The organism is Amycolatopsis sp. NPDC054798 (assembly GCF_053611505.1).
Map to the genome: position 1 here is coordinate 54,853 of NZ_JBSHAM010000019.1, position 55,279 is coordinate 110,131.

Below are 55,279 nucleotides of genomic sequence, written 5' to 3' on the forward strand. Positions count from 1 at the left end.
CCCAGATGTGCAACGGCCAATCGGGGGTGATCTCGCCGTCCCGGTAGGCGGGCCAGTGCCGCCGGGCGTCTTTCGACACCCGCGGGTCGGCGAGCAGGGTGCGCAGCAGCGGCAGGCTGGTGACCGACCAGGCGAGCACGCCGCCCGGCAGTTCGACCACGGTCAGCGGTCCGCGGGCGCGAAGCCGGGCGCCCTCGCCGTGCACGTCCGGCGCCGCCGGGTCCAGCACGAAGGGGGTGACGGCGTGATCCATGGGCGCTCCTCGCGGCCCGAGGTCCACAATGGACGGACGATGGGGGAGGTGTCCGTTGCGGCCGCCGGGTCCGCTGACAAGCGTAGCGCGGCTAAGGATCGTGCTGTCCGGCTTGAGGGGTGGTCCGGACCAGGGCGGGGAAGGGGTTGACGTCAGCCGTCGGCGCGCTTGCGGTGTAGCGAGAACCGCTCGAAGACCGACAGCTCGCCGGTCGGCTTGTTCACGTTGTAGTAGGTGACGTGCATGGTCGTCGTGGATCCCGGGCGGTGCCCGGGATCCACGGTGAACGCGGCGAACCCGTAGGGGTGGTCGAGATCGCGCACCGCGCTCCACACCGCTTTTTCGCGCACGTAGGTCGGTTTCCGCTTTCCGGTCGCGGGATCCCGTTTGCCCGCGACGGCAGTCAGCACCTTTCCGGTGCCGTCGGTGAAGAAGCTGCCGTTGGTGGTGCCGGAGACGCCGCCTCCGCCGAGAATCATGTGGACGGTTCCGTGCGTGGCGTCGATGTCGTCCGTCGCGTCGGACACCGGGTTCGGCGTGAGAGTTTCGCTTTCCGGGACGACGCCGTGGACAGCGAGGGAACGTTCGTAATCGTGCTCGTGCCCGCAGAGCACCAGATCGACGCCGTAGCGGTCGAACAGCGGGCCGTACTTTTCGCGGAGGCCCAGGTCGGCGCCATTCGCGTCGGACGTGCTGATCATGACCTGGTGCATCGCGACGACGATCCAGTCCACGTCGTGCGACGCCCGCGCCGCGGCGAGTTCTTTCTCCAGCCAGGCGAGCTGCCGTCCGCCGGAGTAGCCGTTGACGTAGACGTCGCCGCCGTCCTGCAGGCAGTTGTCGTCGTTCTGCAGCACGATCACCCGCACCGCGCCGACGGTGAAGCCGTACCAGAGACCGGCGAGTTCCGGGTCGGTTTCGGTCGAGGGCAGCTGGAAATACGCCTGGTAGGCATCCATTCCGAGCGCGCCGTTGCTCTTCTCGATCTCGTGGTTGCCCGCGGCGGGCATCCACGGCCGGTAGCGCGCCGAGCGGGTGTTGTTGGTGAAGAAGTTGTTCCAGGTGCGCACGCGGTCGACGTCGAGGTTGGCGTAGCAGAGGTCGCCGTTGAGCAGGTGAAACAGCGGCGCGACGGTCTCGATGCCGGTGACGATGTCCTTCGTGGCCGGGGTGGAGAAGAAGTCGAGCGCGGGCGCGCCCTTGAGATCCCAGGTGACCTGCGGTGCCGATTGGTCGCCGAAGCTGGTGAAGGTGAACGCGGAGCGGCCGCTGGGCGCGGTGCGGAACGTGCCCGCGTCGGGCGTCGCGCCCTCGTGCTGGGCGACGTAGAGGTACTCGGTGTTCGGGCACAGATGGCTGATCTCGGCGTGATGCACCCAGACCGTGCGATGGGAAGCGCCGTCGACGTAGGTGCGGGTGACCGCGGGCGCGTACGAGCCGAAGCCGCTGTCGAGCGTCCCGTAGATGACGCGGGGACGGCGGACGGGGCCGTCGGTGAGCCACGAGACCACCATCTGCCGCGCGGGATCGCGGCCGAACGTGAGATGCAAACCCTGTACCGGTGTCGCGCCACCGCCCGGGGTTGGCATGAGCGGGGCAGCGGTTGCCATACCAGTGCCGAGCAGTGGTACGGCAGCGGTCGCGCCCATGATGCCTAAGGCTCCTCGACGGCTTACAGCGTCGGACATGCGGCGGGCCTCCTCCGGCTCCCGGACGGAAGCGAAGCTATGCTGGCCGCGCGGCCCGCCGATGAACGCGAGCTGTACGGGACGTGAAGTGTCTTTCGCGCGGGCTCCGGTTCGTTCCCTTTGCCGGGAAACGGTTTCCGGACTGTCCGAAGTGGAGTGTCCGGGCTTCGCCGGATCGATTCAGAGGCGTTCTGCTAGCCTGCGTCCTGACGTGCGGCTCGCCGTGGTGCCGCCTAGCTGGTCGGAGCGCTTCACGGAGCGTGCGCTGAGTGCTTCGGCTCGAACCTCCGAGGAGCGTTATGACAGGCATCGTCCGGGTCCGGGGCCGTGAGGTGCTCGACAGCCGGGGCAACCCGACGGTCGAGGTCGACGTGGTGCTGGCGGACGGGTCGGCGGGCAGGGCGGCGGTGCCGTCCGGGGCCTCCACCGGCACGCGCGAGGCCGTTGAGCTGCGGGACGGCGACGCGAAGCGGTTCCACGGCAAGGGCGTGCGCAAGGCGGTCGACGCGGTGAACGGCGAGATCGCCGACGCCGTGGTCGGCATGGAGGCCGAGGCGCAGGCCGACGTCGACCGCGCCCTGATCGCCCTCGACGGCACCGAGAACAAGGCCCGCCTCGGCGCGAACGCGACGCTCGGGGTCTCGCTGGCGGTGGCGAAGGCCGCCGCCGCGGCGAACACGCTGCCGCTGTACCGCTACGTCGGCGGGGTGTACGCGCACCTGCTGCCGATGCCGATGATGAACATCATCAACGGCGGCGCGCACGCGGACAACCCGATCGACTTCCAGGAGTTCATGATCGGCCCGGTCGGCGCGTCGACGTTCGCCGAGGCCGTGCGGATGGGCTCGGAGGTGTTCCACACGCTGCGGAAATCGCTGCACGACGCGGGACACAACACGAATGTCGGAGACGAGGGCGGGTTCGCGCCGCAGCTGGGGTCGGCCGACGAGGCGCTCGAGTTCGTGGTCCGCGCGATCGAGAAGACCGGCTACGAGCCGGGCAAGGACATCGCGCTGCTGCTGGACCCGGCGGCGTCGGAGTTCTACCGCGACGGCGTCTACGACTACACCGGCGAGGGCCGCAAGCGCAGCGTCGAGGAGCACGTCGCGTACCTGACCGAGCTGACCGAGCGTTTCCCGATCGTGTCGATCGAGGACGGTCTCGCGCAGGACGACTACACCGGCTGGAAGCAGCTGACCGACGGCATCGGCGACCGCGTGCAGCTCGTCGGCGACGACCTGTTCTGCACGAACGTCGAGATCCTGCGCGACGGCATCAAGCGCGGCATCGCCAACTCGATCCTCATCAAGGTCAACCAGATCGGCACCCTGACCGAGACGCTGTCCGCGGTCGACACCGCGCACAAGGCGGGCTACTCGGCGGTCATGTCGCACCGTTCGGGCGAGACCGAGGACACCACCATCGCCGACCTCGCGGTGGCGACCGGATGCGGCCAGATCAAGACCGGTTCGCTGTCGCGGTCCGACCGCACCGCGAAGTACAACCAGCTGATCCGCATCGAGGAGGAGCTGGGCACCGAGGCTCGCTACGCGGGCTGGGACACCCTGCGCTGAGCTAGTTTCGAAAGGCGGCCCGGGCTCTTTCCGCCCGGGCCGCCTTTCTTTATTTCTTCACCCGCAGGACCATCGCCACGGCAGTGAAAGCCGCACTCACCCAGAACGCCGCCCGCGCATGCGTCGCGTCGAGCACGAAGGCCCCCGCCACTGCGGGCCCGACCACCGCGCCGAGATTGAACGCCGTCGTCGCGATCGCCCCCGCTACCCGCGGCGCGTCACCGCTGGCGGACGTGACGATCGCAGCGATCAACGCGGACCCGACGCCGAACGCCATCGCCCCGGTGACCAACGCGGCTGCCAGGAGCCCCGGAAGACTCTGCGCCGCGAAGAACGCCGCCACCCACACGGCGGTAAGCACTGCCGTGCCCGCCTTGAGGATCTTCGGCCCGACCTTGCCCGCGACCGTGACGCCGGCGAACGACCCCACTCCGAAAGCCGCGAGCACGACCGGAACCCACCCGGTCAGCGCGCTCATGGTGCCGAGGTAAGTGAAGGCCGCGAACGTCCCGCCGTTGACGAGAACCCCCTTGACCACGGTGATCGCGACGCGGGGCCGGGCCAGCACCCGCCACTCGCGATACACCGGGCTGGTCGCAGGCGGATCGTCGAACTTCGTCGTGGCCAACGCCGCGGCGGCCACCGCGGTGATCGCCGCGATGGCCCAGAACGCGGCCTGCCACCCGGCGTACTGCCCGAGCACCGTCCCGGCCGGAACGCCGACGATGCACGCGAGCGTGACACCGGAAAGCAGCACGGAAGTCGCGCGCCCGACAGCGTCCGCTGGGACGAGCGCGGGCAGAGACGCGAGCGCTACGGCTAGGAACCCGGCGTTGGCGAACGCCGCGAGGGCGCGGGTCGCGAGCAGGAGCGGGAAGTCGGTGGTGAGGGCGCCGATGACGTGTACTGCGCAGAAAAGCCCGAGGAAGGCGAGCAGCGCCAGCTTGCGCGGCAACTTGCTGCCGAGCATGGCGAGCACCGGTGCGCCGACGACCATTCCGGCCGCGAAAAGGGAGGTGAGCAACCCGGCGGTGCCGAGGGAAACGCCGGTGCCCGCGGCGATCTGGGGGAGCAGCCCGGAAAGGACGAACTCGGACGTGCCCTGCGCGAAGACCGCGCCGGCGAGGATGAAAAGGACAGGAGACAAGGCGGATCGACTCCGGAGGTTTTACGGCGTCCGGTGGGACGCCGGAGGGATGAGGACGGTTCGGGGTGCGGTGGCTGCGGTGGGCTGCGCTGGCTCGTGCCGGGCTTGGCTGCCGTGGGTCGGTGCCGGTGCCGGTGGCTGCCGTAGCTGTGCCTGTCGCGGGTGGCCTGTGCCGGGGTGGCTGCGCTGGCTCGGGCAGGGTGCCGGGCTTGGCTGCTGTGAGCTGATGCCCGTGGCCGTGCCTGCCGCGGAGCCTGTGCCCCGGTGCCAGCCGTCGGTGGCTGGCACCGGGGCGTGCCAGCTCTGAGGCCGGTGCCTGTGGCCGTGCCTGCGTGGAGCTTGTGCCCCGTGGCGTGCCTGCCGTCGGTGGCTGGGTGCCGTGGCGTGCCAGCTCTGAAACCTGTGCCCATGGCCATGTCTGCCGTGGAGCCTGTGCCCCGTGGCGTGCCAGCCGTGAGGCCAGTGCCCATGGCATGGCTGCGATAGCAGCTGCCGCCATGGCCGTCGCCGCATGTAGCTTGCGGGCTCGGGCCGTTGGCACCGGTGTGCAGGCTGTGCCGTGGCTTTCCCGCCCTGGGTCCGTCGCCGTGGCATGGCTTCCGCAGGTGTGGCGTGTTTGCCGCGGATGGCCTGTGTCTATGGCTTTTTGCGGCCAAAGACGTGGCCATGCGCGGCCTGCGGGCCGGTGCGCTGGCTCGGGTGGGCGGGCTGTGCCGTGGCGTGCCTGTCGTGGCCGGTGCCGGGGCAGCTGTGACCGTGCGCGGCTTGCGAACCTGGGCCGTTGGCCCAGGCCGTGCCGTGCGTTGCCAGCTGCGAGATGCCCGTGCCATGACATGGCTGCGGTAGCAGCTTCCGCCATGGGCGTGTCCGGGCTAAGCAGGTCTCACGCCGGTGACAGGGCCGTGACCGCAGGAAGCCTGAACCAGAGCACGGCCGCTGGCATCGCCCTCGTGAGTGTTGATTCCGGTTCTAACCGGCCGGAACGCTCACGAGCCTTGCCCGCGATACGGCCTGACAGCTTCGACGCTTAAGGCCAAGCACCCGCCGGATTGCCCGGCCGGGATTTGCCGCTGCACTCGCCACTCCGCCGCCCAGCTCTCGGCTGGGCGGCTACCGTCTGTTGGCCTCCGGCGAAGTCATACCCCGGATCTTACCGTGCCTTGCCCGGCGCTCGCGGTCGGCGGTCGCGGCATCCAGCGATCCGTTCCCGTTTCTCCGGAGTCATTTCCGGCTCGACGCACTCCGGCCGCGACTGCGTTGTACGGTCAGAAGCCGGGCGCAGTCGAGCCCTGCTCACGTGACGTCGTGGTGGCCTTCGCGGCTGGAGCCGGTTCCTTGCAGTGCGAGGGGCCGAACTCGGCAAGCGTGCGGCTCGAAGGGCTGTGGCTGGCTCAGTGAGTTCCGCTCCGCGCGGCGGACTTCAGCCGGGGCTCGGCGTGCTTGGGCTCGGCGTGCTCGTGGTCGGCGGAGCTCTGGCTGGCTCGGGTTCGTCTCGGCCGTGCCCCTCAGCCGGGCCTGGCGCTCGTGAGGGTCTGTGACTCGTCTGGTGAAGTCCGCTCCGCGCAGCGCGGCTGTCTGCCCAAGCCGGACATGGCACCCATTAAACTCCTGCGGACACCCGGACCTCGTCCACCCGCCCAGCCAAGAGTGAGCCCGTCGCCTCAACCGAGTCCGGCGTGGGCGGCGATCTCGTCGGCGAAGGACGTCACCCTGGTGTACATCCCGGGTTTGCCGGGCTTTCCGCATCCGTCGCCGTAGGACACGATGCCGACGACGGTGTCGCCGACCATCAACGGGCCGCCGGAATCGCCTTTGCAGGCGTCGATGCCGCCGTTCGGGTGGCCGGCGCACAGCATGCTCGCCGAGGAGTATTCCGGGTACGCGGTGTAGCAGGTCGAGTCGTCGGCTATCGGGACGGTGGCTTGGCGCAGGTAGTCCGACCGGTCGCCGCCGTCGGCGACGCGGCCCCAGCCCAGGACGGTGGCGGCGGTGCCGGCGGGGTAGCGGCTCGGGTCGCGGGCCAGGTCGGCGGAGGGGTAGGGGAGGGAGCCGCGGACGGTGAGGACTGCGATGTCCCAACCTTGTTGCGGGGTGTGGAAATTCGGGTGTTGCCAGGCAGCGGACACCGCCCGGACGACGCCGTCTCGGCTGCGTTTGTCCTCGCGGCCGGCTACTACGCTGAGTTCGCCGGTCGGGACGGTGGCGGCGCAGTGGGCGGCGGTCGCGACCGCGGTGCGGCTGACGATGACGCCGCCGCAGAACTGGGTTCCGTGACTGTCCACTAAGTACACTGCGTACGGATGTTGTTGCAGGGAAGCTTTTTCACCGCCGATGATGGCCGGAGAGGCGTTGGCGGGTGCGCTCAGGCCGACAGCGAGCAGGACGACGGCGGCGATGAGTGCGAAACGGCGTGGCATGGCGGACCCCCTCGGCTGCGGCAGCGCACGTTGACCACTTTAACCGGCGGTTGAGCGGGAAACCGTCGCTGAACCGGGTGGAAACCGCGAGAGGCCGGGCCGCTGAGGGGGAGATCTTCTGAAACACGGCCCGGGCAAAGGGATCCCGAGCAGGGTCAGGGAGAAGGATCGCAGTGAACGGAGGCGGCGGAGGGGAGAGGCAAACCCAACCCCGAAAAGGAGAAGCCGGTGCGGGACAAGCCCCGCACCGGCACCCCGGCCCGCCTCAGCAGAGCGGTGCCACCGGACTGTCCGAACCGGTCTTCACGTACGTATCCGAAATGTAGTGCCCAGGCCCGATCCGGTCCCAGATTTTGCTGGTCCCGAACTTCCCGGTCACGGTGTCTCCGTTGACGTAGCACTCGATGTTGACTCTGGCGTAGTTCGCCGCCAGGCCCTTCACCGACGACGTCGTGTGCGCGCCCGACCGGACGTTCACCGGGTCGCCCGCCGTTTGCACCAGGCCGGTCGCCGCGGCGGAGCCCGTCCACAGGTAGGTGACCTTCACGTTTCCGTTGTCGCCGAGGCCGACGCCGGAGCTGAAAGTGCCGTCGGCCAGGTCGATGCCCGCGGGGTTGCCCACTTTGTACCCGAGGTCGTCCCGGCCGCCGTTGTAGCCGTTGTGGTAGGCGGCGTAGGCCTCGGGCTGGCCCTGGGGCAGGTCTTTGTATTCCGCGCGCACCGAGGGCGGATTCCAGTAGTCGTCCTTGGTGTTCCACGGGCCGACGTCCCAGACCGGCGCGTACTCGCAGCGGCTGTTGTCCGTCTTGCACACGCGCACGGTGTAGTTGCCGGTTCCCTTGGGCGACAAGGATTTTCCGGACGGCAGCGCGACGAAATGGTCGTTGCTCGTGATGACGTGGCCGTTCGCGGTGGTGTGGCCGGTGAGGCCTTCGCGGGTGGCGTAGATCGTGTAGGTGAGCGGGGTGGCGGCGGCGATGGCGTTCGCCTGCGGGGACAGGGAACCGGTCAGTTCGACGTCGTGCACGGCGGGGCGGGCGGTTGTCGTGCTGGACAGCGTGATTCTGGTCTGCACGACGCTCACCGCGCGGGGGAGAGCGGTGCCCGCGGGGGTCCATTCCGTCCAGTCGTCGGCGCCGGAGCGGCCGCGGACGTCGACTTCGACCGAGGTGCCCTGTGGTGCGTCGGCGGAGATCTCGGCGGCTACCCGGTTCACCGGCGCGGGCAGGCGCCGTTCGGCGGAGAGCAGGTAGCCTTCGCTGCCCGCGGCCTGATCAGCGGGTCTCCACGCGGGGTCCCGCAGCGTGAGCGTACCGCTGGACGCGGCGACATTGACGTCGTCACTGTCCACTGAGGACAGATCGGCGCGCCAGGCGCCGGAAGCCTCGGCGGCGCTCACCGGCGTCGCGACTGCGGTGACCGCCCCCGCGGCGAGCAGTGCGGCGACCGTGCGCCGGACCGTCACATTCCCGACCACGACGGATCTCCCTTCACTCGTCCGAATCGAACGGCCGGAGTCTCCGAGGGATCCGTACACGATCCATACAACGATCTCGCCCGGTCGTGTACCGGATGCGGGAGGTTGACAGCGGGGAGTAGCGACTATAGCTTTGCTGACAAAGTTAATTTAAGAGCAAAGGAAGTGTGGGATGACCATCCTGGTCACGGGGGCGCGCGGGAATGTCGGGAGCGAGGTCGTCCGTGTGCTCCGCGAGGGCGGGCACGAGGTGCGGGGGTCGGCGCGCGACGCGGCGGCGCTGGATTTGCCGGACGCGGTGTCGTTGGATCTCGCGGCCGAGGGAGGGTTCGAGGACGCGCTCCGCGATGTGGACGGGATCTTCCTGTATCCGACGCGGCCGAACGGTGCGGCGGATTTCCTCGCAGCGGCGCGAAAGGAGGGCGTGTCCTACGTCGTGCTGTTGTCGTCGCCGGACGTCTACGAGGGAGCTGCGGACAACCCGATCCGGCGGGGGCATCTGCCCGCGGAGACGGCGGTGGCGGAGTCCGGATTGCCGTTCACGGTGCTGTATCCGGGCTGGCTGGCGGGCAACACCCGGCGCGACTGGGGCGCGGCGATCCGGGCCGGGGAACCGGTGCGGCTCTTCTCGCCGGAGTCGCAGTTCACGCCGACGGCCGAGGCGGACGTGGCCGCGGTTGCCGCGAAACTGCTCACGGAGCGTAGCTACCCGGGGCAGCGGCTGGCGCTGACCGGACCGGAGTCGATGACCCAGCGTGCGGTGGTGGAGACCCTTGCGGAGGAACTGGGTCGCTCGATCGAAGTGGTGACCGAAACGCGGAGCGAGGCGCTGGCCCGGCGTCCGGAATGGATGCCCGCGGCGGTTCTGGAGCATCTGATGGACGTGGAAGAGGCTGCGGTGGGCCGGGCGGCGCCGGTGAACAACACGGTGGAACGGTTCGTAGGACGAGCGACGCCGTTCCGCGAGTGGGCGCGGGCGCACAAAGCCGACTTCGCTCCGAGGTGACAGACAGTCCGATGTGGACAGAAACTACGCGCGCTTCCAGGAAACGCAGGCAGGTCGCGTCTGGGATTCGCACAGCTCCCGCACCGCGCCCAGCACTTCGTCGGCGGAAACCTCGCTTCCGGAGGGCTGCGGGAAGTGCGCGCCCTGCAGACTGAAGTAGTCGACCGGCTCCTCGCCCCTGCCGTCCGCGGGCAGGTAGGCCTCGCCGTTTTCGTGCCACACCAGGCTTCCCCTGCCGCCGCGCAAACCGGCGACCAGATACGGAGTCCGCGGTTTCCGGCCCGCGTACAGCCACCAGACGACCCCGGCGTCCGGCGCGGGCGGTTCGGCGGCGCGCAGGGCGGAGAGCACGTCGTCGGCAGTCGTCTCGGTGACGTCGTATCCGGTCCGGCGACGGGCGTCTTCGATGCTCGCCATGGTGTGCTCCGCTCGTGAAGTGTCCTGATACTACTCGGTGCCGATCGGCGAGCGACTTGTGGAATGGATGGCGCGGAGCCGGGCCGCGCGCAGCGTCAGATACCGCTGCTCGGCGGTGTTTCCGGTGCGGGCGGCGGCCGCGGTGTAGTGGCGGATCGCTTCCTCTCGTTCGCCGGCCAGTTCCAGCAGGTGCGCGCGGGCCGCGGCGAGGCGGTGGTGGCCGGGCAACCGGTCGTCGAGCCCGGCCAGCATCGCGAGCCCGGCGTCCGGCCCGTGCACCATCGCAGTCGCGATCGCTCGGTTGAGCGTTACGACGGGGTTGCCGGTCAGGGCCTCGAGCCGCGTGTACAGCGTGAGCACGCGCGGCCAATCGGTGTCCTCGGCCCGCAGCGCGAGGTCGTGCGTCGCGGCGATCGCGGCCTGCAGGCGGTATTCGCCGATGCCGTCGTGAGTCAGCGCCGCGGTGATCAGCGCGACGCCTTCCCGGATCAGCGAACGGTCCCACAGCGCCCGGTTCTGGTCGGCCAGCGGGATGAGGTCGCCGTCCGGTCCGGTGCGGGCCGGACGGCGGGCGTCGGTGAGCAGCATCAGCGCGAGCAATCCGGCCGCTTCGCCGTCGTCCGGCAGCGCGGCGTGCAGGAGCCGCGCTAGCCGGATCGCCTCGGCGGACAGTTCGGTGCGGTGCAGCCGGCCGCCGCCGCTGCTCGTGTATCCCTCGTTGAACACCAGGTACAGCACGTGCAGCACGGACCGGAGCCGCGCCTGCCGCTCGTCCGCCGCGGGCATCCGGAACGGCAGGCCGGACTTCTTGATTTTCGCCTTGGCCCGGCTGATCCGTTGCGCCATCGTGGTTTCCGGCACGAGGAACGCGCTGGCGATCTCCGCGGTCGTCAGGCCGCCGACCGCCCGCAAGGTCAGCGCGATCGCCGACGCCGAGGTCAGCGACGGATGCGCGCACAGGAACAACAGCGTCAGCGTGTCGTCCCGGTCCGGCACCTCGGCGGCCCGCGGCTCGGCCGCGGCGGTGTCCTCGCGCCGCCGCCGGGCCTGCTCGCTGCGGAAGCTGTCGATGATCCGGCGGCTGGCGGTCTGCAACAGCCAGCCGCGCGGATTCTCCGGGATCCCTTCGGCTGGCCAGTGCTGCGCGGCGGCGAGCAGGGCCTCCTGTGTCGCGTCCTCGGCCGCGCCGAAATCGCCGGACCGGCGCGCGAGGACGGCGAGGACCTGGGGCGCGAGCGTGCGCACCAGGTCCTCGACCTCGGCCCGCGACATCAGACGGCCGGAGCGCTCATCACCTGGCGCACCTCGATCGGCACCCGCAGCGGCGCGCCTTCCGGGCCCGGCGCGGCCGAGATCCGGGTCGCGATCTCCAGCGCCCGCGCCTCCGATTCGACGTCCACCACCCGGTAGCCGGCCAGCAGTTCCTTGCCCTCCGGGAACGGCCCGTCGGTGACGACCGCCCCGCCGGAGCCGTCCGCGACCACGGTCTTCGCCGCCTCCGGCCCGGCCAGCCCCTCCGCTTCGACGAGTTCCCCGGCTTCGGTCAGCTCGGCGTTGAGCACGTGCTGGAACTTGATGTGCGCGCGGATGTCCTCCGGGGCCCATTCCGGCAGGGGAACGTCGCAGCCTTCGCCCTGGGCGTAGGTCTGCAGCAGCATGTACTTCGGCATAACGTTTCCTCCAGTGTCCGGCTCGCCGCTTCCGGGCGGGCTCACCAAGGGAACGGAACCCGCGCGTCGTTCTCGACACGTGCCGCGGACATCTTGCCGGGTGAATCCGCGGGACGGGAGCGGCAGGGGTGGCGTGAGTCTCAGTGCCCAGGACGCCCGAACGGTCTAGCAGGTAGGTTGCGGGAAGCAACTCACCTGGAGGGACCGTGAGCACGACGACCTTCGCCGCGGTGTCGGCGGTCAAGCAGCGTTCGGACACCGAGTTCAGCGTCGATCTCAGCCCGGCGTGGACCATCGGCGGCCGCCCGAACGGCGGCTACCTGCTGGCCACGATCGCCCGCGCGGCGACCGTCGTGTCCGGGCATCCCGACGTCCTCGCCGCCAGCGCGCACTACCTGCGCTCGCCCGAACCGGGCCCGGCGGAGATCGAGGTCGAGGTGCTGCGCACCGGCCGGACCGCGACCCAGCTGCGCGGACGGCTGCTCAAGGACGGCGTCCCGCAGGTCGAAGCCCTGCTGACGCTGGGTGTCCTCGGCGAGGCCGAACCGTTCTGGCAGGACGGTGTGCCGAAGCCGGAATTCGGTCCGTTCCCGGACGAGCCGTGGGGCCCGGCCGAGCTGACGTCCGGTTTCCCGATCGCGATCCGCGACGAGATCGACGTGTACTTCGACCGCCCGCTCGTCGACGGTCCCAGCGGCCGCGGCGAACTGCGCGCCCTGCTGGCGCTGCCCGGCGACGAGCCGTTCGACCCGGTCAGCCTGCTGTTCGCGGTCGACGCCCTGCCTCCGGCGACCCTCGACGTCGCGCCGTCCGGCTGGGTTCCGACGCTCGAATTGACCGCATACGTGCGAGCGCACCCGGCTCCCGGCCCGGTGCGGGTGCTGCACCGCGCCCACCTGATCGGCGACGGGCGGGTCGACGAGTCCTGCCACGTGTGGGACAGCGCCGGAACGCTGGTCGCGCAGGGCACTCAGCTGGCCGGGATCCGGCTCGGCTGAGTCGCTGAAGTCACTGCCCCGGGTACGGCGGCTGCTGCGGGTAGCCGGAGTACGGAGCCATGGGGGAGGGCGGCAGCGGGCTCGGGGACATCGGCCCCGCCGCCGGCGAACTCATCGACATCAGCAGGCTTTCGACGGTCTTGCGGCGCGCGCCCGCGACGACCGCGACGGCCATGATCTCGAGTGCGAGGCCGAGCGCGAACCAGAACAGGTGGTAGCTCGTGAGCGACTCGAGGTCGCTTGCGCGGCACGTGCTGTAGGTCGGCTCGCTGCGCGCCACCTCGCACGTCCAGTGCGGTTTGGCGATCAGCACCATGATCAGCCCGACACCGATGCTGGCCAGCCCGGCGAGCATGAAGAAGACCTGCAGGATCCGCGCGAAGATCGACATGCGCGGAGCGTAGCGATCCGGTGCCCGCCGCGTCAGCGGGTTCCGGCAAGTGCCCCCGTGGTGACCAGCCGGTACCCGGTGCGCCCGGAGAATTCCGCGGTCAGCGCGAACCGGTCGCCGCGCACCAGCGTGTGCCGCCATTCGATCCGTTTGCCCGCGCTGGTGCCGAGACGCCCGATGGAGAACGCGCCGACGGTTTCGCCGCAGCCCAGCAGGGTGCGTTCGGCGCGCGTCGGCACGACCGCGCGGATCTGCTCCTCGCCGTGGTCGAGCCGGACGCCGGTGCGGCGGTGGAGTTCGCCGTACAGGCTGGTGTGCTGGAAGTCCGCGTTCAGCAGCGGCCGGGCGAGGTCGGCGGGCAGCCACACCCGGTCGACGGCCAGCGGGTCGTTCCCGGCCAGCCGCAAGCGTTCCAGGTACAGCAGGGGAGTGGAGCCCTCCAGCGACAGCCGTTCGGCGACCACCGCGTCCGCGCGGATGTCGAGCCTGCGCACGACGCTGTGCTGGTCGAGCCCGGATTCCTCGACCGCGGCGAAAAGGCTGTAGAGCGCGCCGAGCGGCTGCTGGATCTCGGCGGCCGCGGCCACGCGGGGCTGGCGTCCGCGTTCGGCGATGAGCGTGCCGTCCGCGCGCAGTTCCCGCAGCGCCTGGCGGACCGTCTGCCTGCTGACGCTGTACTCCTCGGCGAGCGCGAGCTCCCCGGGGAACGCGCTGTCGAACTCCCCGGCGCGGATGCGCACCAGCAGCCGCTGCTGCAACTGCTGCCACAGGGGCTGTCCGCCGGTGCGGACCAGCTCTGCCTCGCCCATGCCGGAACAGTACCGCTTGCCAAATGTACGGACAGCTCTTAGATTAAATGTACGTACATTAGCGAGGAGGCCAGAGTGCGCACAGGAGTGAACCGGTGACCGGCGCGGCGCTGGGAGCGACGCGCGCGACGGTGCAGTGGCGGGCCAAGCTCGCCCGCCCGGTGCCGGGGCTCGCGGTCGCGCTGCTGGTCGCGGCGGTGGCGACGGCGGGCGGGAAGCTCGTTCCGGTGGTCGGCGGGCCGGTGCTCGCGATCCTGCTCGGCGCGGTCGCCGGCGCGGTCGTGCCGGGACTGCGCGGCTGGCGGTTCAGCCCGGGATACGCCATCGCGTCGCGGCCGGTGCTCCAGCTGTCGATCGTCGTGCTGGGCACGGGGCTGTCGATCCAGCAGGTGGTGCACGTCGGCGGGCAGTCGCTGCCGGTGATGCTCGGCACGCTCGCGATCGCGCTCGGCGGCGCGTGGGTGCTCGGCCGGCTGCTCGGCGTCCGCGGGGACACGCAGACGCTGATCGGCGTCGGCACCGGCATTTGCGGTGCGTCCGCGATCGCGGCGACCAGTGCGGTGCTGAAACCGAAGGAAGCCGATATCGCTTACGCCCTCGGCACGATCTTCACCTTCAACGTCGCCGCGGTCCTGCTGTTCCCGCCGCTCGGCCACGCGCTCGGGATGTCGCCGCACGCGTTCGGCCTGTGGGCCGGAACCGCGGTGAACGACACGTCGTCCGTCGTCGCGGCTTCCTACGCCTATGGCGGCGACGCCGGCGCGTACGGCCTCGTCGTGAAGCTCACCCGCACGCTCACGCTGATCCCGATCGTGCTGTTCCTCGCCGTGCTCGTCGCCCGCAAGCAGTCCGGCGGCCGGGTTTCCTTGCGCGCCATGCCTTGGCACCGGCTGGTGCCGCCGTTCCTGATCGGCTTCCTGGCCGCCGCCACGGTGGAAAGCGCGGGCTGGATCCCGGAATCGTGGCACGCGCCGCTGTCGACGCTTGGCACCTTCCTGATCACCATGGCGCTCGCCGGGATCGGGCTCGCGCTCAAGCCGTCCGACCTGCGCAAGGCGGGACACAAGCCGCTGCTGATGGGGGCGATCCTGTGGATCGCGGTCGCCGCGTCCAGCCTCGGGCTGCAGGCGCTGACCGGCGGGATGTGACGCGCTAGCGCACGCGCGGATTGCGCTTCCGCCGCCTTCGCGCGGCAAACGCAGCCAGGAGCCGGGGAACTCCCCGGCTCCGGCGCACGAACACCAGGGGTTCGCCGTGCGGGTCCGGTTCGGTCCCCGCGGCGATTCCCGTTCGCCGGCCGCGCCGGAACTCGTCGAGCCGGGCGGCGAACTCGTCCGGATCGCCGCCGACGTCCGGGTGGTGGGTGCGCACGAACTCGCGGTAGGCCGCCTTGTCGGCTTCGGACCACGCCCTCCGCTCGTCCACCGCCGTCCTTCCCGGTTGAGGGTTTCGCCCAGTACTCCTGCCGGAGGTCAGCAGGAAGTGCCAACCGGCAGTTCAACGATACAGTTCAAGCACATGACCGAGCGGATCGAACTCGACCTCGCCGAGCTCCGCGCCGTTGCCGCCTACGCGGTGGCCTGTGCGGAGCCCGCCTTGCCGATCTTCGAACAGGCCCGTCCGGACGACCGCCGTCCGCACGAGGCGATCGAGGCGGCCCGGGCGTTCGCCGAAGGAGCCAAGCGCAGCAAGGCAATCCGCGACAGCGCGTGGGCGGCACAGCGCGCGTACCAGGAAGCCCGCGACGCCGGTCAGGACGCGGCGAGCGAGGCCGCGCGGGCCGCCGTCGCCGCTGCCGGGGCGGCGTTCCTGCATCCGCTCGCGAAGGCGACGCAGGTGTGGCACATCCTCGGACCCGCCGGGCACGCGGCGTACGCGTTCGAGCTGGCCGGGATGAAGGCGCAGCACCCGGCGGCCGATCCGGCAGTCGTCCGGGTGCTGTCGCGGTATCCGAACGCGCCGGGCGGGCGCGGCCGGGCGGGGGAGCTGGTGCGCGAGCTGGATGCCTTGCTGCGCAAGCGTTAGCGGGCTAGCGAACCCGCTCGACCCGCCGCTCGTCCCAGACCGGCTCCGGGGTTTCGCGGACCACGCCGTCCGAACCGAAGACCAGGTAGCGGTCGAACGAGCGCGCGAACCAGCGGTCGTGGGTGACCGCGAGCACTGTGCCCTCGTACGACTCCAGCCCGTCCTGCAGCGCCTCGGCCGATTCCAGGTCCAGGTTGTCCGTCGGCTCGTCCAGCAGCAGCGCGGTGGTTCCGGCCAGTTCCAGCAGCAGGATCTGGAACCGCGCCTGCTGCCCGCCGGACAACCGGTCGAAGGCCTGCTCGCCCTGGCGGTGCAGTTCGTACCGGCGCAGCGCGGACATCGCCGCGCCGCGATCGGCCGCGTGTTCCGTCCACAGCACGTCGACCAGCGTGCGGCCGGTGAGCTCCGGGCGGGCGTGCGTCTGCGCGAAATGGCCGGGCACGACGCGCGCGCCGGTCTTCCACTCGCCGGTGTGCGCGACGTCGCCGCCCGCGAGCAGCCGCAGGAAATGCGACTTCCCGGAGCCGTTCGAGCCGAGCACCGCCACTCGTTCGCCGAAAAAGATCTCCAGCGAGAACGGTTTCATCAGCCCGGTCAGTTCGAGGTTCTTGCAGGTCACCGCGCGCACGCCGGTGCGACCGCCGCGCAGCCGCATCCGGATGTCCTGCGGCCGCGGCGGTTCCGGCGGGGGACCGGCCTCCTCGAACTTCCGCAGCCGGGTCTGCGCCGCTTTGTACCGCGACGCCATCTCGTCGCTGCGGGCGGCGTACTGCTGCATGTCCCGGACCAGCCGTTTGAGCTGGGCGTGCTTCTCGTCCCAGCGGCGGCGCAGCTCGTCGTAGCGGGCGAACCGTTCCTGCCGCGCCTCGTGATACGTGGCGAAGCCGCCGCCGTGGACCCAGGCGTCCGCGCCGTCTCCGCCCGGCTCGACGCTCACGATCTTGTCCGCCGCACGCGCGAGCAGCTCGCGGTCGTGCGAGACGAACAGGACGGTTTTGCGGGTTTCCTTCAGCCGGGCTTCGAGCCAGCGTTTGCCGGGCACGTCGAGATAGTTGTCCGGCTCGTCCAGCAGCAGCACCTCGTCCGGCCCGCGCAGCAACGCTTCCAGCACCAGCCGTTTCTGCTCGCCGCCGCTGAGCGTGCGCACGAGCCGCCAGCGCGCCCGGTCGAACGGCACGCCGAGCGCTTCGGTCGTGCACATGTCCCAGGTGGTCTCGAACTCGTACCCGCGGGCTTCGGCCCAGTCGCTGAGCGCCTGCGCGTACTGCATTTGCGCGGCCTCGTCGTCGACCTCCAGCATCCGCTCCTCGGCCGCGTCGACCGCCAGCGCGGCGTCGCGAACCCGTTGCGGAGCCACGGAAACCAGCAGATCGCGCACCGTGCGCTCGTCGCGCACCGACCCGACGAACTGCGCCATCACGCCCAGCCCGCCGGACACCGTGACCGCGCCCTCGTCCGGCTTCAGCTCTCCCGACAGCAAGCGCAGCAACGTGGTTTTCCCCGCGCCGTTGGGACCGACCAGCGCGACGACCGCGCCCTCGCCGACCCGGAACGAGACGTCGCCGAGCAGCGGACGCCCGTCGGGCAGCACGTAGCGCAGATGCGCGGCTTCCAAATGCCCCATGGCCGCGCACTCTACCCACGCCGCCGGGAATCGCCGCACGATTTTCCGAGCGTCCACAGAGGACTCGTGAGCGGCAATCCCGGTTAGCACCGGGATTGCCGCTCACGAGCGTTTACGCCTTGCGCTGCATGCTCTCCCGTGCCGGGTTGGCCTGCTCCGCCGCCTTCGGGTCCTTCTCGTTCTGCTTCGCGCGGACCCCGGACTCGACGCGGTCGCCGAGGTCCTTGTCCACGTTGTGCCAGTACTCGAAGGCCCGCTTCAGCACCGGCTCGCTCACGCCGTTCAGCAGGTGCCCGACGATGTTGTCCACCAGCCGTTCGCGCGCTGCGTCGTCCAGCACCTCGCGGACCATGGTGCCGGCCTGGCCCCAGTCGTCGTCCTCGGCGTGGTCGACATAGGCCGAGCGGACCATCTCGCCGTCGGCGTGCCAGCCCGCGGGGGTGCCGTAGCGTTCGGTGTCGGCGCGCGGGCCGCCCTTGGAGTTCGGCGCGTACACCGGGTCGGAGACCTTGGCGTAGCGCATCGCGCCGTCCTTGCTGTAGCTGTGCACCGGCGCGGTCGGGGCGTTCACCGGCAGCTGCTTGTAGTTCGCGCCGATCCGGTACCGGTGTGCGTCGGCGTAGGCGAACAGCCTGCCCAGCAGCATCCGGTCCGGGCTCGGGCCGATGCCGGGCACGAGGTTGTTCGGCTCGAACGCGGCCTGCTCGATCTCGGTGTGGTGGTCGGTCGGGTTGCGGTCGAGCGTCATCTTCCCGACCTCGATCAGCGGGTAGTCGCCGTGCGGCCACACCTTCGTCAGGTCGAACGGGTTGAACCGGTAGTTCTTCGCGTCCTCGAACGGCATCACCTGCACGTGCAGCGTCCAGCTCGGGTAGTCGCCGCGTTCGATGGCCTCGAACAGGTCCCGGGTGTGGTAGTCGGTGTCCGCCGACGCCATCTGGTCGGCCTCGTGCTGGGTGAAGAACTCGATGCCCTGGTCGGTCTTGAAGTGGTACTTGACCCAGAACTTCTCGCCCGAGGCGTTGACCCACATGTAGGTGTGCGAGCTGTAGCCGTTCATGTGCCGCCACGTGCGCGGGATCCCGCGGTCGCCCATCAGCCAGGTGACCTGGTGCGCCGATTCGGGGGAGAGCGTCCAGAAGTCCCACTGCATGTCGTGGTCGCGCAGGTTGCTGTCGGCGCGGCGTTTCTGCGACCGGATGAAGTGCTGGAACTTCAGCGGGTCCTTGATGAAGAACACCGGGGTGTTGTTGCCGACGAGGTCGTAGTTTCCCTCGGAGGTGTAGAACTTCAGCGCGAATCCGCGCGGGTCGCGCCAGGTGTCCGGGCTGCCGCGCTCGCCCGCGACGGTGGAGAACCGGGCGGCCATTTCGGTTTTGGTCCCCGGCTGGAACACCGCTGCCTTGGTGAAGCGGCTGACGTCGCTGGTCACCTCGAAGTGCCCGAACGCGCCGCTGCCCTTGGCGTGCGGCTGCCGCTCCGGCACCCGTTCCCGGTTGAACTGCGCCATCTGCTCGATGAGGTAGTGGTCCTGCAGCAGGATCGGGCCGCCCGGGCCGACGGTGAGCGAATGTTCGTCGCTCTCGGCCGGGATCCCGGAGTCCGTGGTGGTCGCCGGGGGTTTCGGTTCTTCGGTCATCTCGCGAGCTCCTCGTGGTGGTCGGAAACGCCGGAGCAGTCCGGGCACAGACCCCAGAAGACGATCTCGGCCTCGTCCACGGCGAATCCGTGCCGGTCGTGCGGCGTCAGGCACGGCGCTTCGCCGCGGACGCAGTCGACGTCCTCGGCCCGGCCGCAGCGGCGGCAGACCACGTGGTGGTGGTTGTCGCCGGTCCGCCGTTCGAACCGCGCCGGATGCCCGGACAGTTCGATCCGGCGGACCAGTCCCGCGTCGCCGCACGCGGCGAGCACGTCGTAGACCGCCTGGATCGACACGCTGCCCAGGCTTTCGCGCACGCCCGCCACGATCGCCTCGACCGTCGCGTGCGGATGCTCGCCGAGCCAGCCGAGCACAGCTTGCCGCGGCTTGGTGACGCGCAGGCCCGCCGCCCGCAGTGTCGCCGCCGAGTCCGGCATCGGAGTCCTCCCGGGGATCTGGAACCGCTCCAGTTCCGCCGGTTACCCGGTCGCCGCGGCGCTCACACGTGGATGTCACCCACCGGGCGGGTGAGTTCGGCGAGATGCGCGCGGAGCACGGCGACGCACTCCTCCGGCGTGGTGAGTTCCGGCTGCAGCACGGCCCGGAACGCGAGCCCGTCCAGGAGCGCGGCCAGCCGGGGCGCTTCGACCTCGGGGTCCTTCGGCTCGAACCGGCCGCTGCGGGCCTGGGCGTCGAGGATGCGGCGGGCCAGTGTCACGGTGCCCTGGACCGCTTCCCTGGCCAGGTCGTCCAGGCTCGGATCGGCGCGCGCGGCCATCAGGAATTCCACCAGCACGGTCACTTCGGTGCGCCGCCGCTCGTCCAGCGGGAGCAGTTCGGACAGGAATTCGGTGAGCTGGCCGACGGCCTCGTCCGGGGCCAGCTCCGACAGCGAACCCGTCTTTTCGCGGCGTTCGACGAGCCGCGCGGTCGTCCGGTCGATGGTGGTGCGCATCGCGAATCGCATCAGCGCGCGCTGGCTGTCGAAGTAATGCCGCACCGAACCGATGTTCAGGCCCGATTCCGCGGCCACCGCGCGCAGCGAGACCGCGTGCAGACCGCCTTTCGCGGCCAGCCGCAGCACCGCGTCGGCGATGTGCGCGCGCCGCTCTTCCCCGTCCACCACTCTAGGCACTGGACTTTTATATCACAGTCGTGATAGAAACCGTTTGTATCACAGGTGTGACAGAAAAGGGGTGCGCTGTGGAGACGGTGCTGAACATCCTGCTGATCCGGTTCGGCATCATCGCCGGGATCGTGGTGGTCCTCGGGCTGGCCGCCTTCGCTCTGATCGTTTCGCTGCGGCGGCGCGGCAAGGGGGAGCGCGTGCGCGAAGGCGCGGCGACGCTGGCGAAATCCGCGGCGCGGGCGGTGGACCGGCGAGGGGCGCGGGGAATGCGCGGCCGCATCGGCGGCGAGGTCGTGCGTCAAGCCGCGCAGTGGCTGGACGAGGACCCGGGCCGGAAGCGGTCCGGCCGGTGACCGCGGTGCTCGCGGACGGGGACGAGATGCTGCAGCACCTCATGCACGATCTGCTCGTGAAGGGGCTGATCGTGCTGGGCGCGGTGCTGGTAGCGGTCGTCGGGGTCGTGGTGATCTGGAAGAAGGTGGGGCGCTGAGAACCCTCGTGCCGCGCCATCCGGCGGGCTGAGCCCGCGCGGCGCGCGACACGTGGCGGTGCCTTCCGGGACCGGGATTTCGGCACGATGGAGTTTCCCCTGGAAGACGGAGGCCGTCGATGAGTTATCCCTTCGATCCCGAAATCGCCGCGGCGATCCCGATGCTGCCCGAGGTCGACTTCGCCGACGTCGAGAGTTCGCGGGCGGGCATGGCCGAGCTGATCGCCTCGATGCGAGGCGATTTCGACGAAACCGGCGTGACCACGCGCGACGAGGCGGTGCCCGGACCCGAGGGCGCGCCGGACGTCCCGGTCCGCGTCTACACCCCGGATCGCGTCGCGACGAAGGCCATGGTGCTCGACATCCACGGCGGCGGATTCGCGCTCGGCGACCTGGAGGTCGACCACGCTTCCAACGTCGGATTGGCGCGGGATCTCGGCGTCGTGGTCGTGTCGGTGCAGTACCGGCTCGCGCCGGAGAATCCGTACCCGGCCGGGCTGGAGGACTGCTACGCGGCGCTCGAATGGGCGGTCAAGCACGCGGGCGAACTGGGCGTCGACCCGGAAAAAGTCGTGCTCCACGGCGTGAGCGCGGGCGGCGGGCTGGCCGCGGCGCTGGCGCTGCTGGCCCGCGACCGGGGCGGCCCGGCGATCGCGTTCCAGTTCCTCTCCGTGCCCGAACTGGACGACCGGCTCGAGACCGCCAGCATGCGCCGCTTCGCGGACACGCCGATGTGGCATCTGCGGGCCGCCGAGGCGAGCTGGGACTACTACCTCGGCGGGCCGGGCAAACGCGGCGGCCCGGATGTCGCGGTGTACGCGGCGCCGGCCCGGTCGGCGGATTTCGCCGGATTGCCGCCCGCGTACGTGTCGGTAATGGAGTTCGACCCGCTGCGCGATGAAGGAATCGCTTACGCGCAGGGCCTTTTGGCGGCTGGAGTGCCGACGGAACTGCACCTGTTCCCTGGCACGTTCCACGGTTCCGGGGTGATCCAGCACGCGACGGTGAGCCGCCGGGAGGCCGCGGAGCGCCGGGCGGTGCTGGCCCGGGTGCTGGGGGTCGAAGCCGATCTCGCCGATTCGGTGTGAGCGCGGCGGGATGTCCGCGGATGCCACGCAATGCCGCAGTCCCAGCCAAACGCTTAGCCCCGACACCGGCGCGCGCTGACCAGCAGGAAGAGCCGCAGGCGGCTACTTCTTGATCTTCACGCAGGCGACGTCCATACCTTCGATGGATCCGCAAACCTTGTTGCCGTCGCGCATGATCCGGTGGTAGTCGAAGCGCCACGACTGGCCTCTGCGCAAGATGGCGGGACTGCGGTGGGTCGCGCCGTCGTAGGTGCTGGAAATGTTGCCGTGCCCGACGTACTTGCCGCGCCTGTTGGTCACTGTCGCGTAGTTGACTCGCAGGCCCTTGCCGTTGACGTAGATGCAGGTGTTGCCGTAACACTGGTGGGCGCTGAAGACGTCCGTGCCGCCGGGATCCGGCGAGCCGGTCGTCGTTTCGGCCAGCGCGGGTGCGGCGGTCGCGGCAAGGACGGCGCCAGCGGTCGTGACCACCAGGGCGACTGAGCGGTTCTTGTTCATCAAACCTGTCCCTTTCTGTTGCCTGGCAATGGATCTTCGTCGTCGAGCAGCGATCGCTCGCGGGGTGCCGCCCAGGTTCCCACGCTGGGGGGCCGATCGGGTACGAACCTTGGGAGAGACCTGAAACCCGCGGCCCGCCGTGCTAACGCTGGACTGCGGAGGGGGTGGCGATGGCGGGGGAACTGAAAGTCTTGGGCCCGGTGGAGGCGTGGGCGGGAAGCCGCCGGGTCGAACTGGGGCACGCCCGGCAGGTTTGCGTACTGGCCGCGCTGGTGGTCGACGCCAATCAGGTCGTCGGCGCGGACGACCTGATGAACCGCGCCTGGGGCCAAAGCGTTCCGCTGCGCGGGCGGGAGACCCTGCACGCCTACCTGTCCCGGCTGCGCCGCGCCCTGTCCCGGCTGGGCGAAGCGCGGATCGTGCACCGCTCCGGCGGCTGGGAACTGCGGATCGATCCGGAAGCGGTGGACCTGCACCGGTTCCGTCGCCTGGTCGCCCGTGCCCGCGCCGCCTCGGCTCCCAGCGCGGGGCTGGCGGCGGTCGAAGAGGCTCTGGCGTTGTGGCGCGGCGAGCCGTTCGCCGGACTGAGCACGCCCTGGCTCGACTCGGTGCGCGACGCGCTGGCCGGGCAGTACCGAGCCGTCGAACTGGAGTACGCCGATCTGGCGTTGCGAGTCGGCCAGCACGCGGAAGTGCTGCCGGATCTGGCTGTCCTCGTCGACGAGAACCCGCTCGACGAACGCTTGGCCGCCCACTACCTGCTGGCGCTGTACCGCTGCGGTCGTCAGGCCGACGCCCTGACGCATTACCGGACGATGCGGGAGCGTCTGGCCGAGGAACTCGGCGCGGACCCCGGCGACCCGTTGCAGCGGCTCCACCGCCAGATCCTCACCGCCGACCCCGCCTTGGCCACGCCAAGCGTCCGGTCCGTGCCCGAGCCGGGGGTCGCGGTCGTTCCGCACCAGCTTCCCGCCGCGGCCGCCCACCTCGTCGGCAGAGACCGCGAAACGGCCGCGCTCACCGCGCTGGCGGAGGGGGTCGCCGGAGCAGCGGTGATCGCCTCGGTCAGCGGGACGGCCGGAATCGGCAAGACCGCGCTGGCAGTGCACTGGGCGCAGCGGGTGCGGGACCGGTTTCCCGACGGGCAGCTGTACGTCAACCTCCGCGGCTTCGCCCCGGGGACGGAGGCGATGGACCCGGCCGAAGCGGCGCGGGGCTTCCTCGCCGCACTCGGCATCGCCCCGCAGCGCGTTCCCGCGAGCCCGGAGGCGCAGATCGCCCTGTACCGCAGCCTGCTGGACGGCAAACGGATCCTCGTGGTGCTGGACAATGCCCGCGACGCCCGGCAGGCCAGACCGCTGCTGCCCAGCAGCGCGGGCGCCATGGCCGTGGTGACCAGCCGCGACCGGCTCTCCGGCCTTGTCGCTCTCGACGGCGCGCACCCGATCAGCCTGGACCTGCTCGCCGAGGAGGAAGCGCAGGAATTGTTGACCCGCCGCCTCGGCCCCGAGCGGGTGGCCGCCGAATCCCGTGCGGCACAGCAAATCATCGCCCAGTGCGCCCGGCTGCCCCTCGCGCTGGCCATCGCCGCCACTCGCGCCGCGGAGACCGGCTTTTCCCTCGCCACTCTGGCCGACGAGCTGGCCGAGGTCGGCCGCCTGGACGTCCTGTCCGCCGGCGACCCCGCCAGTGAGGTGCGGGCGGTGTTTTCCTGGTCCTATCACGCGCTCGCTCCCGAGGCGGCCCGGCTGTTCCGGTTGCTGGGGCTGCATCCCGGTCCGGACTTCTCAGCCGCGGCGGCGGCCAGCCTGACCGGCTTGCCGCTGGCCCGGGTGCGCGGCCCCCTGGCCGAGCTGACCCGGGCCAGCCTGCTGATCGAGCACCTTCCCGGGCGCTACGTCTTCCACGACCTGCTGCGCGACTACGCCGCCGACCTGGTCGACTCCACCGACCCCGGCCACGAACAGCACGCTGCGGTGCAGCGGCTCCTGGACCACTACGTGCGCAGCGCGCACACCGCCGCCCGGCTGCTGGAACCGGCGCGCGAGCCGATCGCCCTGCCCGCGTCGCAGCCAGGGACCTCCCCGGAGAGCCCGGCCGACCGCGAACAGGCGCTGAACTGGTTCACCGCGGAACACGCCGTGCTTTTGGCGGCAGTGGACTACGCCAGTGCCGCTGGATTCGGCGCTCACACCTGGCAGCTGGCCTGGACTCTGCTCACCTTCCTCGACCGGCGCGGGCAGTGGCACGATTTGACCGCCGTCGGGCGGGCCGCGGTCGAGGCTGCCGACCGGCTGGCCGATCCGCTCGGGCAGCCGGTCGCCCGGTGCGTCCTCGCGCGTGCTTGCCGCCGGCACGGCAACCTCGACGAGGCGCGCCGTCATCTGAGCCGCGCGCTGGACTTCTTCGGCCGGGCAGGCAGCGTGCTCGGGCAAGCCGACACCTGCATCGAGCTCGCCAGGGTGACGGCGCGGCAAGGTCCCCGGGCCATTCCCGAAATCCTGGCGAACGTCCGCCGGGCCGCCGCGCTGTACCAGTCCTGCGGGCACCTGCTGGGCCAGGCGCAGGCTTTGACTGCCATCGGGTGGTCGCACGCCCGCCTCGGCGACTACGAGCAAGGCTTGCTCCGCTGCCGGGAAGCCCTGCCGCTCCTGGAAGAATTCGACGACTCCGAGGGCCAGGCCCACACCTGGGACAGCCTCGGCTACGCCCACCACCACCTCGGCAGCTACGCACAGGCGGCGACGTGCTTCCGGCGCGCTCTCGAACAATGCCGCGTCCTCGGCGACCGTTGTCTCGAAGCCGATGTCCTCAATCGCCTTGGCGACACTCGCCAGGCCATGCGTGATTCCGATGCCGCTCGAGACCTCTGGCAGCACGCCCTGGGGATCTTCGTGGACCTCGAACACCCTGGGGCGGAACAGATCCACGCCAAGCTCGCCGCCCTCGATGCGGTTCGCCCGGTTCCGGAATTCTGTGCCGGGCGGCTTGGCGAGAATCGCCGTCAGCGGGTCCTCGGCTGGATGCGATGACCCTCTGCGCGCTGGGAATCGCTTACGTGCAGCGCCTTTCGGCGGGCGGGAGTACCCGCGGAACCGCTGTCCTCAACCAGATTCCGCCAACCTCCGCGCCATCAGAGCCAGCCGCGCCCGGAACCGCCCCGCCGGATCGTCCAGCGTCCATCCCAGCGCGTCCTCCACGTGCGCCAGGCGGGCCGCCACCGAACTGTGGTGCCGGTGCAGCGCGACCGCCGCCTGGCGCAGGGAACCCGTGCGGCAGAAGGCTTCCAGCGTCTCCAGGTCGCCGTTCTCGGCGAGCGCGTCCAGCGCCAGCACGTCCGGCTGCGCCCGCAACCGTTCCACCGGGATCTCCGCCAGCAGCGTCACCGCGCCGAGGTCTTCGTGCACGACCAGCGGCCGCGCCGTCGCCGCGAACCGGGTGGCCAGGCGGGCTTGCAGCCAGGAACGCCGCGTTTCGAGGCCGTCCACCGCGTCGCCGACGCCCACCCGGACAGAGTCGGGAAGCGTGCGGTCCTTGGCCCGCAACGCCAACGTTTCGCGCAGGGTCGAAACGACCGAATCCGGTCCTTCGCGCGGCTGCAGCACTACCGCGGCCACCCCGCCGACCACGGCCACCCGCGCACCCAGCGGTCCGCCGCGGGCGACGAGTGCGACCGCGTCCGCCCCGGCGTCGCGGCCCGGGCCCGAAGCGACCGCCGCCACCCGCAACGGGCGCGAAGTGTCCAGGCCGAGCAGGGTCAGCGCCCGCGCCCGGTCCTCGTCCGCGGCCTGCTCGCCCAGCACCAGTTCGACCAGCGCCGGATCGGCCAGATGCGGCGCGGCCGGCCGCGGTTCGGCCGGGCTGAGCACCTTCGCCGAGATCGCGAGCCGTTCGAGCACCAGCACGTCGAGCGGGCCCGGCTCGCCCGCGCGCTCCAGCCAGACCCGCCCGGCGCCGTCGAGGTCCACCACGACGGCGTCCGGCGGCACCGGACCGTCGCCGCCGGACTCGCCGGTCGGCCGGAACCGCAGCACGGTTCCGTCGGCACAGTGCATCCCGGCCACGCATTCCGCAAGAAAAGCCGTAGCGCGCAGCAGATCCGGCAGCGTCGCCCGGCGGGCGATCAGCTCGTCGAAATACGCGATGACGCGCACCGCCGTTTCCGCGCCGGAATCGACCGCCGACAACCGCAGCAGCAAGCCCTTCACGGTTGCCAGCCTAGCGCGAGTCTCATGTGGACAGTCCGGCCAGCGGATGCAGCTCCTCCCACCGCGGCACGCGCGGCGGGAACCGGAGCGTCAGCCCGGCTTCGGCGGGCGTGCGGTCGGCCTTGCGCGCGTTGCAGCTGCGCGCCGACCCGCCGCACGCCGCGACCGTGTTGAGCCAGCTCGTGCGGGCGCCGCCGCGCGAAACCGGCGTGATGTGGTCGACCGTGGTGGCCCGGCGCCCGCAGTAGGCGCACGTGTGCCGGTCGCGCCGCAGCACGCCGGAACGGGACCAGCGCGGCGGCCCGGAATAACGCCATTTCATCACGACGTAGCGCAGCAGCCGCACCACCTTCGGACGCGGGAAGACGCCGAGGTCCGGCCCGTCGCTTTCGTGGACGACCGCGACCTGGCGGACCAGCATCCGGATGGCATGGGGGAGCGAGACGGTGTGCAGGGGCTCGTAGCCGGCGTTGAGAACCAGGACTCCCATGGCGACGGGCACCTCCTTCCGGGCGAAACGGGCCGCGAACGCAAAAGCCGCCCGGCCGGCGGTCCGGCGGGCGGCTCCTCGCTCACGGCGTGGCAGGCCACGTCATGGCGCGGAGCCGGGAATGGCCGAACGGCACAGGCGTTCTTCGCGGTGCGGCATTCCGTGGTTCCTTTCGTGGCTGGACGGCTTCATCATTGCCGTCCCGCGCCGCCGCGTCAACGGAAAATGATCGCTCCGCTTTCAAGATCCACAATGGACTAACGCGGGCTCGCGGAAGCGGTTTTCCGTTTCGGTGTTGTCCGTTTCGGCGACGTCCGGTACAGCTCGCCGAGCAAGGCCACCGCGGCGTGCGTCGCCGGATGCGGATCGTGCGCGCGCCAGGCGAGCCGGACCGGCACCGGCGGGGCGTCGCGGACCCGGCGGTACACAATGCCGTCGCGGCGATACTGCGTCACCGTCGAATGCGGCGTGACGCCGACGCAGCGGCCGGTGGTGATGGCGGCGAGCCAGTCGTCGACGTCATGGGTCGGCTCGATCCGCGGGCGCGATTCCGGCGGCCACAACTCCGCGGAAGTGGTGCCCGTGCGCGGATCGACCACCAGCAGCCGCGACGCGAGATCGGCGAGTACGACGGTGCGGCGTCGGACGAGGGGGTCGTCGACGGCCATGGCGCAGTAGCGGTCCTCGTGCCCGACTGTCGCGTGCGCGAACTTGCCCGAGGGCACCTGATGGCGCACCACCGCGAGATCGACCAGCCCTTCCGCCAGCCCGGCGGTCGCGGTGTTGGCGCGCACGAGCAGCAGTTCGACGTCCGGGTACCGGGCGGCCCAGCGGCGCTGGAATTCCGCGGTGTGCCTGCCCATCGCCGACCACGCGTGGCCGATGCGCAGCCGCGTGTGCCCGGTGGCCGCTTCGCGGACGAGATCGTCGGCCTCGGCGAGCAGATGCCGGGCACGGGCGAGCACCTGGACGCCAGCGGTCGTCGGTTCGAGGCTCCGGCTGGTGCGATGCAGCAGCTGAACGCCGAGAACCCGTTCCAGCGAGGCTAGATTGCGGGATACGGCCGCCTGCGAGACACCGAGTTCCAGCGCCGCGTCGGTGAAGGTCCCGGCGTCCACGATCGTCACGAGGCAGCGCAGCTGACGCAGCTCCAGATCCATGCGTCCAGCGTATCGCTGCTGCGGTCAATGCATTTTGCGCATGGATCGGCCGGGCTCATGCTCGACCGCATGGCGACTACGGAACTGGCTCCGCGAACGCGCGGCGACGCCCGGGCGACCGGGGCCGCGATGCTGCTCGGCAGCGCGTTGTCCAACCAGGTCGGCGCGGCGACGGCGGCGCTCGCTTTCCCGGTGCTCGGCCCGCCGGGCATAGTGGCGGTCCGGCAGTGGGTGGCGGCGGTGGTGCTGCTGGCCGTCGGACGGCCGCGGCTGCGGTCGTTCACCGCGCGGCAGTGGCGGCCAGTGCTCGGTCTCGCCGCGGTGTTCGCGACGATGAATCTGTCGCTGTATACGGCGATCGACCGGATCGGTCTCGGATTGGCCGTGACGCTCGAATTCCTCGGCCCGCTGGCGATCGCGCTGGCCGGCTCCCGGCGGCGCACGGATCTGGCGTGCGCGGTGGCCGCCGCGGTCGCGGTCGGAGTGCTGACTCGGCCGCAGCCGAGCACCGACTACCTCGGCATCGGGCTCGCGCTGGTCGCCGCGCTGTGCTGGGCCTGCTACATCCTGCTGAACCGGACCGTCGGCCGTCGCGTGCCCGGTGCGGCGGGGTCGGCTGCCGCGGCCGGGGTGTCCGGTCTGCTGTACGTGCCGATCGGGCTGTTCGCGATGCTGCATCACCCGCCGACGCCTGGTGCGCTCGCGGCGGCGCTCACCGCCGGACTGCTGTCGTCGGCGCTGCCGTTTCTTGTCGACCTGGTGGCGTTGCGGAGGGTCCCGGCGCAGTTCTTCGGGGCGTTCATGAGCATCAACCCGGTGATGGCCACGCTCGTCGGATTGGTGATCCTGGACCAGCGGCTGGACACCGTCGCGTGGGCGGCGATCGGGGTGATCGTGGCGGCGAACACGGTGGCGGTGCTGCGGCGGGCCGGGTAATTGTCGGTGCGGCGGGCTAACGTAGGCGTCGCCGGTGAGGAGGTGTGGCATGGTGCGGATCGCGGATCAGGAGTGGCCGTCGACAGTCGTGCCCGCCGACGCGCGCGAACGCGCACAGGCGACGGGCGTGCTGGTCCGCCGCATGGGCTGGGTGTCCGAGCGGCTGACCCGGGAGGAACGCGACGACGTCGAGCGGCAGCTGGAGTTCTGGTACTCCAACGGCTACTGCCCGGACGCGCTGCTGATCGCGATGAGCGCGCTGCCGGACGGGACGCGCCAGCGGCCGCGCCGGTCCGGGGAGAAACCGGGCGACTTCCTGCGCTCGCGGATGAAGGGCTGGTTCGCCGACGAGTCCGATGCCGCGATGACCGAGGTGCGCGAACCGCCGCGGCGCGGGCAGACCTTCGAGGCTTGGCTCGCGAACCGGCGCAAGCAGGTCGCCGACGAGGGCACGTACCAGCGGCGCTCGCGCTTGACCGACGTGGGGGAGCGAGCCCGGGCCGAGGTTCGCTCGATCGCGGCGTCCCGGCGGAAGGATCCGCTCGCGCGTGTGCGCGAGAGTGAACGTCGGCGCGCGGCCGCGCTGGAGAGTCTGCGGGTGGTCGGCGAGGCGGTCGAGGTACCACCGCCTCCGGCCGAGACGCGCGCGACGCCGCGGATGGTGGCCTCGTTCGCCGGACGGCAGGCGTTGGCTGCGCATTCGCCGCAGGTGCTCCGGATTGTCGAGCGGTTGCGGGCGGAGAAACGGGGACCATCGGCGGCGGAGCTGGCGGTGCTGCGGAACGCGGTTCGCGACGCGCACCACAATGCCGGGCTGGGCACGCTGGAAGCGGCGAGTGCGGAAGTCAACGACGTGGAAACGCTGACGCCGGACGGTCAGCGGATCAAGGATTTCCTCGCGCGTGCGGCAGACGATCGGCTGCCGCTTGACGCGACCGTGCGGTTGCTTCACTCGATGCGGTGAGCTGTGCGTGTCGGGTCACCCGTTGCGGGGAGGGTGCTTCCAGACTCGCCCGGTGACGAACACCTCGATGGACGATGCCGGGCGCTGCTTGCTTTCGGTGGCGTGGAATATCCGGACCGGCGGCCCGCGGGCTGATCCTCGGGCGGATGCGGTGCGGGAGCGGTTGCGGACGTTGTGCCGGGGGCTGGGGCTGGAGGCTTGCCGGCGGGCGGCTGGGGGTGCTGCGGGGGATGTGGTGCCGTTGCTGAGGCTGGCTGATCGGGCTTATGAGATCGACACGTTGCTGTTGCTGGTGGGGACGTCGTTGATTCCGGATCCGGGGCGGGATTCGCGGTGGTGGGCCGAGATCGGCGCGCTGGTGTCCGAAGTGGACGGGCTCGCCGCCGCCGCCGACGCGGTCCTGTGCGAGCCGGCCGGGTCTCGCTGAAGCGACTGGGCGGCTCAGCGGGGTCGCCGAAGCCGGTGAGGAGCACCACATTAAGTTACTAACGTAGTTAGTAACTTATCTAGTAGTCTTTTGGCATGAGCTCTTCGCGCCGTTCCCCCCGCTCCGCCGAGCCGCCCCGTTCCGCGCTTCCGGGCCCGGGCAACGCGGTCATGGAACGCCTGCAAGAGGTGGGGACGCTGACGCGGGTGATCGAGAAGCGCCTGAGCGGAGCGCTGGGCATCAACCCCACGGATCTGTCCGCGATGGAGCATCTCGCCGGCGAAGGGCCGTTGACCGCGAAGGAACTCGCGGACCGGCTGCGGGTTTCGACCGCGGCGAGCACGCATGTCGTGGACCGGCTCGAGAAGGCCGGGCACGTCGTCCGCCGCCCGCACGCCACTGATCGCCGCAAGGTGCTGGTGGAACCGGTCCAAGAGTCGATGGACCGGCTCTTCGGCCATCTTCGCCCGCTCTTGCACGGCATCGAGGACCTCGTCGAAGCACTGGGCCCGGACGGGCGGGACATCGTCGAGAACTTCCTCGCCGGGGTCGTGCGGCTTTACGCCGGCACCGCCGATTCCTTTCCCCGGGACTGACTTTCCCGCCCCGTGCCGGGGCTGTCACGAATCCGCCTCGCCGGGACGCGTTCGCCGCCCCGGCTCCCCAGCACGCCCGGAAACGGGCTGCCCTCCCCGCCGGAATACGGAGAAAACGACATGTCCGTGCCCGAAAAGAAGCCGCCGCGCCGGGCGGTGTGGTGGCTGCTGGCCACCGTCCTCGTCGTCGAGCTGATGGATCTGCTCGACTCGACGATCGTCAACGTCGCGGGACCGTCGCTGGAGCGGTCGCTGGGCATGAGCCCGGTCGGGCTGCAATGGGTGATCGGCGGCTACGCCCTCGCCCTCGGCGCGGGCCTCGTGCTCGGCGGCCGCCTCGGCGACCGCTTCGGCCGCCGCCCGATGTTCCTGGCCGGCCTGGCGGGCTTCACCCTCGCGTCCCTGCTCTGCGCGATCGCGCCGACTGCCGGTCTGCTGATCTGCAGCCGGCTGGTCCAAGGCGTGGCCGGGGCGATGATGCTGCCGCAGGGCCTTGGTCTCCTGCGGGACAACCTCGCCCCGCGCGAGCTCACCAAGGCCCTCGCGGTCTTCGGGCCGGTGCTCGGGCTCGGCGGCGTGCTGGGCCCGGTGCTGGGCGGCGCACTGATCGACGGGGACCTGTTCGGCCTCGGCTGGCGGCTGGTGTTCCTCGTGAACGTGCCGATCGGACTGGTTTCGCTGGCGCTGGCCTGGCGGCTCGTGCCCCGCGGCAGCGCGAGCCGGACGTTGCGCGCGGACATCGTCGGGGCCGTGCTCGTGGCCGCGGCGTCCGCGTTGCTGGTCCTTCCGCTCAACGAGGGACAGGCCGACGGCTGGCCTCTGTGGACCTGGCTGTCGCTGGCCGCGGCGGCGACCGGGTACGCGGTGTTCGCGTGGTGGCAGCGAAGGACTGTGCGCGGGGGCCGCACGCCGCTGGTCGCCCCGTCGTTGTTCGGCAAGTCCTCGTTCACCGTCGGCCTGGTCGCGGTCGCGCTGTTCTTCGGCGGACTGATCGGCACGCAACTGGTCCTGACCTTCTTCCTGCAGATCGGCCAGGGATTCACCGCCGGGCAAGCCGGGCTGGGCAATCTCCCCGTCGCGCTGGGCACCGCGGTCGGCGGCGGAGTCAGCGGCGGGCTGCTCGCCGCCCGGCTCGGCCGCCGGGTGCTGCAGGCCGGCGCGGTGCTTCAGTTCGCGGGCATCGCCTGGCTCTGGCTCGCCCTGGCCGACGCCGCCGGCTTCACGATCTGGCAGATCGTTCCGGGCGGCGTCGTAGCCGGGATCGGCGCGGGCATCGTGATCGCCGCGGTGTTCAACACTGTGCTCGGCGCGGTCGCCGACGATGAGGTCGGGTCCGCCTCCGGGGTGCTCTCCGCTGTGCAGTCCATCGGCGGTTCAGCCGGGGTCGCGGTGTTCAGCACGGTGTTCTTCGCCGGCGCGCGCACCGGGCAGGCTGCCGACGCCTTCCGGGACGCCCTCGTGGTCCAGGCGATCGTCATCGGATTGTTCCTGCTCATCTCGCCGCTGTTCCCCCGCCGCGCCCGTCCCGACGACACCGGCGCAGCGGCCGGAACCGCGACCGCCTCACGTCCGGTCGCCTGACCCGGCACCGGCGTTCCCGCTCCGCGAAAGGACATTCGCATGCCCCGCACCGTCCTGGTCTCCGGCGCCAGCGTCGCCGGGCCCGCACTGGCCTACTGGCTTCACCGGCACGGCATGACCCCCACAGTGCTCGAACGCGCGCCGGAGCTTCGCCTCGGCGGGCAGACAGTCGATCTGCGCGGCGCCGGACGCACTGTCGTCGAACGCATGGGTCTCGAACCGGCGGCCCGCGACCGCGCGACCCGTGAAGAGGGGCTGCGGTTCGTGGACCGCCACAACCGCGTCCGAGCCTCGTTCGGCAGCGATTCCCTCGACGGCGGCGGGTTCGTCACCGAACTGGAACTGCTGCGCGGCGAACTCGCCGACCTGCTTTACCAGCACACCCGCGACGACATCGGCTATCTCTTCGGCGACGAGATCTCCAGCCTGACCGACACCGGCACCGGCGTGGACGTCGGCTTGCGTTCCGGAGCCCGCCGGCGCTTCGACCTCGTCGTCCTCGCCGACGGTTTCCGCTCGCGCACCCGGGACCTCGTCTTCGCCGACCTCGCCCGCGTGCGGTCCTTCGGTCTCTGCACCGCCTACTTCACCGTGCCCCGCACGGAATCCGACGGCCGCTGGGCCCGCTGGTACAACGCACCCGGCCGCCGGGTCGTCCTCCTGCGCCCCGACAATCAGGGCACCACCCGCGCCACTCTGTCCTTCCTCACCCGGCTGGCCGGGCTCGACCTGCTGCGCCCCTCCGCGCAGCAGGACTTCCTGCGCCGGCACTACGCCGACGCGGGGTGGGAAACGCCGCGCGTGCTCGACGCCATGGCCGGCGCACCGGACTTCTACTTCGAATCTGCGGGGCAGATGCACCTTGAGCGATGGTCGCGCGGACGCGTCGCCGCGGTCGGCGACGCGGCCTATTGCGCCTCCCCGCTCAGCGGCATGGGAACCAGTCTCGCGCTCGTCGGCGCCTATGTGCTGGCCGGCGAACTCGGCAGGCACGTCGACCACCGCGATGCCTTCCACGCCTACGAAACTGTCATGCGGCCCTACGTCGCCCAAGCACAGAACGTCTCCTGGCTCGCGCCCCGGCTCGCCTCCCCGAAAACCCGCGCCGGCATCCGGATCCTCAACACTGTCGCGGGCCTGGCCGCCAACCCGCGCGTCAACCGGTTCGCCACTCGGTTCACCAACCCGCCCGCGGACGCCATCGACCTTCCCTGTTACCCGGCGTCCGGAAACACCCCGCATTGACGGCGCTCTCGCCGCGGACCCGAAACTACGGAAGCCGGGCGTCGCAGCACGTCGGCCGGCCGCGCGGGAACTCCTGACCGTCCTCGACGGAGCAGGCTCGCTTCGCGGTCAGGGGCGCTGGCGCACTCCGGCCAGGACGGCGCTCACGCTGGGCAGCCAGCGGTGCCTCGGGTCCGGCGCGGTCAGCCATTCGGGGCCCGTGCCGGGGGCCTGCTGACCGGTCGGCAGGGGGAGGAGCGCACCGCTGTCCAGGACGGTCACGTCGATCGGCAGGGTGCCGCGCAGGAGGAGTTCGCCGTCGGTTTCGGCGAGGATTGCCAGGCGGGGGCCCTGTTGGGTGGGGAGGATCAGGGACGGGCCTTCGCAGCCCAGTGCGGACAGGTGGGCGCGCACCGGGCCCGAGGTGAGCTTCGGCAGCGTGACCGCGCACAGGCCGTTTTCCAGTGCCAGAAACAGGCGAGCGCCTTGCCGTCGGACGGACCAGCCGAACACCCCGCCGTAATACGCGTCCGCCGGGTCTGGGCCGGTGTGGTGGTCGGGCCGCAGTTGCTGGTCGAGAGTCATCGTCGACGCCTTCCGCTCGCATGGGGTGCCTGACCATGCTAACGGCACTGAGTGCCACTAGCAACCCGGGCTGCTACCGTTCGGGAATGACGGAGACGCCGCGCACCCGGGTCGGGGCCACGCCGGCCGGGCGGCGGCAGTTGCGTCGCGCGCTGGCGACGGCGGCGGTGGATCTCTTCGCTGCCAACGGGTACGAGGCGACGACCATCGACGACATCGCCGCGGCGGCGGGCGTCGGGCGGCGGACGTTTTTCCGGTACTTCGACAGCAAAGACGACGTCCTCTTCGCCAACCACGACGAGATCGTCGCCGAGATGGAGCAGGTCTTCGAGACCGCGGACCCGGCGCGCGACCCGATCGAGGTGGCCACCGCGGCGGTGTCGCTCGTGCTGGAGTCCTACGCGGCGGAGCTGGACGTCTCGCTCAAGCGCTTCACGCTCACCCGCACGGTGCCCTCGTTGCGAGACAAGGAAGTCGCGACGGTCGACCGTTACCAGCGCGTCCTTGCCCGCTACCTCCAGGACCGCTTCGCCGCCGCCGGGGACGAGGCGGCGACTCTTCGCGCCGCGGTGGCTGCGGCGGCGATCGCGGCGGCCAACAACCACGTCCTGCGGCGCTGGTTGCGCAGCGGCGGACGGGACGACATCGAGGCCGCGGCGACCGAGGCGTTCACCCTGGTCGCGGACGCGTTCCGGACCTCCGGCGGGAAGCGGTCGGGCGAGGCGGAGCCGGGCACGGTGGTGGCGGTGCTCAGCACTGCGACGCCGTTGCACGAGGTGGTGACGCGGATCGGCGCCGCGCTGCGCGAGGCCGAGTCCGGGTGAGGGGCTTGCCGGTCGGCAAGTGAAGTGCACTGAGTGCCATTGGCAGGCCCGAGGTGTGGGGCGAGCAGGGGGCCAGCGGGGGAATCGGCTGGCGAGCATGGGTGCCGGGGTCTGCGTCGAGAGGCGGCGGACGGACGGTCAGGGCGTGAAGAAAGCGCGCAAGGCTTCGGCGACGTGGGTGGGATCGCCGTCGTCGTCCGGGCCGGAATGTCCCAAGCCGGGGAAGGTGATCCGGTGCGCGTGCGGGATCTCGGCGGACAGTTCGTCCAGCGCGATCCGGAGGAACGCCGGGCTTGTGCTGCCGCCGAGCAGCAGAACTCTCGAGCCGAGGTTCGCGTAATCCCTTGCTGTGCCAGCCAATTCCTCGACCAGCCGCACGTCGAAGCGCTGAGTCGGGACGAGTGCCGGAATCGGCACGTCGTCCTGGCCCCGGCTGCGTTGCAGGCGAGTGCCGATCGCCAGGAGCGGCACGAGTGCGAACCTCGGGATCCGGCCGAGCGCCGGTTCGACTTCCAGCCCCTTCAACACTGTCGCCAGCGCTGAAGCGAGTCGCCCGCGGGCGACCTCCTGCTCGAAGCGAGGCACCCAGTCCATCGGCACCGAATCGTTGATCGACAGCGGTGGTTCGTACAGGGCGACCGCACTGATCTCGGAGATCGAAAGCGCGCTCCGCAGCGTGATCAATGCTCCTGAGCTGAGCCCGAAAACGCGCGACGCACCGGTTTTCTCGACCAGTGCGCGCAAGTCTTCCGTCTCCCGCGCGATTCCGTAGTCGGCACCGTGCGGTCCGCTGAGTCCTCGGCCGCGCCGGTCGGGCACGCAGACGGTGAACTCGTTCGACAGCACGGTCGCGAGCTTCATCAGGTGCTGCGCCGCCTGCATGCCCCCGTGCAGGAGGAGCACCGGCGGGCCGTCGCCTAGCCGGCGATAGCCGATGACGGTCCCGTCGGCGGAGCGGACCGACTCGGTGCGGTACTCGATCACCGGTCTTCCCGATTACCTGGGCACAGTGTTCGCATAAAGACCACGCTATCGAACCGCGTACGGTGTTCGCAATAATGGAGCCCATGGTTGACGACGGAGCGCGGGCGGACGAGGTGCGCCCGCCGATCTGGCTGCGGCCGGAACGCGGTGCCCGTGGCCCGCGTCCGGCGCACAGCCGAGCCGATCTCGCGGCCGCGGCCGTCCGGGTCGCTGACGCGGACGGCCTCGAAGCGGTGTCCCTGCGCCGGATCGCCAGCGAGATGGGCACTGGGACGACCACGCTGTACCGCTACATCGCCACGAAGGACGAGCTGCTCGATTTGATGATCGACGCCGCCTTCAGGGAACGCGAGCCTCCATCGCCGACCGGTGACTGGCAGGCGGATCTGCGAGCAATCGCTTGCGAGTACCGCGCTTTGGTGGTGCGTCACCCGTGGCTGGCCGCGTTGCCCGCGACCCGTCCGGCGCTGGGGCCGAACAGCCTGGCGTGGCTGGACGCGGCGTACGCGACCGTGGACGTGCTGGACCTGACCGCGGACGAGGTCATGGCCCAGGTGGGTACTCTGCTGACCTTTGTCCGCGGCCACGTCCTCGACGAGCTGGCCGAACAAGAAACGGCGCGGCGGTCCGGAGTGGACATGCGGGCCTGGCTCGAGGCGCAGGCGCGCTACGGCGAATTGATCATCGGCAGCGGCGATTATCCGCATCTGAGCCGGATCATGGTCGAAGCGGAAACGCCGCATGCCGACGACCGCCATGAGCGAGCCTTCCGGCGAGGGCTGGACCACATCCTGACCGGACTGGCCCACAGCGGCCGATAGGCGGGGTCAGGCTTTCTCCACTGCGGGCTTGAGAACTTCTTCGCACCACTGCCGGAAAGTCGTCGGGGTCTCGATCGCATGCTGCGGCGTGCGGACGACACCCTCGTCCAGGTGGTTCAGCTTCGCGGTCGCCATGTCCATCATGGACTGTGCCATCGCCTCGGAGTGGCCGTTCGCGAGGACCTGCGAGCCCAGTGCCGAGACCGGGATTTGCTGGTATTTCACCGAAGTTCCCAGCACCTCGCTGACAATGGCGGCCTGCTGCTCCGGCGACAGGTCTTCCGGTCCGAGCACCGGAACGTCTTCCCTGCCGGTCCACAAAGGATCGAGCAGCAACCGCGAAGCGACGGCGGCGATGTCGCGCGTGCAGACGAGCGGTGCCGCATAGTCCGGCGGCAGGACGTCGTAGAAGGTGCCTTGCTCTTTGAGTACCGCGGCTTGACGCAGCAGATTGTCCATAAAGGTCGGATTCGCCAATGCGCGGAAGGCTGCTCCGGTGTCGGCGATGAGGTCGTCCATCGCCAGCGTGGCGGTGACGTGTCCGGCCCGTTCGGCGAAGGCGGCGCCGCGGCCGAGCGCGCTGACCGAGACGACCCGGCGGACGCCGTGGGTGCGGATCGCGTCGACGGCGGGGCGGGCGAAACCCGAGTAGGCGTCGTCGACGCTCGCGGCCCGCGGGTCGGGCGGGACGAGCCAGAAGACGGTGTCCGCGCCGTCGAAAGCACCGGCCAGTACCTCGGGATCGCTGTGCGAACCAGCGTGGACTTCCACTCGTTCGCGCAGGTCAGCGGGCAGTTTCGCGGGATCGCGGACGATCGCGCGGACAGGGCGCGAACCGTCGGCGACCTCGGCGAGGACGCGGCTGCCGATGTTCCCGGTGGGGGCGGTGACGACGATCATGCGGGTGCTCCAGGAGACTGTCGAAGAGGTGGAGGAGAAAGTAAACTCCACCGTACCGTTTACTTTTGGCGGAGGCAAGATGGCGCGTGAAGGCGGTTCGCAGCTGCGGGGTGCGGAGTTGCGCAGGCACATCCTGCTGGCAGCGAAGAACGTGTTCCTCGAAACCGGGTTCGAGCGCGCCTCGATGGACGCGGTCGCGGCTGGTGCGGGGACGTCCAAGCGGTCGTTGTACGCGCACTTCGAGAGCAAGGACAAGCTGTTCCTCGCGGTGCTCGACCTGGTCCGCGAGCTGTATCTCGGCAAGCTCATGACCCCGGACGTCTACGCGGCCGACCCGGCCGAGGCGGTCGCGTTGTTCTGCGGCCGGTTCCAGCAGCTGCTGACTTGGGAGCCGCAGGCGCGGACGTGCCGGCTCTGCATCTCGGCCGCCGAGCGGTTGCCGGACAGTGCGAAGGCGTACTACGACTCGATGTTCGCGGTGATGTACGCGCGGCTCGGCGATTATCTCGCTGCGCAGTACAAAATGGACAGTTCGGAAGCGGCGGCGCTCGCGGAAGATCTGGTGGGGCGGACTGTGCTGCCGCGAGTGTTCCGGGTGTTGCTGAAGGCCGAGCCGGCGATCGAGGAAATGCCGGGGACTGAGGCGACGGTGGAGAACGTCGAGCTGGAACCGATCCGGCGGGTCGTTTCGGCGGAGCTGGGGCAGCGGGGATGAAGATCGCCGACGTTGCCGTGTGGGTCGTGAATCTGCCGTTGACGAATCCGTTCACCAGTTCGTTCGAGACCAAGACCGGCGAAACCCGCACGGTGGTGCGGCTGCGCACGGACACCGGAGCCGAGGGCTGGGGCGAGACGATGTGGGGCCGTCCGGTCGCCGAGCTGACCCGGAAACTGGGCGCGGAAATGATCGGGACCAGTCCGTTCGCGCTCGAAGCCTTCCATCGCCGGCAGCACATGGTGCCGTTTTTCCACGGCTACCTGGGTTATGCGGCGCTGGCCGGGTTGGACGTCGCGTGCTGGGATCTCATCGGAAGGATCACCGGGCAGTCTGTTACGGATCTGCTCGGCGGGGCGGTGCGGACTGAAGTGCCGATCACTGCGTTGGTCACGCGTGCCGACGCCCCCGGTGCGGAAGGCGAGGAACTCGCGCAAGCCTTGGCTGAGCACGCGGCGAGAGTGGTCGTTGAGGGCGGATTTTCCGCGGTGAAAGTGAAAGGCACCCGGGACGTCCGCGGAGACGTCCGGATTCTCCGTGCGCTGCGGAGTGCGCTGCCGGAGGTCGAGTTGCGCGTCGATCCCAACGCGGCGTGGTCGGTGCCGGACTCGATTCGCGCTGGGATCGCGTTGGAGGAGCTGGACCTGGAGTACCTCGAAGACCCGTGCGCGGGGATCGAGGGGATGAGCCAGGTTCGTGCGAAGGTGCGGATTCCGTTGTGCACCAACATGTGCGTGGTCAGGTTCGAGGAGTTCGCTCCGGCGGTGCGGCTGGGTGCGGTCGACGTGATCCACGGGGACGTCTACAAGTGGGGCGGCATCGCGGCGACGAAAGCGCTCGCGGCGCATTGCGAGACGTTCGGGCTCGGGATGAATCTGCACAGCGGCGGCGAACTAGGGATCGCCACCGCTGCGCATCTGGCGGTGGTGGCCAGCACGCCGGTGCTCTCGCGGGCGATCGACAGCATGTACTACCTGCACGCTGACGACATTGTGGCTCCGCTGCGGCTTTCCGGCGGCCGGTTGCAGGTGCCGGACGGGCCTGGGCTCGGTGTGGAAGTGGATGAGGAGAAGCTGGCTTTTTACGCGGCGAAGAACGAGCGGGAGGGCGATCTCACCGGATGACGGTGCCGTAGTCCTCAAAGGACTACGGCACCGCTTTGGTTCACCGCAAGGCGTTTACCGTGATGGTGAGCGTGTCCGGGTCGCCTGCCTGCACCGCTCCGCTGAAATCGGGGCCAGGGGAGACGTCGTCGTAAGGGAACGCGTAACCCCGGTTGTCCGGCAGTTTGCTGTGCACGATCCGGGCGTAGTGGTTGGTTTCCGGATTCTGGTAGAATTTCGCCGGGTCCTCGCCGGTCGGCTGTTTCGGGTTGTCGCGCAGGGTGGTGCGGTTCAACGCCGCCGCCAGCCGGGGGACGATCGCCTTGCGTGCGTCGCTGTCGCCTTGCTTGATGGCGAACGGGCCGCTGTCGCAGCTCCACACGTCCGGCGTGGCGGGCTTCTCGAATCGTTCGCCGTTGTTGAAGGCGAGCACGCCGTCCGCGCCGACCTGGCCGGTGAACGCGCCGAGCCCGGGAACCTGGGTGTCGACGGTGAGCGTCCCGCTGGTGTATTTCTGCCATACCTCGTCGATGTAACCGTCGAGGTATCCGCCGAACTGGTCGGCGCGGTAATGCGCCGACAGGGCGCGCAACGGCTTGCCGTCGCCGCCGGTTTCGATGAGCGTGCCCCATTTGCCGCCCTGGGCGTTGAGCGCGTCGCAGATCGGGTCGAGCGAGCGGGCCGGAAGGCCGGGCACGGTCTGGTCGCCGGAGCCGGTCGTAGTGAGGTGCAGGCCGATCGGGATCGCGACGAAGTCGACGTAGCTGATGTTGGCGAACAGCACGTCGTTGTTGAAGGTGAATTCGCAGAACGACCAGTTCCGGTGGTAATTCGGGTCGTCGGCGGCGAGGAAACTCGGGTGCACGAGCGCCGGGCCCTGGTTGACGAAGAAGTCGAGTTTGCTGTCGAGGACGACGTAGATCCGGGCCGCGTACATTTTCGGGACAGTGACCTGGGAAAGCGACTTCAGCGGGATCGCGCAGTCCTCGTCCAGCGGGGTGTGGTCGCTGCCCGGGGACGGCGGATAGTAAGGCGTCCCATCGGCTTTCAGGATGACGAGCCGGTTGTCCAGCGTGGTGCCGGTGATGTACGCGTATGCCTCGCTGGCGCCGGATCGGTCGTCGAAAGCGACCTTCGCGGTGTCGGGAGTGGTCGCGGAGGCGAACGCGGAGTTCCAGAGTGGAAATGTCGCGGCTGCCGCGGATGCGCCGAGGAATGCCCGCCGGGAAATCAAGGAAAACCGCCTCCTGGAGTCGTGCCCTTTTCCGGTGACCGGCACGCTAGTCACGGCGCGGAGACGGGGTCAACGAACGCGGGAGAAATTGGCTGGTTTTGTCATTCCCGGCGGCAGTCCTCGGCGCGCACTGAGGCACGGGCCGCCGCCACGGCCCGTGCCTCAGTGTCTGTTGTGGACTGTGCGGGTCAGCTGACCTGCAGGTCGATACAGGCGTAGAAGGCGTTCGCGGTGTCCGCGATGTTCCAGACGGCGAGCACCGTCTGCCTTCCGGTGTGCCCCTTGAGGTTCACGTTGTGGGTGACCGTCGCCGGGGGCTGCTGGCCGCCGCCGTTCACGGTGGCGATCTTGTCGTTGCCGATCCAGTACTCGTAATTGGACGTGCGGTGCCGGGCAGTGAACTTCCAGGTGAAGGCCACCGAGGAACCGACCGGCGTCGCCTTCCAGCCCTTGTTGTTGTCGTTCAGCTCGGCGAACTGGGCATTGCCGCCATTGCAGCTGTGCAGCCCCTTCGGCCCTTCCACGCTCTGCGGTTCGTACTTGATCTGGCCGCAGGACACCGTTCCCTGCGCGCACTGGGCCTGCCGGCTCGCCGGCGCGTTGACATACCCGTGCGCGCTGGCGATTCCTGCCGGGCTGATCAGCACGAGCACCGGCGCGATCGCCGTGCCTACCGCGGCGGCGACGAGTTTCCGGTTCGCTTTCATGGGCAGCTCCTTCGGGGAATGCTCTTTTTCCGGTGCGGGTACGACAAAGCGACGCACCGGCTTTCCGGGAGCCGGCCCGCACCAGGAGAGAGCGAAGGGGGTGGGCTTCTTGGTCTAGACCATACGCCCGGGGCTCGGGAAAGGTCAACAGCTGGCAAAGAAAGGCGCACTCGCGGTTATCTGTCAACGTTGTCAAGCAAGACCACTGTCTCTTGTGGTGCTTGCCAGTCGGCTTCCGCGGATTGCGCCGGACGAGTGGCAAGGGCGCGGATCATGGCCACCCAGCGTGATTCCTTCTGCTTGCGACTGTCTATAGTGGACAGTGCGAAGCTGCGCGGGCGCACGGAAATCGGTGGAGCGGGGTGATCCGGTGCAGCGATTCTGCCCGGCCTTCGAAATCCCCGACTTCCGGAGGGTTGAACAGATTCGGCCGGGAATGCTGAACTGGACGGTTGGGTGTTCGCGCGGACGGGGACGGTTTCGTCTTCGCGGCGGGTCATTTCTGCCGGGTCGGGTCGTGCGGCTGGCAATAGCGTCGGCAAGACGGGCGGCTCGTTCCGGAGGCGGGGGCTGGTGTCGGTCGGTGCTGGTCTCCGATCTGCGGATCGCCTCGGGTGCCGTGCGGGTGGCCGCTGGCGAGCGCGGGATGCTGCGTGGGACCGCGCTGGCCGCGGCCAGTTCGGCCGTCAGTGCGGTCAGGTTGTCTTCCGGCTGGTCAGGCGGGCGAGCCCTGGCGATCGGGTCGTCACGACGGGATTCGGCAATGCATGCGCGAGATCCAGTCAGGCGGGGCGGCGGGGATCGCAACCTGGTGGGTTTTGTCCTGCCGGACGAGGTCGTCGATGCTGCGCAGGCCCGGGGCAACGCGTCCGGACGACGCGGCGTGGAGCGGCCTCATCGCGAGCTTCTCTCCCCGGGTCGGCAATTCGTGCGGTCAATGGCCGGGGCCTCCCGGTGCTGCGGCATCCCGAGGCCGGAGAACTGACGGCGCGGACCGAAGTGCTTGCCCTGATGGAGAATCCGGACCAGGGAGTACTGATCCGCTGGGCGGCGGGCGGTGTCGCCCAGGCCGCGTTGACCCCCTTGCCCACCGGCTGACCGCGGCCCCGGTCAGGATTGCCGGGAGGGAGCCAACGGGGGATTGCCCCGCCGTCGCGCGCGGTAGGCCGCGGCCTTCATCTTGTTCCCGCAGGTCGCCATAGCGCACCATTCGCGCCGCGATCCGCGCGAATGATCCAGGTAGACCTGCGTGCACTCCGGGCGTCCGCATTCCTTGAGCAGATCCGCGTCCGGGCCGCCCAGAATCGTCACCGCGATCCGCGCCACCGTCGACAGCGCCTGTCCCGCGGTCGCCTGGACGTGCCGTCCGGTCCGGCTCAGTTGCGGAACCGCGTCGGGCTGCGCGGCCGCCTCGTTGACCAGGGCCAACGCCTCCGGGTCGTATTCCTGGCCGACCAGCCGGGCCGCGACCAGCGCATAGATCGCTTCCCGGACCGCGATCGCCCCGGCCAGGTCGGCGGCCGTGCTCCCCGGATCGGTGTCGGTGACGCCAGACTCCCGGAACCAGGCGTCCAGGCTGCGCGGCGACCCCAGCATCTCCGCCGGCTCATCGTTGCGGCGGGCGCGCAGCGTGCCGACGAAGTCCAGTGCCGGGTTCCCGCAGGGGAAGGCGTGCTCCATGCGCACCAGTCTGACAGGTGATGAATCAGGGTGCAAGCAAGGCTAACCGCTCTAGGGGGTTATGAGTAGCAGGTCACAGAAATGCGTAACCATCTTGACCGGTGATGAATGCGCGTGCGAAGGTTCTCTCGTCGCCGAGACCGGCTCGGTCTCCACTCGAAAGGAACAGTCCGATGGACCCGATCACCCTGGTGTTCCGCGAAGTTCTCGGCGCACTGGCGGCGCTCACCGGCACCGTCCTCAGCGGCTTCTGAAATTCTTGGGAAAGGAAAATCATGTCTGAAACCACTTACACCGCCGTCGTCACCACCACCGGCGAGGGCCGCAACGGCGGGCGCGCGGTTTCGTCCGACGGTGCGCTCGACCTGAAATTCGCCATCCCGAAGGAACTGGGCGGCAACGGCGGTGCGACCAACCCGGAACAGCTGCTCGCGGCCGGCTGGTCGTCGTGTTTCATGGGCGCGGTCCGGATCGCCGCCGCGCAGCGGAAGGTGAAGCTGGCCGACCTGGCGGTCGTCGCGGATGTGACGCTGCATCACGGCGATGCGAACTTCTGGCTCAGTGCCGCTCTGCACCTGGAGCTTTCCAGCGTCGACCAGGAGACTGCCGACGCGCTGGCCGCCGCGGCGCATCAGACCTGCCCGTATTCGAAGGCGCTCGGGGGCAGCATCGAGGTCACGGTGGACGCGACGGTGGCCTGATCAGGGCGGTCGGTCGAGGGTGCGGGCGGCACCCTCGACCCGGTGGCTGGGCGCGGCGGGGGCGGTTCGCGGGAGACGGCTGTTCGGTTCGCGTGCGTCTCGGTAGCGCGGGTGCGGCGGTGTCCCAGGTGCGGTGGTGCTGTGGCGGGGCTTGCTGGGCCGGTTCGCGTCCGACTTCAACAGCGGCTCCGAGGGTGCGGGTTGCGCCCCCGAATCACCCCCGCGCTGCCGGAGCCTGCCGAGCCAGCTCGCGCGCCACCTCCACCGCGACCTCGACAGTCCGCGCCGCGAGCGGGGACTGGGCGCCGCGGCCGGGCGGCCAGTGCAGGTAGACCGCGCGCGTGGGAGTGGGGTCGAGGTCGTGCACCTGCAGGTCCGGCCACCCCTCCGGGCCGTGGATCGCGCCGCAGTCGCGGCAGACGACCTGATGGATCGCCAGCCACGGCAGCACGGCGAGGCCCATTCCGGCGCGCACCATCGACAGGATCGTTTCGCTGCCCGCGGACCGGAACACGATGCGTGGCCGGGCACCAGCGTCCGCGAGGGATTTTTCCAGTCTGGGCTGGTCGCAGGTCGCCGGCCAGGCCACCATCGGCTTGCCGTCCAGTTTCCGCGCGGACACCGGGCCCGCCGGCAGGTCTCCGGGAGGCGCGACCACCAGATAGGGGTCTTCCAGCAGCAGGACGTGGTCCGTTTCGTCGCTGATCAGCCCGTCGTAGAACAACAGGTCCAGGTCGCCGAGCCGAGGCTCGTCCGCTTCCGAGAGCCGGATTTCGCAGCGGGGATGCTCCTCCCGCAGCAGGCGCAGCACGGTCGGCAGGATGGCGTGGGAAACGCTTTGCCGGGTGCCGACGTCGATCCGGCCGTCGCCGGCCTTGAACCGGTCGACCGCCTGGCCCAGCGCGTCGGCTTTCGCCAGCACCTCCCGGCCGTGTTCGAGCACCACGGCGCCGAGGGGCGTGATCCGCACCGGCCGCGGGCCGCCCGGCCGGTCGAACACCGCGCCGCCGAGGGCTCGTTCCAGCGCGGCGATGTGCTGGCTCACGCTCGACTGGGTGTAGCCGAGCCGGTTCGCCGCCCGGGAGAACGTTCCCTCCTCGGCGATCGCGAGCATCGTCGTCAGCTGTCGCAGATCGAGGTCGGCCATGGCTATGTATAGCAGATAGCGATGGATATGATCGTAAACAATCGCTTTTATTAATCTCTCGGCGCTTCTAGCGTCGAAGCCATGACAGTCGCAACGATCACCGCCGAGAGAACTCCGGCCAGCAGGTTGCCGTCTCTCGCGTGGGCGCTGGGGGCGTGCCACCTCGTCGCGCGAGCCGGTTCGTTCGTACAGCCGATGCTGGTGCTGTATCTGACGCAGCACCAGCGGATGACCCCGACGGCAGCGGGTGCCGTGGTGGCAGCTGTGGGCATCGGCGACTTCGGGTCGCAACTGCTCGGGGGCTGGCTGGGGGACCGGATCGGGCGGCGGAAGACGATGCTCCTCGGGTTTCTCGGGACGGCGATCGCCTTGGCTGCCTTGGGATCTGCCAGTGCGACGCCGGTCATCTGGGGCACGGCGGCCGGTTACGGTCTCGCTGCGGGGCTCTTCCGCCCGGCGGGATCGGCGGCGGTGGCGGACCTTCCGGCGGAACAGCGAGTGCGGGCGTACAGCCTTCTTTACTGGGCGGCGAATCTCGGATATGCCGTCGCCGCAACGGTTGCCGGGGTGCTGGCGAGTCGCGGCTACGGCTTGCTGTTCTGGTTGAACGCAGTCGCCATGCTGGCCGCGGCCCTGATCGTGGTGACTGCGGTGCCGGAGACCCGTTCGGCCGTGAGCCGCACTCGGCGTGCGCTGCTGCCAGCCTTGCTCGCCGACCGGCTGATGATCACCATGACCCTGATTCACGTGGGCTGCTTTACGTTGCTCATGCAGGCGTTCGCGACCTTGCCGTTGCTGATGACGGCTCAGCGGCTCAGCTCCGCCACCTACGGCGCTGTGCTTGCTCTCAACGGGCTCGCCATCGTCGTCCTGCAACCGGTGGCCGTCGCTGTGCTGGCGCATCGCAACCGCGCGACGGTGCTTGCCGCTTCGATGTTGCTGGCGGGGCTGGGCGGCGGTCTGGCCGCCGTTACGCAGAGCACTGCTGGCTATGCCGTCGCGGTCCTCATTCTCAGTCTCGGGCAGATCGGGCTGGCGGTTCAGTTCGGCGCTACGTTCGCTGCCCTCGCGCCGACCGATCTGCGCAGCGGGTACATGGGCGTCGCTTCGAGCGCGTGGAGCCTCGGCGCGGTCCTGGGCCCGATGATCGGCACGGCGTTGCTGGAGCAGGCCGGACGGATGTGGCTGGGTGTCGTGGCACTGGCCGCCGGACTCCTGCTTTTCCTGGCACAGCAAGCAGTTTCCGGATCCCTTCGTGACCGCACCCAGCGTTGATCAACCGAAAGGAACGCACCGATGACCACCATGACCGACAGCGAATGGCGAGCCTTCCTCGCCGAGGGAACCCGACTGGCCCACCTGGCCCTCTCCCGCGCCGACGGACGCCCGCACGTCACTCCGATCTGTTTCGTCCTCGACGGCGACGAACTCGCCTTCGCCCTGTCTCCGGGGAGCGTCAAAGGCAAAAGCCTGGCGCGGGACGGACGCGTCGCGGTCTGCGTCAGCGACGAGCGGCAGCCGTACAGCTTCGTGACCATTGAAGGACAAGCGCGAATCTCAGCCGAGCCGGACGAGGTCAAGCGTGTCGCGGCGGGGATCGCGGGCCGGTACTACCCCGATCAGTCCGCTGCGGACCTCGCCGAATCGTTTGTCCACGGCGGATTCACCGCGGTGCGGATCAGCATCGCGCACGTCATCGCCCAATCCGGCCTCGGCTGAGTTTCAGCGCAACCGCGCCCCGGCCCGCTCGAGTGCAGCCAGCACCTTCGAGCGGGCCGCGGCGATTTCGCCCGCGGTCAGCGTCGCGGAACGCGGGCGAAGGGTGACCCGCAAGGTGAGCGACCGGTGATCCGCCGGAATTCGCGAACCCCGGTACTCGCCGACGTAGGCCACCCGCTGCACCAGGGCGTGCGCCTGTGTCGCGGTGTCGGCGACCAGCGACCACGGCACGGTGTCGGCGGCGAGGACGGACAGGTCGAAGTCCGACTCCGGCAGATCGCCGACCGGGACGTAGCGGTTCTCCCGCGACGGGTGCGTGCGCAGTGCGTCGAGGTCCAGTTCGACGCATGCGATCGCGCCCCGGCCGATGCCCGCCGCCCGGAGCACAGCTGGCCGGACCAGCGCGATCGTGCCGACAGGGCGGCCGTCCGCGTGACATGCCAATCGTGCTGATTGGTCAGTCCAGGCCAGGTCGGGTGCCCCGGACAGGTCCAGCGAGGTGAGATGGCAGTGCCGGCGGATCAGCTCGGCCAGCCCTTTGGCCCGGCGGAACAGGTCGGTTCCGTCTGGTCCGGCGAGCAAGATTCCGGCAGAGGTCCGCTCGGCCGGGGCGAAGACAGCGCCGACTTCGCAGAGACTGAACTCGTCGTAGTAGCGCAGGTTGGCGGCTGCGGCTTCGAGCAGGTTCGGGACCAGTGCGGGGCGCAGCCGGCTGCGGTCCGGGGCTGGGGGATGGTCGATCGTCAGCTTGGCGTCCAGTCCGCACGCGGTGAGCAGGTGATCGGCGGACCACGGGTACGTCAAGACTTCCGTCGCTCCGCCGCGGGCGGTCAGCACCTCCCGGACCTGACGGCTCAACGGCGGCCGGTTCGGGCGCGGGGCGAGTTCCACGACGGGCCGTCGCGCGGGCAGTGCGTCGAAGCCGTGGATCCGCGCCAGCTCCTCGACGATGTCCACCGGCAGCGAGAGATCGCCGGTCGAGCGCCACGACGGAGCGACGACCCGCAGCAGCTCGCCGGTGATCTCGGTGGTGCAGCCGAGGGCGCGGAGGATGCGGAGGATCTCGTCCGGGGGCAGCCGGACGCCGATCCGCTGTTCGATCTCTGTCAGGCTTACCTCGATTTCGGCTCGCCGAGTGGCGGAGAGGACGATGTCTTCCTCTCCGAGCGCCACAGCTGACGGGTCGGTCTCGGTCAGGAGGTGGAGGAACAGGTCGGCGGCTTGGTCGGCGCGCTGAGTGTCGAGTCCTTTCTCTTGGCGTACGGAAGCTTCGGTCCGAGCACCGCGGCGGGCTTGGCTCGGGACCAGCGTCGGTATCTCCAACACGATGGAGTCGCCGGACGCGCGGACGTCGCTCGGCTGTCCGATTGCGTACATCACGTAGGAACTCAGGTCGGCGCACAGATTCTGGCTCGGTTCGCCGATTCTGCGGAGCCGGTCGCGGACGAAATCCGGAGCTGGGACGGAACTGTCTACTGTGCACTGAAGTGCCAGGATTCGCTGGTGCCAGGAAGGATCTGCCGCGCGGACGAGGCCGGTGGTGCGCGGCGGCCGAGGGATGCGGGGGAGTGAGGCCAGTGATAGTCCATAGAGGACAGACAGCTCGCGTGCGATTCCGTAGTGTCCCCACAGGTCGGGGCGGTTGGTGAGCGATTTGTTGTCGATCTCGAAGACGACGTCGCCGTCGACAGTGTCGTAGCCCTCGACCTCGACGGTTTTCAAGGTCAGGTCGTGCGCTAACCGGTCCGGCGGACAGTCGGGCAGCGGCACGTAGTCGGTGAGCCATTCCCGGGAAATCTTCACGACGGCAAGGCCTTTCAGGAGAACTGAGAGAGGAAGCGCAGGTCGGCGCTGTGCATAGACCGGACGTCGCCGATGCCGTAGCGCATCATCGCGAGCCGGTCCAGTCCGACGTTGAGATAGCAGCCGGACCACCGCGCCGGGTCGAGTCCGGCGGCGCGCAGCACGTGCGGATGCGGGCTGCCGCCGGGCATGACCTCGAGCCAGCCGGTCCGCCCGCAGGTGCGGCAGCCGCGCCCGGCGCACACCTGGCAGATCATGTCGATCTCGAAACCTGGCTCTACGAAAGGGAAATACCCGGCGCGCATCCGTGTCCGCACCGGTTCGCCGAACACTGTGCCGAGAATGGTGTCGACCAGGAACCGGGCGGTGGCGAGCGGGACGGTCTCGTCCACTGCCAGCACCTCGTACTGGAAGAACGCCCGCTCGTGCCGGGCGTCGGTGCTTTCGTTGCGGTAGACCCGGCCCGGGTAGGCGATCCGGACCGGCGGTTCGTGCGTGCTCAGGTACCGGACGCTCGCGCCGGTCAGATGCGGGCGCAGGCACCGGCCGTCGGTCAGCCAGTAGGTGTCCATGCTCTCGCGCGCCGGGTGGTCGGCGGGGAAGTTCAGCCGGTCGAATTCCGCCTCGCCCGAACTGATTTCCGGACCCTCGACGATCTCGAAGTTGAGTGCGCGGAAGGCGTCGTCGAGGTCGTATCTCAGCTGGGTGACCGGATGCAGTCCGGCGGTCGGCGGTGCGATGCCGGGGACGGTGGGGTCGAGCGGATGGTCCAGTGCCGGTTCGGCGGCCAGTTTCTCCTCGATGAGGGAAGCAATGCGTTGGTGCGCCTGGGAAAGCGCGCGACCCAGCTGTTTCCGGGAGGACGGGTCGCAGCGGCCGAGTTCGCGGCGTACGGCGGCGAGCGGACTGGACTTGCCGAGCACGGAACGGCGCACGTCGGCGACGGCGGCTGCGGTGCTGGCCTTCGCGAGGTCGGCGAGTGCGGCCTCGGTCAGCGCGGCGATCCGGCGCAGCGTCGAGGCTGGTTCAAGGGTGTCCACGGGAGGGGTTCCTCACTTCGGGTCGTGAAGTACTGGACTTCACCCCCGGGCAGTGAGGGGAGACGCGAGGCGTCAGCGGGCGGAACCCGGCGCGCACGCGCAGCCCCCGGGCACTGCCCGGGGGCGAAGAAATCGCTGCGCACGCATACGGCCATCATGGCACGTCCGCCGCGCGCACGGCAAACGCCGTGCGGGGCCCTGAGGGAATCAGGGGCGGCGAAGGTTCCCCTCACGACAGCAAAGTGAGGGGAACCCAGACTCCCTCAGGGTTCCCCTCACGGACAGCGGGTCAGTGTCCGACGGCGGCCCGGACGGATTCCTTGAGCGAGCCGAGCGTCGCGATCACCGCGGTGGGTTCGTAGCCGCAGTGCGCCATGCAGTTGGCGCAGCGCGGGTCCTTGCCGCGGCCGAAGTTCTCCCATTCGGTGGTTTCGATGAGTTCCCGGTACGTCTTCGCGTAGCCGTCGTCCAGCAGGTAGCACGGACGCTGCCAGCCGAGCAGCGAATAGGACGGGATGCCCCACGGCGTGCATTCCAGGTCGCGTTTGCCCTCGAGGAAATCGAGGAACACCGGCGAATGGTTGAGCCGCCAGCGTTTCCGGTTGCCGCCGCCGAAGGCCTTGGCGAACAGTTCCCGGGTCTGCTGCACGCCGAGCCAGTGGTCCTGGTCCGGCGCCTTCTCGTACGCGTACCCCGGCGAGATCTGCATGTTGTCGACGCCGAGGTCGTTGAGGTAGTCGAGGACGTCGATGACGTCCTGCGGGGTGTCCCCGGTGAAGAACGTCGTGTTCGTCATCACCCGGAAGCCCTTTTCCTTGGCGAGCTTGATCGCGTCGACCGCCGCCTGGAACCCGCCCTCCTTGCGCACCGAAGCGTCGTGCCGTTCTTCGAGCCCGTCGATGTGCACCATCCACGCGAAATTGCGGTGCGGCTTGAATTTGTGGATGTGCTTGGGCAGCAGAAGCGCGTTGGTGCACAGGAAAATGATCTTGTTGCGGTCGAGCAGCTGGCGGGTGATCTCGTCGATCTGCGGGTGCATCAGCGGTTCGCCGCCCGCGATCGACACCATCGGCGCGCCGCTCTCCTCGATCGCCCCGACCGCCTGCTCCACCGGCATCCGCTGTTTCAGCAGGGTGTGCGGCTGCGCGATCTTGCCGCAGCCGCCGCATTTGAGATTGCACGCGAACAGCGGTTCCAGCTCGACCAGGAGCGGGAATTTCTCCTTGCGCAGCAGCTTCTGCTTCATCAGATAACCGCCAAGTCGAAGAGACTGGCGCAACGGCATGGCCATCGCTCAGAGCACCTCCCGAGGTAGGGTGAACGTCATTTCTTCCTTCGTCAGCGTGTTCTCCGCGACGCTGACCGGCCCCAATCCGCGCAGGGCCTCGACCGTTTCGTCGACAAGGCGCGGCGGCGCCGACGCCCCCGCGGTGAGCCCGATCCGCCGGGCCCCGGCGAGCCGGCGCAGGTCGACGTCGCCGCAGCTGTCCACCAGCACCGCCGGGGTTCCCTCGCGTTCGGACACTTCCACCAGCCGGCGCGAGTTGGACGAATTCCCGGATCCCACCACCAGCACCAGATCCACGTCGCGGGCGATCGCCCGCAGCGCCTGCTGCCGATTGGTGGTGGCGTAACAGATGTCGTCCTTGCGCGGCGCGGAAAGCCCAGGGAATCGTTCGCGCAGCACGGACGCGATTTCCTCGGCCTCGTCGAGCGCCAGCGTGGTCTGCATGGTGTAGGCGGTCCGCGACGGGTCTCGTGCGGTGACCGTCCGAGCGGCCGCCACATCGCCGACGACCACCACGTTCTCGGGTGCCTCGCCGACGGTGCCTTCGACTTCCTCGTGCTCGGCGTGTCCAATGAGGAACACGGTCTCGCCGCGACCGGTGTAACGGCGGACTTCGTTGTGCACCTTGGTGACCAACGGACACGTCGCGTCCACTACGGACAGTCCGCGATCAGCCGCCGCGCGCCGGACAGCCGGGGAAACGCCGTGTGCGGCGAACACCAGCGTCGCGCCTTCCGGAACTTCCTCCACCTCGTCAACGAACACCGCGCCGAGACCCTGCAACCGGTGCACGACATGGGTGTTGTGCACGATCTGGCGTCGGACGTACACCGGTGGCCCGTGCTTCTCCAGCGCCCGCTCGACGATCTCGATCGCCCGCTCCACTCCGGCGCAGAACGAGCGCGGGCTCGCCAGCAGCACCGTGCGAGGTCCTGCCGCTTCGGCCCACTCGGTGAGCGCGGGAGCGGCCCGACGAAGACTTCGCAGTCCAGCGAGTCCATTCGAGACCGTCGAAGGGTGAAGCAGCGGTTCGCCGACGGTGTCCACAATGGCCCGAACCACAGCGAACGGCTCACCGCTAGCAGCAAGCCACGCGGACTCCATGTCGACAGCGAGCGCACCAGTCGCCGCCAGCGACGCCCGTTCGCGCTCCCGAACCACGCGCGAACTGCCGACGACCGGTCCGACGTGGACAGTGAGCCCAAGCCGTCGCAAGGCACCGGCCAGCAACGGGGCAGAGGGCACCGTTACAACACCGGAAGGACCGCGTACCTCGGTGGCGACTACCACGTCCCCCGGCCGTACCTCCGGGGTGAGACCGCCGCCGACCCCCGCCACGATCCGCGGCCCGGACGGAAGCCGGGCCGCAGCGGCGGCGGCCCGGCGAGGTCCGAGTCCGGTGTGGACTGTCCGCGGGCCGGGCCCGCGCAGCGCGGCCTGTTCGATCCGCAACGGGGTGCAGACGATCGGTGTCATGACCCGCCCCGGACATAACGGCCGAGCGCGGACAGCGGGAACACCACGCGGTACAGGTGGTACGAAAGGTAGAAGTCGCCCGGGAACCCGGTTCCGGTGTGCTTGTCCTCGTCCCAGCCGCCGTCCGGCCGCTGTCGTTCGCACAGCCACTCGACGCCCCGGCTGACCACTTCGGACTCCCGCTCCCCGGCGGCGAGCAGTGCCAGCAAGGCCCACGCGGTCTGCGACGGCGTCGAATCACCGCGCCCGGCCCACGCCCGGTCCTGGTACGACCGCAGGTCCTCGCCCCATCCGCCGTCCTCGTTCTGGTGCTCGGCCAGCCATTGCACCGCGCGCCGGATCCGCGGATCCGACCCGGGGATCCCGGCGGCCGCCAGCGCGGGCACCACGGCACCCGTGCCGTACACGTAATTCGCGCCCCAGCGGCCGAACCACGACCCGTCGTCCTCCTGGCTGTCCAGCAGCCAGCGCACCCCGCGACGACATTCGCGCGTATCGGATTTCCCTTCCGCCGCCAGCATTTCGACCACGTGCGCCGTCACGTCGGCGGACGGCGGATCGATCACCGCGCCGAAATCGCAGAACGGCAGCCTGGTGGTCAGCACCTGCGTGTTGTCCGCGTCGAACGCGCCCCATCCGCCGTCGCTGGACTGCATTCCCTCCAGCCACGCCACACTCCGGTCGACCGCCTCGCGGATCCGCAGGTGATCCGGTTTGCCCATCCGCCGCAGCGCGAGCACCACCTCGGCGGTGTCGTCGGTGTCCGGGTAGCCGTCGTTGGCGAATTCGAACGCGAATCCGCCCGGCTTCAGCGAAGGCCGCCGCACGGCCCAGTCGCCCGGCACCCGGATTTCCTCGCCGAGCATCCACTCGGCGGCGCGCACCAGGGTTTCGTCGCCGGGGGAGACACCCGCGTCGAGCAGCGCGGTCATCGCCAGCGCGGTGTCCCACACCGGAGATTGGCACGCTTCGAGCCGGCGCACCCAGCCCTGGTCGGTTTTCTCGCGGATGGTGAACCCGTCCAGCCCGGCGATCCCGGCCTTGAGCGCGGGATGGTCGAGCGGGTAGCCGAGCAGGTGCAGCGCGAGGATCGAGTACACCCACGGCGGCTGGATCCCGCCCCACGAACCGTCTGCCTCCTGCCGCGCCAGAATCCACTCCGCGGCCTGCTTCATCGCGAGCTTCCGCACTGGGTTGAGCGGCAGTTTGGCGTAGGCGTGCAGTGCGGTGTCGAGGTTCTGGAACACGCCGTCCCACGTCCACGGCGCGCGGGTTTTCGGCGGGCGCTTGCCGGTGCGCAGTTCGTCCACAGTGAACGGCAGCTTCCGCACCGGCCGCAGGGTGCCGACGATGGTCAGCGGCACGATGGTCTGCCGGGCCCAGCAGGCGAAATCGTAGACGTTGAGCGGGAACCACGACGGCAGGAAGATCAGCTCGGGCGGCAGGCTCGGCAGATCGTCCCACGACCACTGGCCGACCATCGCGAGCCAGATCCGGGTGAACACCCGGGTCGCCTCGATCCCGCCGTGCTCGCGGATGTACTCCGCGGCCGAGGCCAGCCACGGCGCGTCCGCCGGGTCGCCGGCCAGCCGGAGCGCGACCCACGCCTCGACCGTGGTGGACAGGTCGGCCGGGCCGTCCGGGAAGTTGGCCCAGGTGCCGTCGGCGCGCTGCTGCGAACGGATCCAGCGCGCGGACTCCTCGGCGATCTGCGGGGTGAGGACGCCGAGGAAGTGCCGCAGCAGCAAGTCTTCGGCGTCCATGGTGACGTTGGTGGCGAGTTCGCCCTTCCACCATCCGGCGCGGTCCTGTTCGCGACGCAGGAACTCCACGGCGGCGGAGACGGTGTCGGCGGCTGTGCGGGCGGCGGGCGCGGAGGCCCGGGGGACGGTCTGGGTCATCACGCTTCCCTTCCGGCGATGAAACGGGCGATCGAAACAAGATCCGCGCGCGGGCCGGGCGGGACGACGGCCAGCGCTTGCTCCGCGGCGGCGACGTGCCGCGCGGCTTCGGCGGTGGCCCATGCGCGGCCGCCCGCGTCGTCCACCAGCGCGGCGATCCGCGCGAGGTCGGTGTCGTCGTCCCCGGCGAGCCATTCGGCGAGCCTGCGGCCCGCCGCGCCGCCGCGGGTGGTCGCGTAGGTGATCGGCAGCGACTTCTTGCGCGCCCGCAGGTCGGAGTACACCGATTTCCCGGTGACCGCAGGGTCGCCCCAGATCCCGAGCACGTCGTCGACGAGCTGGAACGCCAGCCCGATCTCCTCGCCGAAGACGGCGAGCGCGTCGGCCACCTCGGCGGGCGCGCCGGCCAGCACCGCCCCGATCGCGGCGCTGGCGGACAGCAGCGCGCCGGTTTTCCCGGCGGCCATCGTCACGCATTCGGCGAGCGTGACGTCGTCCCGCTGCTCGAACCCGACGTCCAGGAACTGGCCGTGGATGAGCCGCCGCGTGGTCTCGGTGAGCAGCCGCCCCGCCGCGACCGCGTGCGGGGAACCGCTGTCCAGCACCACTTCCTGGGCGAGCGCGAGCATCGCGTCCCCGGTCAGGATCGCGCTCGCGGACCCCCACAGTGCCCACACGGTCGGCCGGTGCCTGCGCTCGGTGTCGCCGTCCATCAGATCGTCGTG

At 70.1% G+C, this 55,279-nt stretch carries 55 protein-coding genes (2 of these 55 running past the window's edge); 23 read left to right on the forward strand and 32 right to left on the reverse strand.

Translation table 11 applies throughout. The features are described 5' to 3' along the window. Together ACWGIC_RS14700 and ACWGIC_RS14705 are read right to left on the reverse strand one after the other, a co-directional pair. Nucleotides 1–253 carry the 5' end (the start) of a cytochrome P450 family protein gene (locus ACWGIC_RS14700; protein WP_452076429.1) on the reverse strand. It extends 968 nt beyond the left edge of the window, so the window shows 253 of its 1,221 coding nt (coding positions 1–253); it begins with the start codon at nt 251–253; its stop codon lies beyond the left edge, outside the window. Between the two features lie 152 nt (nt 254–405). Next, entirely contained in the window at nt 406–1,941 is a 1,536-nt protein-coding gene (locus ACWGIC_RS14705) for a fibronectin type III domain-containing protein (RefSeq protein WP_452076430.1), read from the reverse strand. 299 nt (nt 1,942–2,240) lie between these two features. Between ACWGIC_RS14705 and eno the strand changes: the two genes are divergently transcribed. Next, nucleotides 2,241–3,515, forward strand: coding sequence for a phosphopyruvate hydratase (eno, locus tag ACWGIC_RS14710; protein ID WP_452076431.1), 1,275 nt, complete (start codon nt 2,241–2,243; stop codon nt 3,513–3,515). 49 nt (nt 3,516–3,564) lie between these two features. On the opposite strand, the gene ACWGIC_RS14715 is transcribed toward eno, so the two are convergent. The 3 genes from ACWGIC_RS14715 to ACWGIC_RS14725 all read right to left on the reverse strand — a co-directional run bounded on the left by ACWGIC_RS14715 (nt 3,565) and on the right by ACWGIC_RS14725 (nt 8,556). Then, nucleotides 3,565–4,662, reverse strand: coding sequence for an MFS transporter (locus tag ACWGIC_RS14715; protein WP_452076432.1), 1,098 nt, complete (start codon nt 4,660–4,662; stop codon nt 3,565–3,567). A gap of 1,661 nt (nt 4,663–6,323) precedes the next feature. Next, nucleotides 6,324–7,079: a S1 family peptidase gene (locus tag ACWGIC_RS14720; protein WP_452076433.1), complete on the reverse strand. Its 756-nt coding sequence runs from the start codon at nt 7,077–7,079 to the stop codon at nt 6,324–6,326. A 265-nt stretch (nt 7,080–7,344) separates the two neighbouring features. Continuing rightward, a complete protein-coding gene (locus ACWGIC_RS14725; protein WP_452076434.1) occupies nt 7,345–8,556 on the reverse strand; it encodes a hypothetical protein in 1,212 nt (403 codons plus the stop codon). Between the two features lie 172 nt (nt 8,557–8,728). Between ACWGIC_RS14725 and ACWGIC_RS14730 the strand changes: the two genes are divergently transcribed. Continuing rightward, complete coding sequence (locus ACWGIC_RS14730) at nt 8,729–9,562, forward strand: SDR family oxidoreductase (protein ID WP_452076435.1); 834 nt, start codon at nt 8,729–8,731, stop codon at nt 9,560–9,562. Nucleotides 9,563–9,586: 24 nt separating this feature from the next. Here ACWGIC_RS14730 and ACWGIC_RS14735 read toward each other — a convergent pair whose 3' ends face one another. The 3 genes from ACWGIC_RS14735 to ACWGIC_RS14745 are packed head-to-tail and all read right to left on the reverse strand — an operon-like array spanning nt 9,587 to nt 11,649. Beyond that, nucleotides 9,587–9,979, reverse strand: a complete 393-nt coding sequence (locus ACWGIC_RS14735; protein WP_452076436.1) for an Imm1 family immunity protein — start codon at nt 9,977–9,979, stop codon at nt 9,587–9,589. A 30-nt stretch (nt 9,980–10,009) separates the two neighbouring features. Continuing rightward, a complete protein-coding gene (locus tag ACWGIC_RS14740) occupies nt 10,010–11,251 on the reverse strand; it encodes an RNA polymerase sigma factor (protein WP_452076437.1) in 1,242 nt (413 codons plus the stop codon). Further along, on the reverse strand, nt 11,251–11,649 hold the full coding sequence (locus ACWGIC_RS14745; RefSeq protein WP_452076438.1) for a YciI family protein: 399 nt from the start codon (nt 11,647–11,649) through the stop codon (nt 11,251–11,253). The genes ACWGIC_RS14740 and ACWGIC_RS14745 overlap by 1 nt, the downstream gene beginning before the upstream one ends. Before the next feature lie 206 nt (nt 11,650–11,855). Between ACWGIC_RS14745 and ACWGIC_RS14750 the strand changes: the two genes are divergently transcribed. After that, entirely contained in the window at nt 11,856–12,647 is a 792-nt protein-coding gene (locus ACWGIC_RS14750) for a thioesterase family protein (RefSeq protein ID WP_452076439.1), read from the forward strand. 10 nt (nt 12,648–12,657) lie between these two features. Here ACWGIC_RS14750 and ACWGIC_RS14755 read toward each other — a convergent pair whose 3' ends face one another. Together ACWGIC_RS14755 and ACWGIC_RS14760 are read right to left on the reverse strand one after the other, a co-directional pair. Further along, entirely contained in the window at nt 12,658–13,038 is a 381-nt protein-coding gene (locus ACWGIC_RS14755; RefSeq protein WP_452076440.1) for a hypothetical protein, read from the reverse strand. Between the two features lie 32 nt (nt 13,039–13,070). After that, nucleotides 13,071–13,847, reverse strand: a complete 777-nt coding sequence (locus ACWGIC_RS14760; protein WP_452076441.1) for a GntR family transcriptional regulator — start codon at nt 13,845–13,847, stop codon at nt 13,071–13,073. A 95-nt stretch (nt 13,848–13,942) separates the two neighbouring features. Between ACWGIC_RS14760 and ACWGIC_RS14765 the strand changes: the two genes are divergently transcribed. Next, on the forward strand, nt 13,943–14,995 hold the full coding sequence (locus ACWGIC_RS14765) for a YeiH family protein (protein WP_452076442.1): 1,053 nt from the start codon (nt 13,943–13,945) through the stop codon (nt 14,993–14,995). Between the two features lie 4 nt (nt 14,996–14,999). On the opposite strand, the gene ACWGIC_RS14770 is transcribed toward ACWGIC_RS14765, so the two are convergent. After that, the gene (locus ACWGIC_RS14770; protein WP_452076443.1) at nt 15,000–15,272 is read right to left on the reverse strand and encodes a hypothetical protein; all 273 of its coding nucleotides are present in this window, start codon (nt 15,270–15,272) and stop codon (nt 15,000–15,002) included. A 93-nt stretch (nt 15,273–15,365) separates the two neighbouring features. Between ACWGIC_RS14770 and ACWGIC_RS14775 the strand changes: the two genes are divergently transcribed. Then, on the forward strand, nt 15,366–15,872 hold the full coding sequence (locus ACWGIC_RS14775) for a putative immunity protein (RefSeq protein ID WP_452076444.1): 507 nt from the start codon (nt 15,366–15,368) through the stop codon (nt 15,870–15,872). A gap of 4 nt (nt 15,873–15,876) precedes the next feature. Here the strand turns inward: ACWGIC_RS14775 and ACWGIC_RS14780 are convergent, their stop codons facing one another. From ACWGIC_RS14780 to ACWGIC_RS14795, 4 genes are all read right to left on the reverse strand, one after another. Continuing rightward, nucleotides 15,877–17,496: an ABC-F family ATP-binding cassette domain-containing protein gene (locus ACWGIC_RS14780; RefSeq protein ID WP_452076445.1), complete on the reverse strand. Its 1,620-nt coding sequence runs from the start codon at nt 17,494–17,496 to the stop codon at nt 15,877–15,879. A 112-nt stretch (nt 17,497–17,608) separates the two neighbouring features. Next, nucleotides 17,609–19,135: a catalase gene (locus ACWGIC_RS14785; RefSeq protein WP_452076446.1), complete on the reverse strand. Its 1,527-nt coding sequence runs from the start codon at nt 19,133–19,135 to the stop codon at nt 17,609–17,611. Then, nucleotides 19,132–19,572 (reverse strand): Fur family transcriptional regulator, encoded by a 441-nt coding sequence (locus ACWGIC_RS14790; protein WP_452076447.1) that lies wholly within the window; start codon nt 19,570–19,572, stop codon nt 19,132–19,134. Before ACWGIC_RS14790 ends, ACWGIC_RS14785 begins: the two co-directional genes overlap by 4 nt. Before the next feature lie 62 nt (nt 19,573–19,634). After that, nucleotides 19,635–20,270: a TetR/AcrR family transcriptional regulator gene (locus ACWGIC_RS14795; RefSeq protein WP_452076448.1), complete on the reverse strand. Its 636-nt coding sequence runs from the start codon at nt 20,268–20,270 to the stop codon at nt 19,635–19,637. Nucleotides 20,271–20,338: 68 nt separating this feature from the next. On the opposite strand from ACWGIC_RS14795, the gene ACWGIC_RS14800 reads away from it, so the two are divergent. The 3 genes from ACWGIC_RS14800 to ACWGIC_RS14810 all read left to right on the forward strand — a co-directional run bounded on the left by ACWGIC_RS14800 (nt 20,339) and on the right by ACWGIC_RS14810 (nt 21,842). After that, nucleotides 20,339–20,617: a hypothetical protein gene (locus ACWGIC_RS14800; RefSeq protein WP_452076449.1), complete on the forward strand. Its 279-nt coding sequence runs from the start codon at nt 20,339–20,341 to the stop codon at nt 20,615–20,617. Further along, complete coding sequence (locus tag ACWGIC_RS14805; RefSeq protein ID WP_452076450.1) at nt 20,614–20,754, forward strand: hypothetical protein; 141 nt, start codon at nt 20,614–20,616, stop codon at nt 20,752–20,754. Before ACWGIC_RS14800 ends, ACWGIC_RS14805 begins: the two co-directional genes overlap by 4 nt. A gap of 119 nt (nt 20,755–20,873) precedes the next feature. After that, nucleotides 20,874–21,842: an alpha/beta hydrolase gene (locus ACWGIC_RS14810; protein WP_452076451.1), complete on the forward strand. Its 969-nt coding sequence runs from the start codon at nt 20,874–20,876 to the stop codon at nt 21,840–21,842. A gap of 102 nt (nt 21,843–21,944) precedes the next feature. On the opposite strand, the gene ACWGIC_RS14815 is transcribed toward ACWGIC_RS14810, so the two are convergent. Then, on the reverse strand, nt 21,945–22,340 hold the full coding sequence (locus ACWGIC_RS14815) for a hypothetical protein (RefSeq protein WP_452076452.1): 396 nt from the start codon (nt 22,338–22,340) through the stop codon (nt 21,945–21,947). 170 nt (nt 22,341–22,510) lie between these two features. Here ACWGIC_RS14815 and ACWGIC_RS14820 point away from each other — a divergent pair, with 170 nt between their 5' ends. Next, on the forward strand, nt 22,511–25,372 hold the full coding sequence (locus ACWGIC_RS14820; protein WP_452076453.1) for a BTAD domain-containing putative transcriptional regulator: 2,862 nt from the start codon (nt 22,511–22,513) through the stop codon (nt 25,370–25,372). A gap of 72 nt (nt 25,373–25,444) precedes the next feature. Here ACWGIC_RS14820 and ACWGIC_RS14825 read toward each other — a convergent pair whose 3' ends face one another. From ACWGIC_RS14825 to ACWGIC_RS14835, 3 genes are all read right to left on the reverse strand, one after another. Beyond that, nucleotides 25,445–26,548 carry a PucR family transcriptional regulator gene (locus ACWGIC_RS14825; protein WP_452076454.1) on the reverse strand — a complete coding sequence of 368 codons (1,104 nt, stop codon included), beginning with the start codon at nt 26,546–26,548 and terminating at the stop codon, nt 25,445–25,447. A gap of 22 nt (nt 26,549–26,570) precedes the next feature. Continuing rightward, a complete protein-coding gene (locus ACWGIC_RS14830) occupies nt 26,571–27,038 on the reverse strand; it encodes an HNH endonuclease (protein ID WP_182891972.1) in 468 nt (155 codons plus the stop codon). A 257-nt stretch (nt 27,039–27,295) separates the two neighbouring features. Further along, a complete protein-coding gene (locus ACWGIC_RS14835; protein ID WP_452076455.1) occupies nt 27,296–28,198 on the reverse strand; it encodes a LysR family transcriptional regulator in 903 nt (300 codons plus the stop codon). A gap of 69 nt (nt 28,199–28,267) precedes the next feature. On the opposite strand from ACWGIC_RS14835, the gene ACWGIC_RS14840 reads away from it, so the two are divergent. The 6 genes from ACWGIC_RS14840 (at nt 28,268) to ACWGIC_RS14865 (ending at nt 33,947) form a co-directional block, all read left to right on the forward strand. After that, entirely contained in the window at nt 28,268–29,134 is an 867-nt protein-coding gene (locus ACWGIC_RS14840) for an EamA family transporter (protein ID WP_452076456.1), read from the forward strand. Nucleotides 29,135–29,183: 49 nt separating this feature from the next. Further along, entirely contained in the window at nt 29,184–30,098 is a 915-nt protein-coding gene (locus ACWGIC_RS14845; RefSeq protein ID WP_452076457.1) for a hypothetical protein, read from the forward strand. 52 nt (nt 30,099–30,150) lie between these two features. Continuing rightward, nucleotides 30,151–30,525: a hypothetical protein gene (locus ACWGIC_RS14850; protein WP_452076458.1), complete on the forward strand. Its 375-nt coding sequence runs from the start codon at nt 30,151–30,153 to the stop codon at nt 30,523–30,525. 95 nt (nt 30,526–30,620) lie between these two features. Then, on the forward strand, nt 30,621–31,121 hold the full coding sequence (locus tag ACWGIC_RS14855; RefSeq protein ID WP_452076459.1) for a MarR family winged helix-turn-helix transcriptional regulator: 501 nt from the start codon (nt 30,621–30,623) through the stop codon (nt 31,119–31,121). Nucleotides 31,122–31,241: 120 nt separating this feature from the next. Then, a complete protein-coding gene (locus ACWGIC_RS14860) occupies nt 31,242–32,702 on the forward strand; it encodes an MFS transporter (RefSeq protein ID WP_452076460.1) in 1,461 nt (486 codons plus the stop codon). Nucleotides 32,703–32,741: 39 nt separating this feature from the next. Next, nucleotides 32,742–33,947, forward strand: coding sequence for an FAD-dependent monooxygenase (locus tag ACWGIC_RS14865; protein WP_452076461.1), 1,206 nt, complete (start codon nt 32,742–32,744; stop codon nt 33,945–33,947). Nucleotides 33,948–34,055: 108 nt separating this feature from the next. Here the strand turns inward: ACWGIC_RS14865 and ACWGIC_RS14870 are convergent, their stop codons facing one another. Continuing rightward, nucleotides 34,056–34,511 (reverse strand): hypothetical protein, encoded by a 456-nt coding sequence (locus tag ACWGIC_RS14870; RefSeq protein ID WP_452076462.1) that lies wholly within the window; start codon nt 34,509–34,511, stop codon nt 34,056–34,058. An 86-nt stretch (nt 34,512–34,597) separates the two neighbouring features. On the opposite strand from ACWGIC_RS14870, the gene ACWGIC_RS14875 reads away from it, so the two are divergent. After that, nucleotides 34,598–35,335 (forward strand): TetR family transcriptional regulator, encoded by a 738-nt coding sequence (locus ACWGIC_RS14875; protein WP_452076463.1) that lies wholly within the window; start codon nt 34,598–34,600, stop codon nt 35,333–35,335. Between the two features lie 138 nt (nt 35,336–35,473). Here ACWGIC_RS14875 and ACWGIC_RS14880 read toward each other — a convergent pair whose 3' ends face one another. After that, on the reverse strand, nt 35,474–36,319 hold the full coding sequence (locus ACWGIC_RS14880; RefSeq protein WP_452076464.1) for an alpha/beta fold hydrolase: 846 nt from the start codon (nt 36,317–36,319) through the stop codon (nt 35,474–35,476). A gap of 83 nt (nt 36,320–36,402) precedes the next feature. Between ACWGIC_RS14880 and ACWGIC_RS14885 the strand changes: the two genes are divergently transcribed. Continuing rightward, a complete protein-coding gene (locus tag ACWGIC_RS14885; protein ID WP_452076465.1) occupies nt 36,403–37,140 on the forward strand; it encodes a TetR/AcrR family transcriptional regulator in 738 nt (245 codons plus the stop codon). A gap of 6 nt (nt 37,141–37,146) precedes the next feature. On the opposite strand, the gene ACWGIC_RS14890 is transcribed toward ACWGIC_RS14885, so the two are convergent. After that, nucleotides 37,147–38,040, reverse strand: a complete 894-nt coding sequence (locus ACWGIC_RS14890) for an NAD(P)H-binding protein (RefSeq protein WP_452076466.1) — start codon at nt 38,038–38,040, stop codon at nt 37,147–37,149. A gap of 79 nt (nt 38,041–38,119) precedes the next feature. Between ACWGIC_RS14890 and ACWGIC_RS14895 the strand changes: the two genes are divergently transcribed. Then, a complete protein-coding gene (locus ACWGIC_RS14895) occupies nt 38,120–38,755 on the forward strand; it encodes a TetR/AcrR family transcriptional regulator (RefSeq protein ID WP_452076467.1) in 636 nt (211 codons plus the stop codon). Next, on the forward strand, nt 38,752–39,879 hold the full coding sequence (locus ACWGIC_RS14900; protein WP_452076468.1) for a mandelate racemase/muconate lactonizing enzyme family protein: 1,128 nt from the start codon (nt 38,752–38,754) through the stop codon (nt 39,877–39,879). The genes ACWGIC_RS14895 and ACWGIC_RS14900 overlap by 4 nt, the downstream gene beginning before the upstream one ends. A gap of 40 nt (nt 39,880–39,919) precedes the next feature. Here the strand turns inward: ACWGIC_RS14900 and ACWGIC_RS14905 are convergent, their stop codons facing one another. Together ACWGIC_RS14905 and ACWGIC_RS14910 are read right to left on the reverse strand one after the other, a co-directional pair. Beyond that, the gene (locus ACWGIC_RS14905) at nt 39,920–41,092 is read right to left on the reverse strand and encodes a glycoside hydrolase family 64 protein (protein ID WP_452076469.1); all 1,173 of its coding nucleotides are present in this window, start codon (nt 41,090–41,092) and stop codon (nt 39,920–39,922) included. Nucleotides 41,093–41,280: 188 nt separating this feature from the next. Further along, nucleotides 41,281–41,799 (reverse strand): lytic polysaccharide monooxygenase auxiliary activity family 9 protein, encoded by a 519-nt coding sequence (locus ACWGIC_RS14910; protein WP_452076470.1) that lies wholly within the window; start codon nt 41,797–41,799, stop codon nt 41,281–41,283. Between the two features lie 954 nt (nt 41,800–42,753). Here ACWGIC_RS14910 and ACWGIC_RS14915 point away from each other — a divergent pair. Further along, complete coding sequence (locus ACWGIC_RS14915; protein WP_452076471.1) at nt 42,754–42,897, forward strand: hypothetical protein; 144 nt, start codon at nt 42,754–42,756, stop codon at nt 42,895–42,897. A 12-nt stretch (nt 42,898–42,909) separates the two neighbouring features. Here ACWGIC_RS14915 and ACWGIC_RS14920 read toward each other — a convergent pair whose 3' ends face one another. Beyond that, the gene (locus tag ACWGIC_RS14920) at nt 42,910–43,479 is read right to left on the reverse strand and encodes a CGNR zinc finger domain-containing protein (protein ID WP_452076472.1); all 570 of its coding nucleotides are present in this window, start codon (nt 43,477–43,479) and stop codon (nt 42,910–42,912) included. A gap of 275 nt (nt 43,480–43,754) precedes the next feature. Here ACWGIC_RS14920 and ACWGIC_RS14925 point away from each other — a divergent pair, with 275 nt between their 5' ends. After that, nucleotides 43,755–44,180: an Ohr family peroxiredoxin gene (locus ACWGIC_RS14925; RefSeq protein ID WP_452076473.1), complete on the forward strand. Its 426-nt coding sequence runs from the start codon at nt 43,755–43,757 to the stop codon at nt 44,178–44,180. A 214-nt stretch (nt 44,181–44,394) separates the two neighbouring features. On the opposite strand, the gene ACWGIC_RS14930 is transcribed toward ACWGIC_RS14925, so the two are convergent. Then, nucleotides 44,395–45,327 (reverse strand): LysR family transcriptional regulator, encoded by a 933-nt coding sequence (locus ACWGIC_RS14930; RefSeq protein WP_452076474.1) that lies wholly within the window; start codon nt 45,325–45,327, stop codon nt 44,395–44,397. A gap of 81 nt (nt 45,328–45,408) precedes the next feature. On the opposite strand from ACWGIC_RS14930, the gene ACWGIC_RS14935 reads away from it, so the two are divergent. Further along, a complete protein-coding gene (locus ACWGIC_RS14935) occupies nt 45,409–46,602 on the forward strand; it encodes an MFS transporter (RefSeq protein ID WP_452076475.1) in 1,194 nt (397 codons plus the stop codon). Between the two features lie 21 nt (nt 46,603–46,623). Then, nucleotides 46,624–47,046 (forward strand): PPOX class F420-dependent oxidoreductase, encoded by a 423-nt coding sequence (locus tag ACWGIC_RS14940; RefSeq protein WP_452076476.1) that lies wholly within the window; start codon nt 46,624–46,626, stop codon nt 47,044–47,046. A gap of 3 nt (nt 47,047–47,049) precedes the next feature. On the opposite strand, the gene ACWGIC_RS14945 is transcribed toward ACWGIC_RS14940, so the two are convergent. The 6 genes from ACWGIC_RS14945 to ACWGIC_RS14970 form a co-directional block, all read right to left on the reverse strand. Next, on the reverse strand, nt 47,050–48,849 hold the full coding sequence (locus tag ACWGIC_RS14945; protein ID WP_452076477.1) for a phenylalanine--tRNA ligase subunit beta-related protein: 1,800 nt from the start codon (nt 48,847–48,849) through the stop codon (nt 47,050–47,052). Nucleotides 48,850–48,863: 14 nt separating this feature from the next. Next, the gene (locus ACWGIC_RS14950; protein ID WP_452076478.1) at nt 48,864–49,889 is read right to left on the reverse strand and encodes a phenylalanine--tRNA ligase subunit alpha; all 1,026 of its coding nucleotides are present in this window, start codon (nt 49,887–49,889) and stop codon (nt 48,864–48,866) included. Nucleotides 49,890–50,178: 289 nt separating this feature from the next. Beyond that, the gene (hpnH, locus tag ACWGIC_RS14955; protein WP_370938363.1) at nt 50,179–51,180 is read right to left on the reverse strand and encodes an adenosyl-hopene transferase HpnH; all 1,002 of its coding nucleotides are present in this window, start codon (nt 51,178–51,180) and stop codon (nt 50,179–50,181) included. Nucleotides 51,181–51,183: 3 nt separating this feature from the next. Continuing rightward, entirely contained in the window at nt 51,184–52,653 is a 1,470-nt protein-coding gene (ispH, locus tag ACWGIC_RS14960; RefSeq protein ID WP_452076479.1) for a 4-hydroxy-3-methylbut-2-enyl diphosphate reductase, read from the reverse strand. Next, the gene (gene shc / locus ACWGIC_RS14965) at nt 52,650–54,554 is read right to left on the reverse strand and encodes a squalene--hopene cyclase (RefSeq protein WP_452076480.1); all 1,905 of its coding nucleotides are present in this window, start codon (nt 54,552–54,554) and stop codon (nt 52,650–52,652) included. The genes ispH and shc overlap by 4 nt, the downstream gene beginning before the upstream one ends. Beyond that, nucleotides 54,554–55,279: the 3' portion of a polyprenyl synthetase family protein gene (locus ACWGIC_RS14970; RefSeq protein WP_452076481.1), read on the reverse strand. The gene runs 315 nt beyond the window's last position; only the last 726 of its 1,041 coding nucleotides appear in the window; the start codon falls outside the window, past its right edge; its stop codon occupies nt 54,554–54,556. The genes shc and ACWGIC_RS14970 overlap by 1 nt, the downstream gene beginning before the upstream one ends.

Coding starts and splice junctions, on each gene's coding strand:
- ACWGIC_RS14705 (WP_452076430.1), bottom strand. CDS start 1,941: ATGTCCGACGCTGTAAGCCGTCGAGGAGCCTTAGGCATCATGGGCGCG.
- eno (WP_452076431.1), top strand. CDS start 2,241: ATGACAGGCATCGTCCGGGTCCGGGGCCGTGAGGTGCTCGACAGCCGG.
- ACWGIC_RS14720 (WP_452076433.1), bottom strand. CDS start 7,079: ATGCCACGCCGTTTCGCACTCATCGCCGCCGTCGTCCTGCTCGCTGTC.
- ACWGIC_RS14730 (WP_452076435.1), top strand. CDS start 8,729: ATGACCATCCTGGTCACGGGGGCGCGCGGGAATGTCGGGAGCGAGGTC.
- ACWGIC_RS14735 (WP_452076436.1), bottom strand. CDS start 9,979: ATGGCGAGCATCGAAGACGCCCGTCGCCGGACCGGATACGACGTCACC.
- ACWGIC_RS14740 (WP_452076437.1), bottom strand. CDS start 11,251: ATGTCGCGGGCCGAGGTCGAGGACCTGGTGCGCACGCTCGCGCCCCAG.
- ACWGIC_RS14745 (WP_452076438.1), bottom strand. CDS start 11,649: ATGCCGAAGTACATGCTGCTGCAGACCTACGCCCAGGGCGAAGGCTGC.
- ACWGIC_RS14755 (WP_452076440.1), bottom strand. CDS start 13,038: ATGTCGATCTTCGCGCGGATCCTGCAGGTCTTCTTCATGCTCGCCGGG.
- ACWGIC_RS14760 (WP_452076441.1), bottom strand. CDS start 13,847: ATGGGCGAGGCAGAGCTGGTCCGCACCGGCGGACAGCCCCTGTGGCAG.
- ACWGIC_RS14775 (WP_452076444.1), top strand. CDS start 15,366: ATGACCGAGCGGATCGAACTCGACCTCGCCGAGCTCCGCGCCGTTGCC.
- ACWGIC_RS14780 (WP_452076445.1), bottom strand. CDS start 17,496: ATGGGGCATTTGGAAGCCGCGCATCTGCGCTACGTGCTGCCCGACGGG.
- ACWGIC_RS14785 (WP_452076446.1), bottom strand. CDS start 19,135: ATGACCGAAGAACCGAAACCCCCGGCGACCACCACGGACTCCGGGATC.
- ACWGIC_RS14790 (WP_452076447.1), bottom strand. CDS start 19,572: ATGCCGGACTCGGCGGCGACACTGCGGGCGGCGGGCCTGCGCGTCACC.
- ACWGIC_RS14810 (WP_452076451.1), top strand. CDS start 20,874: ATGAGTTATCCCTTCGATCCCGAAATCGCCGCGGCGATCCCGATGCTG.
- ACWGIC_RS14815 (WP_452076452.1), bottom strand. CDS start 22,340: ATGAACAAGAACCGCTCAGTCGCCCTGGTGGTCACGACCGCTGGCGCC.
- ACWGIC_RS14820 (WP_452076453.1), top strand. CDS start 22,511: ATGGCGGGGGAACTGAAAGTCTTGGGCCCGGTGGAGGCGTGGGCGGGA.
- ACWGIC_RS14830 (WP_182891972.1), bottom strand. CDS start 27,038: ATGGGAGTCCTGGTTCTCAACGCCGGCTACGAGCCCCTGCACACCGTC.
- ACWGIC_RS14835 (WP_452076455.1), bottom strand. CDS start 28,198: ATGGATCTGGAGCTGCGTCAGCTGCGCTGCCTCGTGACGATCGTGGAC.
- ACWGIC_RS14840 (WP_452076456.1), top strand. CDS start 28,268: ATGGCGACTACGGAACTGGCTCCGCGAACGCGCGGCGACGCCCGGGCG.
- ACWGIC_RS14845 (WP_452076457.1), top strand. CDS start 29,184: ATGGTGCGGATCGCGGATCAGGAGTGGCCGTCGACAGTCGTGCCCGCC.
- ACWGIC_RS14855 (WP_452076459.1), top strand. CDS start 30,621: ATGAGCTCTTCGCGCCGTTCCCCCCGCTCCGCCGAGCCGCCCCGTTCC.
- ACWGIC_RS14860 (WP_452076460.1), top strand. CDS start 31,242: ATGTCCGTGCCCGAAAAGAAGCCGCCGCGCCGGGCGGTGTGGTGGCTG.
- ACWGIC_RS14865 (WP_452076461.1), top strand. CDS start 32,742: ATGCCCCGCACCGTCCTGGTCTCCGGCGCCAGCGTCGCCGGGCCCGCA.
- ACWGIC_RS14870 (WP_452076462.1), bottom strand. CDS start 34,511: ATGACTCTCGACCAGCAACTGCGGCCCGACCACCACACCGGCCCAGAC.
- ACWGIC_RS14875 (WP_452076463.1), top strand. CDS start 34,598: ATGACGGAGACGCCGCGCACCCGGGTCGGGGCCACGCCGGCCGGGCGG.
- ACWGIC_RS14885 (WP_452076465.1), top strand. CDS start 36,403: ATGGTTGACGACGGAGCGCGGGCGGACGAGGTGCGCCCGCCGATCTGG.
- ACWGIC_RS14890 (WP_452076466.1), bottom strand. CDS start 38,040: ATGATCGTCGTCACCGCCCCCACCGGGAACATCGGCAGCCGCGTCCTC.
- ACWGIC_RS14895 (WP_452076467.1), top strand. CDS start 38,120: ATGGCGCGTGAAGGCGGTTCGCAGCTGCGGGGTGCGGAGTTGCGCAGG.
- ACWGIC_RS14900 (WP_452076468.1), top strand. CDS start 38,752: ATGAAGATCGCCGACGTTGCCGTGTGGGTCGTGAATCTGCCGTTGACG.
- ACWGIC_RS14910 (WP_452076470.1), bottom strand. CDS start 41,799: ATGAAAGCGAACCGGAAACTCGTCGCCGCCGCGGTAGGCACGGCGATC.
- ACWGIC_RS14920 (WP_452076472.1), bottom strand. CDS start 43,479: ATGGAGCACGCCTTCCCCTGCGGGAACCCGGCACTGGACTTCGTCGGC.
- ACWGIC_RS14925 (WP_452076473.1), top strand. CDS start 43,755: ATGTCTGAAACCACTTACACCGCCGTCGTCACCACCACCGGCGAGGGC.
- ACWGIC_RS14930 (WP_452076474.1), bottom strand. CDS start 45,327: ATGGCCGACCTCGATCTGCGACAGCTGACGACGATGCTCGCGATCGCC.
- ACWGIC_RS14935 (WP_452076475.1), top strand. CDS start 45,409: ATGACAGTCGCAACGATCACCGCCGAGAGAACTCCGGCCAGCAGGTTG.
- ACWGIC_RS14940 (WP_452076476.1), top strand. CDS start 46,624: ATGACCACCATGACCGACAGCGAATGGCGAGCCTTCCTCGCCGAGGGA.
- hpnH (WP_370938363.1), bottom strand. CDS start 51,180: ATGGCCATGCCGTTGCGCCAGTCTCTTCGACTTGGCGGTTATCTGATG.
- ispH (WP_452076479.1), bottom strand. CDS start 52,653: ATGACACCGATCGTCTGCACCCCGTTGCGGATCGAACAGGCCGCGCTG.
- shc (WP_452076480.1), bottom strand. CDS start 54,554: ATGACCCAGACCGTCCCCCGGGCCTCCGCGCCCGCCGCCCGCACAGCC.